The 57671-nt window shown below is 30.9% G+C and carries 53 protein-coding genes and 1 tRNA gene (1 of these 54 running past the window's edge); 19 read left to right on the forward strand and 35 right to left on the reverse strand.

All coding sequences use genetic code 11. The annotated features are described in order from the left end of the window. Both ABIK75_01040 and ABIK75_01045 read left to right on the forward strand, forming a co-directional pair. Positions 1 to 1061 (forward strand): T9SS type A sorting domain-containing protein (locus ABIK75_01040; protein ID MEO0089682.1); only part of this gene is annotated, 1061 nt, incomplete at its 5' end. 250 nt (positions 1062 to 1311) lie between these two features. Continuing rightward, a complete protein-coding gene (locus tag ABIK75_01045; protein MEO0089683.1) occupies positions 1312 to 3024 on the forward strand; it encodes a T9SS type A sorting domain-containing protein in 1713 nt (570 codons plus the stop codon). A 61-nt stretch (positions 3025 to 3085) separates the two neighbouring features. Here ABIK75_01045 and ABIK75_01050 read toward each other — a convergent pair whose 3' ends face one another. From ABIK75_01050 to ABIK75_01065, 4 genes are read right to left on the reverse strand one after another with little or no spacing between them, the layout of a single operon-like run. Then, on the reverse strand, positions 3086 to 3973 hold the full coding sequence (locus ABIK75_01050) for a radical SAM protein (protein ID MEO0089684.1): 888 nt from the start codon (positions 3971 to 3973) through the stop codon (positions 3086 to 3088). Continuing rightward, a complete protein-coding gene (locus ABIK75_01055) occupies positions 3952 to 5922 on the reverse strand; it encodes an ATP-dependent DNA helicase (protein ID MEO0089685.1) in 1971 nt (656 codons plus the stop codon). Before ABIK75_01055 ends, ABIK75_01050 begins: the two co-directional genes overlap by 22 nt. Before the next feature lie 7 nt (positions 5923 to 5929). Next, on the reverse strand, positions 5930 to 6319 hold the full coding sequence (locus ABIK75_01060; GenBank protein ID MEO0089686.1) for a Minf_1886 family protein: 390 nt from the start codon (positions 6317 to 6319) through the stop codon (positions 5930 to 5932). After that, positions 6316 to 7491 (reverse strand): aminotransferase class I/II-fold pyridoxal phosphate-dependent enzyme, encoded by a 1176-nt coding sequence (locus ABIK75_01065; protein ID MEO0089687.1) that lies wholly within the window; start codon positions 7489 to 7491, stop codon positions 6316 to 6318. Before ABIK75_01065 ends, ABIK75_01060 begins: the two co-directional genes overlap by 4 nt. Before the next feature lie 68 nt (positions 7492 to 7559). On the opposite strand from ABIK75_01065, the gene ABIK75_01070 reads away from it, so the two are divergent. After that, positions 7560 to 8153: a 5-formyltetrahydrofolate cyclo-ligase gene (locus ABIK75_01070; GenBank protein MEO0089688.1), complete on the forward strand. Its 594-nt coding sequence runs from the start codon at positions 7560 to 7562 to the stop codon at positions 8151 to 8153. On the opposite strand, the gene ABIK75_01075 is transcribed toward ABIK75_01070, so the two are convergent. Next, positions 8118 to 8678 (reverse strand): NTPase, encoded by a 561-nt coding sequence (locus ABIK75_01075; GenBank protein ID MEO0089689.1) that lies wholly within the window; start codon positions 8676 to 8678, stop codon positions 8118 to 8120. The genes ABIK75_01070 and ABIK75_01075 overlap by 36 nt on opposite strands. 21 nt (positions 8679 to 8699) lie before the next feature. Between ABIK75_01075 and ABIK75_01080 the strand changes: the two genes are divergently transcribed. Then, positions 8700 to 8773: transfer RNA gene (locus ABIK75_01080), tRNA-Val, on the forward strand. Here the strand turns inward: ABIK75_01080 and rplU are convergent. Genes rplU through gap form a run of 5 tightly spaced genes read right to left on the reverse strand, consistent with a single transcriptional unit; the run spans position 8764 to position 12363 of the window. Beyond that, a complete protein-coding gene (gene rplU / locus ABIK75_01085; protein MEO0089690.1) occupies positions 8764 to 9102 on the reverse strand; it encodes a 50S ribosomal protein L21 in 339 nt (112 codons plus the stop codon). The genes ABIK75_01080 and rplU overlap by 10 nt on opposite strands. A 2-nt stretch (positions 9103 to 9104) precedes the next feature. Next, positions 9105 to 9380 carry a preprotein translocase subunit SecG gene (gene secG / locus ABIK75_01090; GenBank protein ID MEO0089691.1) on the reverse strand — a complete coding sequence of 92 codons (276 nt, stop codon included), beginning with the start codon at positions 9378 to 9380 and terminating at the stop codon, positions 9105 to 9107. A gap of 23 nt (positions 9381 to 9403) precedes the next feature. Beyond that, a complete protein-coding gene (gene tpiA / locus ABIK75_01095; GenBank protein MEO0089692.1) occupies positions 9404 to 10159 on the reverse strand; it encodes a triose-phosphate isomerase in 756 nt (251 codons plus the stop codon). A gap of 7 nt (positions 10160 to 10166) precedes the next feature. After that, positions 10167 to 11333: a phosphoglycerate kinase gene (locus ABIK75_01100; GenBank protein MEO0089693.1), complete on the reverse strand. Its 1167-nt coding sequence runs from the start codon at positions 11331 to 11333 to the stop codon at positions 10167 to 10169. Positions 11334 to 11352: 19 nt separating this feature from the next. After that, positions 11353 to 12363: a type I glyceraldehyde-3-phosphate dehydrogenase gene (gene gap, locus ABIK75_01105; GenBank protein MEO0089694.1), complete on the reverse strand. Its 1011-nt coding sequence runs from the start codon at positions 12361 to 12363 to the stop codon at positions 11353 to 11355. A 71-nt stretch (positions 12364 to 12434) separates the two neighbouring features. On the opposite strand from gap, the gene thyX reads away from it, so the two are divergent. The 5 genes from thyX to uvrA all read left to right on the forward strand — a co-directional run bounded on the left by thyX (position 12435) and on the right by uvrA (position 20719). Then, positions 12435 to 13820: an FAD-dependent thymidylate synthase gene (gene thyX / locus ABIK75_01110; protein ID MEO0089695.1), complete on the forward strand. Its 1386-nt coding sequence runs from the start codon at positions 12435 to 12437 to the stop codon at positions 13818 to 13820. Positions 13821 to 14678: 858 nt separating this feature from the next. Further along, a complete protein-coding gene (locus ABIK75_01115; protein ID MEO0089696.1) occupies positions 14679 to 15836 on the forward strand; it encodes a HAMP domain-containing sensor histidine kinase in 1158 nt (385 codons plus the stop codon). Next, entirely contained in the window at positions 15833 to 17344 is a 1512-nt protein-coding gene (locus ABIK75_01120; protein MEO0089697.1) for a bifunctional response regulator/alkaline phosphatase family protein, read from the forward strand. Before ABIK75_01115 ends, ABIK75_01120 begins: the two co-directional genes overlap by 4 nt. Before the next feature lie 26 nt (positions 17345 to 17370). Continuing rightward, positions 17371 to 17877, forward strand: coding sequence for a hemerythrin domain-containing protein (locus tag ABIK75_01125; GenBank protein ID MEO0089698.1), 507 nt, complete (start codon positions 17371 to 17373; stop codon positions 17875 to 17877). A 4-nt stretch (positions 17878 to 17881) separates the two neighbouring features. Further along, positions 17882 to 20719 carry an excinuclease ABC subunit UvrA gene (gene uvrA, locus ABIK75_01130; protein ID MEO0089699.1) on the forward strand — a complete coding sequence of 946 codons (2838 nt, stop codon included), beginning with the start codon at positions 17882 to 17884 and terminating at the stop codon, positions 20717 to 20719. On the opposite strand, the gene ABIK75_01135 is transcribed toward uvrA, so the two are convergent. From ABIK75_01135 to pheT, 5 genes are all read right to left on the reverse strand, one after another. Further along, positions 20693 to 21496 carry a TIGR00282 family metallophosphoesterase gene (locus tag ABIK75_01135; protein MEO0089700.1) on the reverse strand — a complete coding sequence of 268 codons (804 nt, stop codon included), beginning with the start codon at positions 21494 to 21496 and terminating at the stop codon, positions 20693 to 20695. The genes uvrA and ABIK75_01135 overlap by 27 nt on opposite strands. Beyond that, complete coding sequence (locus ABIK75_01140) at positions 21486 to 23015, reverse strand: HDIG domain-containing metalloprotein (protein ID MEO0089701.1); 1530 nt, start codon at positions 23013 to 23015, stop codon at positions 21486 to 21488. Before ABIK75_01140 ends, ABIK75_01135 begins: the two co-directional genes overlap by 11 nt. Positions 23016 to 23208: 193 nt before the next feature. After that, on the reverse strand, positions 23209 to 23484 hold the full coding sequence (locus tag ABIK75_01145) for a cell division protein ZapA (protein MEO0089702.1): 276 nt from the start codon (positions 23482 to 23484) through the stop codon (positions 23209 to 23211). Continuing rightward, positions 23481 to 23678, reverse strand: coding sequence for a hypothetical protein (locus ABIK75_01150; protein MEO0089703.1), 198 nt, complete (start codon positions 23676 to 23678; stop codon positions 23481 to 23483). Before ABIK75_01150 ends, ABIK75_01145 begins: the two co-directional genes overlap by 4 nt. Next, the gene (gene pheT, locus ABIK75_01155; GenBank protein MEO0089704.1) at positions 23675 to 25918 is read right to left on the reverse strand and encodes a phenylalanine--tRNA ligase subunit beta; all 2244 of its coding nucleotides are present in this window, start codon (positions 25916 to 25918) and stop codon (positions 23675 to 23677) included. Before pheT ends, ABIK75_01150 begins: the two co-directional genes overlap by 4 nt. Before the next feature lie 579 nt (positions 25919 to 26497). Here pheT and metK point away from each other — a divergent pair. Next, positions 26498 to 27661 carry a methionine adenosyltransferase gene (metK, locus tag ABIK75_01160; GenBank protein MEO0089705.1) on the forward strand — a complete coding sequence of 388 codons (1164 nt, stop codon included), beginning with the start codon at positions 26498 to 26500 and terminating at the stop codon, positions 27659 to 27661. A gap of 3 nt (positions 27662 to 27664) precedes the next feature. Beyond that, positions 27665 to 28921, forward strand: coding sequence for an adenosylhomocysteinase (gene ahcY / locus ABIK75_01165; GenBank protein ID MEO0089706.1), 1257 nt, complete (start codon positions 27665 to 27667; stop codon positions 28919 to 28921). Between the two features lie 4 nt (positions 28922 to 28925). Here the strand turns inward: ahcY and ABIK75_01170 are convergent, their stop codons facing one another. The 11 genes from ABIK75_01170 to hypB all read right to left on the reverse strand — a co-directional run bounded on the left by ABIK75_01170 (position 28926) and on the right by hypB (position 40460). Next, entirely contained in the window at positions 28926 to 29837 is a 912-nt protein-coding gene (locus ABIK75_01170; protein ID MEO0089707.1) for a hypothetical protein, read from the reverse strand. A 54-nt stretch (positions 29838 to 29891) separates the two neighbouring features. Beyond that, entirely contained in the window at positions 29892 to 31634 is a 1743-nt protein-coding gene (locus ABIK75_01175; protein ID MEO0089708.1) for a T9SS type A sorting domain-containing protein, read from the reverse strand. A gap of 11 nt (positions 31635 to 31645) precedes the next feature. Further along, complete coding sequence (locus ABIK75_01180) at positions 31646 to 33478, reverse strand: T9SS type A sorting domain-containing protein (protein ID MEO0089709.1); 1833 nt, start codon at positions 33476 to 33478, stop codon at positions 31646 to 31648. Between the two features lie 13 nt (positions 33479 to 33491). Beyond that, positions 33492 to 34112, reverse strand: a complete 621-nt coding sequence (locus ABIK75_01185) for an energy transducer TonB (GenBank protein MEO0089710.1) — start codon at positions 34110 to 34112, stop codon at positions 33492 to 33494. Further along, complete coding sequence (locus tag ABIK75_01190) at positions 34109 to 34534, reverse strand: biopolymer transporter ExbD (protein ID MEO0089711.1); 426 nt, start codon at positions 34532 to 34534, stop codon at positions 34109 to 34111. Before ABIK75_01190 ends, ABIK75_01185 begins: the two co-directional genes overlap by 4 nt. Then, positions 34534 to 34935 carry a biopolymer transporter ExbD gene (locus ABIK75_01195; protein ID MEO0089712.1) on the reverse strand — a complete coding sequence of 134 codons (402 nt, stop codon included), beginning with the start codon at positions 34933 to 34935 and terminating at the stop codon, positions 34534 to 34536. Before ABIK75_01195 ends, ABIK75_01190 begins: the two co-directional genes overlap by 1 nt. Then, complete coding sequence (locus ABIK75_01200) at positions 34928 to 35542, reverse strand: MotA/TolQ/ExbB proton channel family protein (GenBank protein ID MEO0089713.1); 615 nt, start codon at positions 35540 to 35542, stop codon at positions 34928 to 34930. The genes ABIK75_01195 and ABIK75_01200 overlap by 8 nt, the downstream gene beginning before the upstream one ends. Before the next feature lie 61 nt (positions 35543 to 35603). Beyond that, a complete protein-coding gene (locus tag ABIK75_01205; protein ID MEO0089714.1) occupies positions 35604 to 37097 on the reverse strand; it encodes an Rne/Rng family ribonuclease in 1494 nt (497 codons plus the stop codon). Beyond that, positions 37090 to 39459, reverse strand: coding sequence for a TIGR03960 family B12-binding radical SAM protein (locus tag ABIK75_01210; protein MEO0089715.1), 2370 nt, complete (start codon positions 39457 to 39459; stop codon positions 37090 to 37092). The genes ABIK75_01205 and ABIK75_01210 overlap by 8 nt, the downstream gene beginning before the upstream one ends. Further along, positions 39452 to 39796 (reverse strand): hydrogenase/urease maturation nickel metallochaperone HypA, encoded by a 345-nt coding sequence (locus tag ABIK75_01215; GenBank protein ID MEO0089716.1) that lies wholly within the window; start codon positions 39794 to 39796, stop codon positions 39452 to 39454. Before ABIK75_01215 ends, ABIK75_01210 begins: the two co-directional genes overlap by 8 nt. Beyond that, the gene (hypB, locus tag ABIK75_01220; GenBank protein MEO0089717.1) at positions 39789 to 40460 is read right to left on the reverse strand and encodes a hydrogenase nickel incorporation protein HypB; all 672 of its coding nucleotides are present in this window, start codon (positions 40458 to 40460) and stop codon (positions 39789 to 39791) included. The genes ABIK75_01215 and hypB overlap by 8 nt, the downstream gene beginning before the upstream one ends. A 55-nt stretch (positions 40461 to 40515) precedes the next feature. On the opposite strand from hypB, the gene ABIK75_01225 reads away from it, so the two are divergent. From ABIK75_01225 to pheS, 8 genes are all read left to right on the forward strand, one after another. After that, entirely contained in the window at positions 40516 to 42090 is a 1575-nt protein-coding gene (locus tag ABIK75_01225; GenBank protein ID MEO0089718.1) for an NAD(P)H-hydrate dehydratase, read from the forward strand. Beyond that, positions 42083 to 43501 (forward strand): hypothetical protein, encoded by a 1419-nt coding sequence (locus ABIK75_01230; protein MEO0089719.1) that lies wholly within the window; start codon positions 42083 to 42085, stop codon positions 43499 to 43501. Before ABIK75_01225 ends, ABIK75_01230 begins: the two co-directional genes overlap by 8 nt. Then, positions 43502 to 44545 (forward strand): LCP family protein, encoded by a 1044-nt coding sequence (locus ABIK75_01235; protein MEO0089720.1) that lies wholly within the window; start codon positions 43502 to 43504, stop codon positions 44543 to 44545. Positions 44546 to 45347: 802 nt separating this feature from the next. Beyond that, entirely contained in the window at positions 45348 to 47201 is a 1854-nt protein-coding gene (gene thrS / locus ABIK75_01240) for a threonine--tRNA ligase (GenBank protein MEO0089721.1), read from the forward strand. Beyond that, positions 47185 to 47775, forward strand: a complete 591-nt coding sequence (gene infC, locus ABIK75_01245) for a translation initiation factor IF-3 (protein ID MEO0089722.1) — start codon at positions 47185 to 47187, stop codon at positions 47773 to 47775. Before thrS ends, infC begins: the two co-directional genes overlap by 17 nt. Further along, the gene (rpmI, locus tag ABIK75_01250; protein MEO0089723.1) at positions 47756 to 47950 is read left to right on the forward strand and encodes a 50S ribosomal protein L35; all 195 of its coding nucleotides are present in this window, start codon (positions 47756 to 47758) and stop codon (positions 47948 to 47950) included. The genes infC and rpmI overlap by 20 nt, the downstream gene beginning before the upstream one ends. 12 nt (positions 47951 to 47962) lie before the next feature. Beyond that, entirely contained in the window at positions 47963 to 48319 is a 357-nt protein-coding gene (gene rplT / locus ABIK75_01255) for a 50S ribosomal protein L20 (GenBank protein ID MEO0089724.1), read from the forward strand. Then, positions 48316 to 49320: a phenylalanine--tRNA ligase subunit alpha gene (gene pheS, locus ABIK75_01260; GenBank protein ID MEO0089725.1), complete on the forward strand. Its 1005-nt coding sequence runs from the start codon at positions 48316 to 48318 to the stop codon at positions 49318 to 49320. The genes rplT and pheS overlap by 4 nt, the downstream gene beginning before the upstream one ends. Here pheS and era read toward each other — a convergent pair. The 9 genes from era to ABIK75_01305 all read right to left on the reverse strand — a co-directional run. Continuing rightward, positions 49317 to 50195, reverse strand: a complete 879-nt coding sequence (era, locus tag ABIK75_01265) for a GTPase Era (protein MEO0089726.1) — start codon at positions 50193 to 50195, stop codon at positions 49317 to 49319. The two genes, pheS and era, sit on opposite strands and share 4 nt — an antisense overlap. Continuing rightward, positions 50192 to 51118: an acetyl-CoA carboxylase carboxyltransferase subunit alpha gene (locus ABIK75_01270; protein ID MEO0089727.1), complete on the reverse strand. Its 927-nt coding sequence runs from the start codon at positions 51116 to 51118 to the stop codon at positions 50192 to 50194. Before ABIK75_01270 ends, era begins: the two co-directional genes overlap by 4 nt. Next, the gene (locus tag ABIK75_01275) at positions 51115 to 51948 is read right to left on the reverse strand and encodes a hypothetical protein (GenBank protein ID MEO0089728.1); all 834 of its coding nucleotides are present in this window, start codon (positions 51946 to 51948) and stop codon (positions 51115 to 51117) included. The genes ABIK75_01270 and ABIK75_01275 overlap by 4 nt, the downstream gene beginning before the upstream one ends. Then, positions 51926 to 53056 (reverse strand): hypothetical protein, encoded by a 1131-nt coding sequence (locus tag ABIK75_01280; GenBank protein MEO0089729.1) that lies wholly within the window; start codon positions 53054 to 53056, stop codon positions 51926 to 51928. The genes ABIK75_01275 and ABIK75_01280 overlap by 23 nt, the downstream gene beginning before the upstream one ends. A gap of 412 nt (positions 53057 to 53468) precedes the next feature. After that, entirely contained in the window at positions 53469 to 54251 is a 783-nt protein-coding gene (locus ABIK75_01285; protein ID MEO0089730.1) for a hypothetical protein, read from the reverse strand. After that, entirely contained in the window at positions 54248 to 55225 is a 978-nt protein-coding gene (gene purM, locus ABIK75_01290) for a phosphoribosylformylglycinamidine cyclo-ligase (protein ID MEO0089731.1), read from the reverse strand. Before purM ends, ABIK75_01285 begins: the two co-directional genes overlap by 4 nt. Continuing rightward, on the reverse strand, positions 55215 to 56963 hold the full coding sequence (polX, locus tag ABIK75_01295; protein ID MEO0089732.1) for a DNA polymerase/3'-5' exonuclease PolX: 1749 nt from the start codon (positions 56961 to 56963) through the stop codon (positions 55215 to 55217). Before polX ends, purM begins: the two co-directional genes overlap by 11 nt. After that, positions 56950 to 57174 carry a hypothetical protein gene (locus ABIK75_01300; protein MEO0089733.1) on the reverse strand — a complete coding sequence of 75 codons (225 nt, stop codon included), beginning with the start codon at positions 57172 to 57174 and terminating at the stop codon, positions 56950 to 56952. The genes polX and ABIK75_01300 overlap by 14 nt, the downstream gene beginning before the upstream one ends. Then, positions 57174 to 57671: the 3' portion of a hypothetical protein gene (locus ABIK75_01305; GenBank protein MEO0089734.1), read on the reverse strand. 1572 nt of this gene lie beyond the right edge of the window; 498 of the gene's 2070 nt are visible here — the last part of the coding sequence; its start codon lies beyond the right edge, outside the window — the gene reads right to left on this strand; its stop codon occupies positions 57174 to 57176. The genes ABIK75_01300 and ABIK75_01305 overlap by 1 nt, the downstream gene beginning before the upstream one ends.

The raw sequence follows: 57671 nt of genomic DNA on the forward strand, positions 1-57671 counted from the left end.
CTGGTCCATTAAATCCTGGTGAAACTGCTCGAGTTTCTTTTCCTAATTGGCTCACTGGTCCAGCAGGTAATAATTATCAAATTACTATTTTTACCGCATTAGAAAACGATAGTAACCAAACAAACGATACTGCTAAACAAACTACCACTACTTTCTTAATAAGAGATACTTTAATTGCTCCTTTTGCGCAAGCGACACCAAACATTGATGGTAATATTCAAGAATCTGAATGGTATGATGCCTTAAAATGGGATATTTCTGATGTTTTAAATATGCAGGGTAGCGGTGCTCGTCCTGCTGGCAGTGTCTTTCTTTATGTGAAGCACGATTCTAACAATGTTTATTGGGCAATTGACTTTGTAGCAAAAAATACAAGGGATAACTATGACCAATTTGGCTGTTATTTAGATGAAAATTATAGCCGAACTTGGGCAACTGATTCTTCCGAAGGTAATCATTGGTTTGTCTGGCTAAATCAGGATACCGTTATCTATCGTGCCTTAATTGGACCAGGAAACATTCCCAGTGCTTATTGGACAAGATGGGCAAGTGGTAATGGTATTTCTCGAGCAAGCACTGCTTCTGGTCATCTCCAATTTGAGGCGGTAGTTGCTAAAGGAACACAAAAATGGAATTACACTATTAATCCGACTAACGATACAGTTGGTTTTTATGTTTATGTTGCCGCCGGACCAACCGGAAATGATATGTGGGGAACTTGGCCAACAACAATGCCTGGTAGTAATTGGAATAATGCTGCTACTTACGGAACTTTAATCTTTAGCCATTTACCTTCTGGTGTAAATGAAGAAAAAGAGATTATTTTAAAAGAAATCAAGAGAAATAATATATTAAGAATTCCACTTTTTATAAAGAATGCTAAAAGTCTATCTTTATATGATGCGACCGGAAAATTGGTAGTAAATCTAAATAATACTGAAAAAAATCTTTATTGGAACGGAAAAGATAAAAACGGCAAATTCGTTCCTAATGGTATCTATTTCTTAAAGATAAAAACAGAAGAAAGCGAAATTACTACGAAAGCAGTAATTCTCAGATAATAAAATTACAAATATAAGGAGAAGGCGGAAGTCTTATCTTCCGCCTTCTATTTTTATAAAAGAAAGTTATTCTCCCTTTAGGAAGATATATAGTATATGGTTATAGGGATATCCCTATCTACATTTAAGTCTTTGATTTTTAAGGGTTTATACATATATACCCCCTCTCCCTATCGTTAGTTTATCTCCTTGATTTTTATTTTTAATATTATATAATTAAGAATATGAAAAATCATAAATGGAGGTTATTATGAAAAAATATTTATTAATCTCTTTTTTATTTTTATCATTAATTTTTGCAAGCGAAAGAGAACTTTCTTATCTTGAAAATTTTGCAATCCCTTGTCCTATCCCCAAACCAGAAATTGTTCCTTTGCCACCTGCTAGTCAAGACAGTCCTGATTATGATACTTTAATTTATGATGAGAATATTCGGGCAAACGCTTGGGCTTGGAATACACGTGGTAATGGTTGGGGAATGAAGTTTATATCTCCGGCTCCTAATATTCGTTTGTATGGTGCTTTAGTAATGCTTTGGGATACTACTTGGCCTGTTCCCGGTGGTAGAAGGTTTTTGGTTAGGGTTTTAAAAGATGATGGTCCAAATGGTGCACCAGGAACACTTATTTATGAATCGGATACTATTTTGGGAACACGCGGTGCCTGGAATTTTGTTTTAATTGATACACCAATCGTAAATAGTAATTTCTATATCTTTTATATTCAACCAGATTCTTATCCACTTTGTCCAGGTTTATGTATTGATGGCAACAGTAATGCGCCCGATAATGTCTTATGGCAATATTTAGCAGGAAGTTATTCCATTGACAAAAGAAGAGGAGAATGGATGATAAGGGCAATAATTGACTGGACGCCACAAAATAATAACTTAATGACAACAGTTTTTGGTAATATGCCCTTTGATACTGTTCCAAGAATTAATTTTACTTTAAGAGCAACAGTAAGAAATATTGGAACCCAAACAATTCCGAGTGGTGTGCCGGTGAAATTGAGGATTGTTGGTCCCCAAGGTTATGTTTACGAAGATATTGATCAGGCAACAACAACTAATTTAGCAAGAAGGCAATCTCAGACAATTACTTTCACTCCTGCTTGGCGGATTCCTGATACCAGTGGAACTTATCAAATAATTGTTTGGCACGAATTTGGCGATGATGAATGGCGTTTTAATGATACAATCAAAAGAAGTTTAGGTGTTGCCTCTTGGATTACTTATGCCAATTGGAATAATCCTTCTTATCTCACTTGGGCAGGTCCCCAAAGGGCAACAAGATTTAATCCAGCAGATTTTCGATTAACTTACCCATTTGAGATTACTCGAATAAAACATCAATTCTATTGGCATCAACAATATCCTTGGCCGGATAGCATTTTCCAATTCAGAATTTATGCTGACGATGGTCAAACTCTCTTATATGAATCTGATACTATTCGTGCTGTCTCTTATCCATTATCTATTGAACATGCTGTGGAACCACCGGTTCAGATAAATTCGGGAACATTCTATGTAGCAGTTATGCCGAGAAGTTATTCCGGTCATCCTTCAACATTAGCAGATAACCAACCTTTAGGAAAATCCTTTTACGGTAGTCCGGGTAGTTGGGTATCTTGGACATATGGTGAATTTTTTACCGCAGTTTCAGTAAGACAACTTGCTATGGTGGAAGAAGTGGATAACTCTTCTGTAGAATTTGATATAACAGAAATTACCAATCCAAAGAAAGAAATAAGAATTAAATGGCAGGTTCCAAAAGGTATGTGGGTGAGAATTAGTCTAAATGATGTGACGGGCAGAGTGGTAAAATATTTCTATAAGAATGCGGAAAACACTTCCCAAAAAGGCATTATAACTTTGGATAATAAGACTCTATCAAAAGGTGTCTATCTTCTCCATTTTGAAACTCCTGCCTACAAGAAGACAAAGAAAGTAGTTCTTTTTTAATTAGAAAGAAATAAATCTCAAAAGGATAGGGGAGGTAGGAAATACCTCCCCTTATTTATTTTCAAAATCCCCGATATAAGCCAATTTTTTTAGCATAATTTATAACTTCTTCATACTCTTCTTTTTTTATTCTTCTATTTAATTCTAAGTAGCGATTTGCTAAATAACAAGGTCGATATTGAAGCATTATATTTACATAAGAATCTTTAGAAATCTCTCTGGCAATAAAATCTAAAATTTCAAAAGAACCGGCAATTCTATTGGGTAAAACCAAATGTCTTATTAATAAACCGGAATAGGCAATGCCATTAACAACTTTTAAATCACCAACTTGACGATACATTTCCTTTACCGCTCTTTTATTAATTTCTGAATAATTTTTAACTTTAGAATATTTTAAAGCATAATCGCTATTATCATATTTCATATCCGGCATATATATATCAATCACACCTTCTAAAATTTTTAGAACTTCTACCTTGTCATAACCACCAGAATTATATACAATCGGCAATTTAAGTCCCTTCTCTTTGGCAATTATTAGGGCTTCTAAAATCTGAAAGATTACATGGGTTGGGCTTACTAAATTAATATTATGACAACCCATTCTTTGTAATCTCAACATCATTTCCGCCAGTTCTTCAGGTTTTACTTCTTTTCCTTCAACATATTGACTAATTTCATAATTTTGACAATAAACACAATGGAGATTGCAGCCGGAAAAAAAGATTGTTCCCGAACCGTTTTCTCCTACCAATTCTTCTTCCTCACCAAAATGGGGTCCAAAACTACTAACTATTGCGTAGCGGCCAATTTGGCAATCTCCTTTTTCGTTATTTAATCTTAAAGCATTACATTCTTTCGGACAAATTTTACAGGGAGAAAAAAATTTTTCTAATTCCTTTAATTTTTCTTCTAAATTAACTTTCAGAAATTTTGGTTGGTACATTTTTTTAAAAAATTGATAAGAACATTTATGTTATCAGTAATTTTCACGGTTTTTGGTAATGAGTTGAGAAAATATTTGCCATAAGATTTTTCGATTATTCTTTTATCTAAAATAACAATAACACCGCGATCTTCCTTACTTCTAATTAGTCTTCCAAATCCTTGACGAAATTTTAAAACGGCATTAGGTAATTGATAATGCCAGAAGGGATCTAAGTTGTTTTTTATTAATCTTTCTTTAATTCCTTCAATTCTCGGATCATCAGGGACATCAAAAGGTAGACGGGTAATTATTAAACAGGAAAGAGATTCGCCAGGAACATCGATTCCTTGCCAAAAGGAACCGGTGGCAAAAAGTGAAACGTTGATATTTTTTTGGAATTCGGATAAAAGAGAAGTAGTTGAAGAGTCTTCATCTTGGGCTAAAATAGGATATTTTGTTGTATCACATAGTTCATAAACTTTTTTTAATGCTTTAAAACTTGTAAATAAAACCAAAGTTCTGCCTTTGGCATGATGAATTATATCGTTAATTATTTTTGCTGATTTTTCGTAAAAAGCGTTTTCTTCTGTTGGTAGGGGTATGTTTTTTTCAATATATACTAAAGTCTGTTGAGAGTAATCAAAGGGAGAAGGAAAATAATTTTTTTCATATCTTTCGATTCCTAATCGGGAAGCAAAAAAAGAAAAATCTTCTTTTACTCTTAAGGTAGCAGAAGTAAAAATTATTGGTATATTTTTATAAAAAAGATTTTCTTTCATTATCTCTTGAATTTCTATCAAAGCAGCATTTAAAGATAAAGAATTTTCCTCTTCAGCAATCCAAAAAACAAAATTATCCTTTCCTTGATAAAAATCATTGATATTTTTTTTCTTTTTCTCAACTTCTTTTATCCAACCAATAAATTCAATAATTATTTCTTTATCATTAATCTTTTGGCTCTCTTCGATTATTTTTTCTTTCAGATTTTCTAATTGGCTGAGAAAAGTGGGTAAGATAGTCAAATTTTCTTTTATTCTCTTTTTCTTTTCATTGCCAAGAAAAATTCTTATTTTTTGAAAATATTCATTTAAATTATTGAGAAGATTAAAGATTTCTTTTTGGTATTCCCTTAACTTTTTGGGACTTAATTTTAAAATTTTTAATAAACCAGTTTTTGTTTTGGGATTATATAATCGAAAAAGGAGATTTTTGAAGTTATTCTCACTAATAGAAAAGCCAAGACTATTAGCACAAATATCTTCTAAAGAATGGGCTTCATCAAAAATTATTGCCTGATATTCAGGCAAAATTGGATGTTCTAAATTTAAATTAGCAAAAAATAAGGCATGGTTAATAATCAGAATATCGCTCTTTTTCCATTCTAATTTGGCTTGTTGATAAAAGCATTCGTGATAGTAATTACATTCTTCTTGAAGACAACTTTCCCAAGCACAATTGATTTTTTCCTTTAAAGAAGAAGGCAAAGATTCAGAAAAATTTACTATTATATTATTATTGGTATTCAATTGTTGATAAATTTTGTTTAGTTTCTCTTCCTCGTCCGAAAATTCAAAAAGTCGATAATTTAAAGTCTGTTTTATTCTTCTTTTACATAAATAGTTTTCTTTTCCGTAAGCAACGGCATAGGAAAAATCAGAGTTTAATACTTCCTTAAATATCTCTTTAACTAATAAAATGTCGGATGTTAAAATTTGATTTTGTAAAACTTTTGTATAAGTAGAAATCAGTACTCTTTTATTATGTTTTTTTGAATAAAGGACAGCTGGTAAAAGATACCCCAAAGTTTTACCGACTCCGGTTTCGGCTTCAATAACTAATATTTCGTTTTTTTCTAAAGCATTATATATTGCCCAACTATAATCAATCTGTTCTTTTCTTTCTTCATAAGATTTATCTAAACGAGAAAAAACTTTCGGAATTTTTTCGAATATTTCACTTAATTTCATTTAAATTTTATTCTGTGCGGATATTCTTCTTGATTTCTTCTTTGGGAAAAAGTTGATATTTTTTTATAAACTCTTCTTCAAAATCAAAAAAATGAGCGAACTCTTCTTTTTTGTCATCCTCTCTTTTTGTTAAAATTTTAGCCTCACAAAGGTTAAAAACAATTTCTCCCACATCTTCGGTAGATTTTATTCCCCATTGTTCTAAGACAATCTTTGCCAAGATACCAAACTCCTTTTGCGCTAACTCCTTAAAACCTAAAAGTAATTCTTTAGCAGAAATATGGTCAGCCTTTTTTAATTTTCTTTTGGTATATTCTAAAGCATCCAGAACAAAAATATAGGCTTCTCTTTTATATTTAAAATTTCTTTTAACAATTTCATCAATTTTATCATTCATACTTTGGCTAAAGCCTGCTCCAAATCTTCAATGATATCTTCGGAATCTTCGATTCCTACCGACATTCGAACAAGCCCCTCACTGATACCAGATTTTTCTAAATCTTCTTTAGAATAAGTGAAATGAGTCATAGAAGCAGGATGTTCGATTAAAGTGGCAGTATCTCCTAAACTTACCGCGCAGACGCATAATTTGATATTATTCATTAGTTTTCTTCCTGCCTCTCGCCCGCCTTTCAATTCAAAGGCAATCATACTGGAAAAACCGCTCATTTGCTTTTTAGCAATCTCGTATTGAGGATGAGAAGGGAGTCCAGGATAAGAAACCCGTTTTATTTTTGGATGATTTTCTAAAAATTGAGCAACTTTTAATCCGTTTTCGTTATGTCTACTCATTCTTAATGCTAAAGTTTTTAATCCACGAAGTAATAACCAAGCGTTAAAAGGGCTTAAAACGCCACCAAAATTTCTAATTAAATTTTCCTTTAGATTTTCGATTATTTCTTTATTACTAATTACTACTCCCCCCAAGGTATCCCCATGACCAGAAATGTACTTCGTGGCTGAATGGAGAGAGATATCGGCATTTAATTTCAAAGGTTTTTGATTAAAGGTGGTTGCAAAGGTATTATCCACAATAACTTTAGCATCATATCGATGGGCAATTTCAGCAACTTCTTTGATATCAATAATTTCAATCGTGGGATTAGTAGGGGTTTCAATAAATACGATTTTAGTGTTTTTATTTATTTCTTTCTTTAATTCTTCAATAAAATTTTTAGCCAAAAGCCATTTCACTTTAATTCCTAAATTAGGAAGAATAGTTGTGAAAAGAGAGTAAGTACAACCATAAATTGGATAAGAAGCTAAAATTTCATCTCCGGCTTTAGCTAAAGCAAAAATCACTGCCGTAATTGCCGCCATTCCTGAAGCAAAAGCACAAGCATCTTCGCCTTCTTCTAAAAATGCCATTTTCTCTTCAAAAGCACGAACGGTAGGATTTCCTAAGCGAGTATAAAAATAGCCGTCTTTTTCTTTAGCAATAATACTGGCTCCTTCTTCTGCCGAAGAGAAGGTAAAAATTGCTGTTTGATAAATTGGTACCGATAGAGAACGAGTAAATTTTTCACCTAAGATTTCTTTTCCGTGAACATATTTCGTGAATTCCCGCATAAACTCTCCTTTTTTTAAATATTAATAAATTCCTTTTAAAAAATCAATAAATTTTGTATAATATAATTATGAAAAATAAAGAAGAAATAAGAAGAGAAATTTGGGAGTATATGGAAAAAAACAATTTAGTTACTTTTCCACGACCTTGTTACGGAAGAATTCCTAATTTCGTGGGCTCTGAGCAGGCGGCTAGAAAATTATACCAGATTGAAGAGTTTTTAAGAGCAAAAGGGGTATTTTCTGCGCCTGATAATGTTTTAAAAGAAGCACGAAGAATAACATTAAAAGAAGGTAAAAGTTTAATCGTTGCTTTACCTCATATCAAGGGTTATGTAGAAATAAAGGGAAAAGAATTAGCCGACAAGGCAATAACTATTAAGAACTTTGAAAAATATGGTAAGGAGCCAAAAACTTTTATTGAAGTTTTTATTCAAGGAAGTGTGGCAGTAGATTTGAAAGGGAACCGTTTAGGAAAAGGAAAAGGTTATGGAGATAAAGAATATTATGATTTAAAAAATAGGGGATTGTTGCGAGAGCCTTTAGTAATCACTATTGTTCATGATTGCCAAATATTAGAGGATTTTTCTTATCTTGTTGAGCCGCACGATATTAAAGTAGATGTGATACTAACTCCCACCAGAATTATTAAGATTAATCAATAATTTATTTATTTCTGCTTTTAGACTTTTTTGCAATTCTTCTCGGTTTTGAAAAGTTATTTCATAAATTTTTACTGGAAATAAAGATTTTAATTTTTCAATAAATATAATTTTAGAAATAGGAATAGTGGCAATAATAATTTTATCCAATTGAAAAACTTCCATTACTTTTTCTTTAAATTTTTGAGAAAAAAGTTCCATTTTACCGATTTCATCTATTAAAATAATTTTCTTTTCTTTTGCTAAGTTTAATTCCGGAATTATTAATTTTTCAAAATTGGGAATATCAACATAGTATTTAGAAATTTTATAAGGTGTGGAGAATTTAATATGGGCCAAGATTCCTTCGCCAGTATGAAAAGTTACAATTTTAAAGCCAATTCTTTCATTTTTTTCTCTTATTTCTTCGGTATAAAAGCCACAAATATTCTTTAAATCCAAAGAAGAAGCAATATTTTTAATGAGGGTTGTTTTTCCAATACCCGGTCTTCCAGTAATAAAAAATATTGATTTGTTTAAAAATTTCATTATTATATTAATAAACTTTAAGGGCGGTTAGCTCAGATGGTTAGAGCGTCGGTCTCACATACCGAAGGTCAGAGGTTCAAATCCTCTACCGCCCATTGGAAACGATTTCTTCCGGAGGATTGATCTTGAGAATTTCGATTTCGGTTAACGAAGGACGAAAACCTTTCTTTCGACGATAATTTTCTCTTCGTCTAAATTTAAAAACAATAATTTTTTCTCCTTTAAAATGGGACAATACTTTAGCCTCTATGAAAGCACCTTTTACTTTTGGAGTTCCTATCCAAACTTTATCGTTTGCCTTTAAAAATAACACATCATCAAGCTTGATAACTTCTCCCACTTCGGCTTTGATTCGTGGAACGATTAATTTTTCGCCTTCTTTGATAAAATATTCAAATCCTTTTATTTCGGCAATTGCAAACATTTTTATCTTTTTTGTTGTTCTACCGGTGTTACTTTTTGTTGAATTTTTTGAATTTTTGGTTGAGAAGTTAAAACCAGACCTATCGAGGTAAGTAAAAGTAACGTCGCGATGGCTGAAGTTAATTTAGTCATAAAAGGAGAAATTCCACCTCCACCAAAAATTGATTCACCGCCGCCAAAGATTAATGACATTCCACCCTTTTGAGGTTGTTGTAAAAGAACCACAAATATCAAAAGCAGACATACTAAAATATGCAATATTAACAAAAAAGAAAACATATTTTTATTTTAACAAAAAATTTTTATAAATCAAGATTAACAATTTGAACAAATTCTTCTAATTTTATACTGGCACCACCAATGAGTACACCATCGATTTCTTCTTCTTTTAATAATTCGTAGATATTATTTTTATTTACACTTCCTCCGTAGATAATTCTTAGATTTTCGCTGATTTCTTTACCATAATCTTTAGAAATTATCTCACGAATAAAACTATGAACTTCACGAGCTTGTACTGGCGTAGCATTAATACCGCTACCAATCGCCCAAATTGGCTCGTAGGCAATTACTATTTCATTAAGTTTTTCGACATCTTTTAACCCCTTTTTTAATTGTTTTTCAATAACTTCAAAAGTTTTGCCTGTTTTTCTTTCTTCTAAATCTTCCCCAACACAAAAGACTGGCTTTAAATTTACATCTAAAGCCTTTTTAATTTTTTTATTTATCATCTCGTCATTTTCAAAAAAATATCTTCTTCTTTCCGAATGGCCGATTATTACGTATTCACAATCTAAAGCAATTAAAAATAAAGGTGAAATTTCGCCAGTAAATGCCCCTTTATCTTCCCAATGAGTATTTTGAGCTCCTAATTTAATTCCAGTATTTTTAATAATTTCCGATACGGTAAAAAGGGTAGTGAAAGGAGGAAAGAGAACGATCTCTTTTTTTTCGATATTTTTAATAGATTTTAATAACTTTTCAACGAATTCCTTTCCTTCTAAATGGTTAAGATTCATTTTCCAATTGCCGCCAATAAAAATTTTTCTTTTCTTCATTTCAAATTTATAAAAGGGCTTTTAAGCCTGGTAATTCTTTTCCTTCTAAAAACTCTAAAGTAGCACCACCGGCCATAGAAATAAATGAAAATTTGTCGATACAATTGAATTTATTTATTGCTGCCACGGTATCACCGCCACCGGCTAAACTGAAAGTACCTTTTTGAGTAACCTCAGCGATTGCTTTTATAATTTCTCTTGTACCACAGCTAAAGGGTTCAATTTCAAATATTCCTAAAGGACCACAAAATATAATCGTTTTTGCTTCTTTAATTATTTTCACATATTGGGTAATTGTTTCTTTACCAATATCTACACCGTAATAGTCTTTTCTTATCTCTTCTATTGGAGTATTATAGTAATGAGCATTTTCCGAAATTTCGGAAGCAATTAAGATATCTTTGGGTAGGATAACTTTTTCTTCCTTAGCCAACAATTCACCTTCTTTTAAAAGATTTTCTTCGTATATCGATTTGCCGATTTCGTATCCTAACGCTTTAAAAATTGTAAAAATTACACCACCTCCTAACAGAACTTTATCAACTTTTGGTAAAAGATTTTTTATTACCCCTAATTTATCAGAAATTTTAGCTCCGCCAATTATTAAAATTGCTGGTCTTTTAACCTCATCAAAAATTTTTTTTAAATTTTCCACTTCTTTTAGAAATTGAAAGCCAGCACATTTTTCTTTTATAAACTGAGTAATACCAACAATAGAAGCGTGTGCCCGATGAGAAGCAGAAAAAGCATCATTTACATACACATCTATTTCGGTAGCTAATTCTCTTGCAAAATTAAGATCATTTTTTTCTTCTTCTTCATAAAATCTTAAATTTTCTAACAAATAAATTTCACCAAATTTAGCCCTTTTCTTTCTTTCTAAAACTTTTTCACCGATACAATCTTCTAAAAAAATTACTTCTTTATTTAGGAGTTTTGATAAATGAGAAGCAATCGGAAATAAAGAAAATTCCTCTTTTTTTTCTTTTTTAGGTCTTCCTAAATGAGACGCAATAAAGAGAATAGTGGGAAAATTCAAAATAAAAAAAATAGTCTCCAAAGAGGCACGGATTCGTGAGTCGTCAAGAATTTTTCTTTCCTTTAAAGGGACGTTATAATCTACCCTTAAAAATATTTTCTTATAATTTAAATCAATATCTTTTATTGATTTCATATTTTTTATGTTTTTAAAATTATTTTAAATTTTTGGCCACTAATTCCGCTAATTCTACAACGCGGCAAGAATAGCCCCACTCATTATCATACCAGGCATATACTTTGACAAAATTGTTATCAATCACATCGGTAAGAGTAGCGTCAAAGATACAAGAATAAGGATTTCCGACAAAATCTTGAGAAACTAATTCCTCTTCAACATATTGAAGATATTTACTTAAATAAGTTTGGCTTGCTTTTTTAAATACCTGGTTTACTTCTTCTTTGTTTGTCTGCTTTTCAACCACACAAGATAAATCCACCATCGAAACATTTGCTACCGGTACTCTTATTGCTATGCCGGAAATTTTCCCTTTTAATTCTGGAAAGATGACACCAATCATTTTCGCTGCTCCGGTGGTGGTGGGAATCATTGATAGACCGCATGCTCGAGCTCGTCGTAAATCTTTATGGGGAGCATCTAAAATTCTTTGGTCATTGGTGTAAGCATGAATTGTTGTCATGTAACCAGAAATAATTCTAAAGTTTTCGTGAAGAACTTTTATTAATGGTAAAAGACAATTAGTTGTGCAAGAAGCATTGGAAATAATATGATCTTTTTCCGGGTCGTAATCCTTTTCATTTATTCCTAAAACAAAAGATTTGATTTCTTTTTCATCTTTTGGGGGAGCAGTTAAAATTACCTTTTTGGCACCATTTTTGAGATGATTTTCTAGTTCTTCTTTTTTACGAAACACACCGCTTGCTTCAATTACAATGTCGACTTTTAATTTTTCCCAGGGTAAATTTTTAATATCTCTTTCATTTAGCACAAAAATTTCTCGCTCCTTTACAATCAATCTATCTTTTTCTGCTTTTATTTCATAAGGAGATTGCCCGTGAACGGAGTCATACTTTAAAAGGTGTCCTAAAATTTTACCATCAGCCACATCATTAATAGCAACAAATTCTAAATTTTTATTTTCTAACCCAATTCTTAATACTAATCTACCGATTCGACCAAATCCATTTATTGCTATTCTTGCCATTTTTACCTCCAAATAACTTTTTATTATAAAGAAACTTGAAAAAAAATCAAGTTTATATTATTTTTTAAATTATGAAAGTAAATATTGCGGGTTATAATATAGACACAAAAGTCTTAAAAAAAATATCTTCTAAATATAAAAAACTTTTAACACCAGAAACTTTATCTTGTGCCTACGCACGAATTAGTCGATACGATCTTTCGATTGAGAAATTAAGAGAAATTGCACTAAAAGAAATTGAAAAAGCAAGAAAAACAAATAAAAGAATAATTTTTGAAATGGGCCATTCTTCTATTGCTGAACACAGTGTTTTTAATATTGATATTATTAAAATATCCCGATTAGCGGTAGAGGAAATTGAGCATTTTCGGTTGGCTTCTTATACTGAGAAGTCCCAAAGATATATAAAGTTAAAAGAGGGTTTCTATATTCCGGAAGAAATAAAAAACACAAAAATTGAAGAAGGATATAAAAAAACTATTAAAAAACTCTTTGCTACTTATAAAGATTTTATAAAAAAGGAAATACCAAAGGAAGATGCCCGTTATCTTTTGCCTTTGGCTACTTGTACTCAATTGGGGATGACAATTAATGCTCGTAGTTTAGAGTATATGTTAAGAAAATTCTCTGCTTCTCCTTTAGAAGAGATTAGAGAATTAGGAAAAAAGATTTTTACAAAAGTAAAAAAAATTGCTCCGTCACTTTTGAGATATTATCAAGCCACCAATTACGAATTAAAAACAAAAGAAGAATTAAAAAGTTTTTCTAAAAAATTTGAACATCTGAGAAAGTTGGCAGAGGCGGAAGATGTTCGATTAATTGCCTATTATAGTGATGATTTGATTCCCAAAGCCCTTCTTTATTCTTACTTTGATACTCCCTTTCCTGAGAGATTACCTTTAAATACCCAAGAAAGAGAAGCGATTATTAAAAAAAGTTTAGAATACTTAGAGTTTTATGATGCTGTCCCCCGAGAATTTGAATTTGGGTTTTTAGTATTTGAAATTGTAATAAGTGCCGCTGCTTTTGCTCAATTGAAGAGGCATCGATTAATGACCTTGATAAGCCAATATTATAATCCGGAATTAAAGTTTACTATTCCGAAATCGATTACTGATAAAAATTTAGAAAAAGAGTTTCGAAAAAGAATGGAAGAGGTTGAGGAACTTTTCTATTCTTTAAAAGAAAAATTAGGGATAGAGAGGGCTCAATATATTTTAACTAATGCCCATCGAAAAAGAATTTTGATTGGTTTAAATCCTAGAGAATTTTATCATATCTCGCGGTTAAGAGAAGATAGAGAAGCTCAATGGGAGATTAGAGAAATTGTTGGAAAAATGAATAGATTAGCAAAAGAAAAAATGCCCGAGGTATTTCTTTTGCTCGGTGGCAAGGATAAATATCCCGAGATTTATTATTCTATTTATCATAAATATCCTAAATCAAAAATAAAATAAAATAAAATAAAATAAAATTTTTCTACTTCTTTTTTTGAAAGACTTCTTTAAGAAGTTATTTTATAATTTCAAAACATTTCTTTTTAATATCACTATTAGAGTTGTAGTAGTTGGTTTATGAGTTTAAATGTAGTCAAAATTTCTAAGTAATATCATATTAAAATTGCTAAATTGATTCAAAAGAGAAAAAAATTTTTTGATATTTGATTTTAATATACTTTTAACTACCTTCATTTATATTACATTTCAATAAATCGTGTTTTATTAATATTATTATTTTACTGGTTTTAATTTTATCTATTCGATGGCAACCTTTAGAAAGTTGATAATTCTTTAATTATTTTCTCTTTCATCTTTAAAATTTCTGCCTTTCTTTTTGACTTTGATAAATTTTCCATTACCCCATACTAAAAGAAATCTAAGAAATGATTATTTTTATTTAATACCTTTATTAAATGTGATAATTATACTTTAGCACTTTATGTAATCTAGATTATCGTTGATTGGAAAAACTCAAAATAATGATAGAAAAAGAAAGAGAGAAGAGGCATACAGAGATAAGGCGTGAGAGCAACGCTAGGAATAAGTTTCAATAAAATTTTTAAATAATCTTCAAAAAAATGGCAGTTTTAAAAGGTTATTGTTGATAACATTCAGAAAGTTTTGATTAATACTTTTTATCTAAAGAATTAATAAGCCGCTATTTTATTTTACATCGTTAGTTTAAAAAATAATTTAGAAGATTTAACAAATTTTTCATTGTTTTTGGTGCTTTTTCTAAAATAATTTCTTTTTAGTGGCGGTTATGTTGTTTTTAAAATTGACAATTATTTATTTTTGAATATAATAAAATAAATAATGAAAATAAAACTGGGTAAAAGATTCTTAATCAGTTATTTTATTATTGTTTCTCTAATATTCGCAATAATATTTTTTGTCGTTTCTTCTTTTATTTTCAAAAAATTAGAAGAAGAGATAACTCTTCGTTCAAGAATTTTTGCAAGATATATGTCCCAAACCCAAGTAGAAGGGGCAGGCAGTAGTTCTTATGAGTTAGACATAATTTTTGAAGAAGTTATAAGGAAAATCGATTTTCCGGTAATTGTGACCGATGATCGTGGTGAAATCGTTGCTTATCGAAATGTTGGGAAAAATCCAACAAAAGAGATACTAAGAAAAAAATTAGAAAGCTTAAAGAAAGAGAAATCGCCAATTCCTCTTTTGGTGAATATTGGTGATACTACTAAATTTCTTGGTGAGATATATTATGGTTTGTCTCCTTCAGCAAAGTTTATTCGTTTTTATCCCTATTATCAAATCTTAGTTTTGTTATTTTTTATCTTTTTAGGAATTTGGGCAATTTTTGTTTATAGAAAAAGAGAAGAAGAAAGGTTATGGACTTTCTTAGCAAAAGAAACTGCCCACCAAATGGCTACTCCGCTTTCTTCTTTGTTAGGTTGGTTAACAACGTTGGAAGATAAGATTGAAAAAAAATATTATGAAGAAATGCTATTAGACGTAAAAAAAATGGAAATTGCTTTAGAAAGATTTTCTCGAATTGGGTTACCTCCTAAATTAAAAGAAACGCCAATAAAAGAGGTTATTGAAAAAGTTTGTCAACATTTTCAAAAAAGAATGCCGTTAAATATTGAATTGATTTTGAATTTAAAAAGTAATCCCTCTTTGCCTTTAGATGAGGTGCTCTTTGGTTGGAGTTTAGAGAATTTGTTGAAAAATAGTGTTGATGCCATTGGTGATAATTCAGGAAGAATTGAGATAAAAGAAGTCCCTAACAATATTTGTTACGAAATTCAAATAATTGACAATGGAGAAGGAATTGATAAAAAAATTAGAAAAAAGATTTTTAAGCCCGGGGTAACATCAAAAAAATACGGTTGGGGAATAGGTTTGTCATTGGCAAAGAGAATTATTGAAGAGTATCACCAAGGAAAATTAATATTAAAAGAATCTAAAAAGAATAGAACCGTTTTTTCGATTATCTTAAAGAAAAAATGAAAATTCTCTGGATTGATGACGAAATAGATCTTTTGAAACCTTTCATTTATTTTTTAAAAGAAAAAGGATATGAAGTAAAAGAAGTGACTAATGGGGTTGATGGGTTAAATAAAATAAAAGAGGAAAATTTTGATTTGGTTTTTTTAGATGAAATGATGCCTGGGTTGGATGGTTTAGAAGTTGCAAAAAAAATAAAAAATTATGATCCAAATATTTTTATTGTTATGGTTACTAAAGTAAGTGATGAAGCTTTTATTGATGAAGTTTATGCTAATTTAATTGATGATTTTATTTTAAAACCCTTAAATCCTCTGCAAATATTAGCAGTAATTAAGAGGTTATTAGAAAAAAAAGAAATTTTTAAAGAGAATTTAGTAAGAGAATATTTAAAAATTCTTTCAGGTATAAAAAATTTTGAAAAAATTGAAGAATGGTATGATTTCTATCAGCAGTTAATAAAGTGGCGGGAATATATTAACCGTTTTTCCCTTGATGATCTTCGAGAAAGTTACGAAGACATTTTGAAAGAAGGAAATGAAAATTTTGCCTCTTTTGTTGAGAATAATTATATTAAATGGTTAAAAAATAATACTGGACCTGTTCTTTCTCATCGGTTTTTTGAGAAATTTCTTAAACCTAACTTAGACAGTTTGCCACTTTATTGGATAATTTTTGATTCTCTTAGACTTGACCAATGGTTAATTATTTATAATATTTTGAAAGAACATTTTTTAGTAAAACAAAATTTTTATTGTTCAATACTTCCCTCTGCTACCCCTTATTCCCGTAATGCTTTATTAAGTGGTTTAACTCCCGAAAAGATTTTTAAGTATTATCCGGAATATTGGATCTTTGATGATGTCGGACAAAATCGATATGAAGAAATATTGTTTCATAAACTTTTAAACCGAGAGAAAATTTCTCTAACACCTTTCTATTTAAAAGTTTTGAAGATAGAAGACTTAGCCGAAAAATTAGATTATCTTATCAATCCTGACAAGGAGATTATTGTAATTATTATCAATTTTTTGGATTTTCTTATCCATTCTGCTAAAGAAGAAGTGTTTATTAAAGAGATTGCGGAAAATGAAGATTCATTATTGGAATTTACTAAAATTTGGTTTAATTCTTCATTAATTTTTCAATTTTTAAAGAAACTTAAGCAGAAAAGAAGGAAGATTATCATCACTTCCGACCACGGATTTATTAAAGTCAAAAGACCAACTATTATTCAAGGAGGTAGAGAACTTTCGGCTAATTTGAGGTATAAGTCCGGGGGTGGATTGACAGTTGATAAAAAGGCGGCCTGGCTCATTACTCCCAGAGATTTAGAACTTCCCCAAGAATTTCTGGGTGAAGAATACGCGATTTGTAAAAGTGATTACTACTTTATTTATCCTACGAAACCAAGAGAATATGAAAAGACTTATAAGTTTACTTATCAACACGGAGGTATCTCTTTGCAAGAAATGATTTTGCCAGTAGGAATTTTGTATCCCCTTGATTAATCTCAAAATTTATTTATAATAATTTAATGTCTCAATTTGCTTTTTTGGAAACTTTAAAAAAGGAGCATTTTTTAATAGAACGGGCTTTGAGAATAATGAATGTATTTATAATTAGAGAACAATTCTTAGAAAAAGAATTTTCTCTTCTTTATCATTTGATTAAGGATTTTGTGGAAGAAAATCATTGTGCCAAAGAAGAGAAGGTTTTGTTTCCTTTAATAAGGGAATACGAAATTGATGCTCAGTTAGTTATGGCAGACGAAGCAGAAAAAAGAAGAGAAATTATTGAAGACTTAGAAATTGGTTTGAAAGATTTTGATAAAGAAAAATTCTTCTCCGGTTTACAAAATTTTATAGAGATTTTTGCTCGCCATATTTTTAAAGAAGAGGGTCTTATCTTTCCAGCCTGTGAGACCCTTTTGCCTTCCGAAATAAATGAAAAGATAATTGAAGAGTTTAAGGAATATGAAAAGAATGAAGAAAATTATGAATATTTTTTAAAAATCGTTGAAAATTTAGAGAAGCTTCTGTAATAAAATGGCCGAAAACAATTATATTTTTATCAAAGGAGCAAGAGAACATAATTTAAAAAATCTTACATTAAAAATTCCTCGAAATAAAATGATAGTCATTACGGGAATATCTGGTTCAGGAAAATCCTCTTTGGCTTTTGATACTATTTATGCTGAGGGACAGAGAAGATACATTGAGTCTCTTTCTTCTTATGCTCGGCAGTTTTTAGGAGTGTTAGAAAAACCGAATGTAGATTACATTGAAGGACTTTCCCCAGCGATTGCTATTGAACAACGAACAGCTGCTAAAAATCCTCGTTCTACCGTGGGTACGGTTACTGAAATTTACGATTACTTAAGAGTTCTTTTTGCTCGAATTGGCATTCCTTTTTGCCCTTATTGTAATAAAGAAATTGCTTATCAAACTTTAGACCAAATAATAGATCAGATTTTTCTTTATCCTAAAAATACTAAATTAACAATATTGGCACCGGTAGTGAGAGGAAGAAAAGGGGAATATCAAACGCTGTTAGAAAAAATTAAAAAAAGAGGATTTTTAAGAGTAAGAGTGGACGGAGAAATTTATGAGATTTCGGAGGTTAAAAATTTGGAAAAATACAAAAAGCATAATATTGAAATTCTTATTGATCGTCTAATTCTCAATCAAGAAAATCGAAAAAGACTAGCTGAATCAGTGGAATTAGCATTAAAAGAGGGTCAAGGATTATGTTTAGTGATTTTTGACGAAAAAGAGGAAAAAATTTTTTCGGAAAAATTTGCTTGTGTGGAGTGTGGCTTTTCTTATGAAGAAATTTCCCCTCGACTTTTTTCTTTTAATTCTCCTTATGGCGCCTGTCCCACTTGTCATGGATTGGGAACGAAAATGGAAATTGATCCAGAAAGATTAATTGTGGATCCCGAACTTTCGATTAATGAAGGAGTGATTGAAGTATGGGGAGAACCCAAAGGAAGATGGTTTACCTCTGTTTTGAAAGCATTGGCTAAAAATTATAATTTTTCTTTAAATACTCCGTGGAAAAAATTACCTAAAGAAATAAAAAAGATAATTCTTTATGGCAGCAACGAAGAAATTCTTGTGGAACATGAAAGATGGGATGGAACCCGTTATCAATTTTATGAAGAGTTTGAGGGGGTGATTCCCCATTTAATGCGAATTTATCAAACAACCGAATCGGAGAGTACTCGCGAGTGGATTGAAAGATACATGTCGGTATTACCGTGTCCAGAATGTAGAGGTGCGCGACTCAAAAAAGAGGCATTGTCGATTAAAATTGCTGGTTATTCTATTTATGATGTTTGTAAATTTTCTATAAAAGAATGTTACCAATTTTTTGATAATTTAAAATTAAACGAACAAGAAAGAAAAATTGCTGGTGAATTGATTAACGAAATTAAAAAACGTTTGAAATTTTTAATAGAAGTAGGTGTGGAGTATTTAACCTTAGAAAGAAGAACCGATACTTTGGGAGGCGGCGAGGAACAAAGAGTCAGATTAGCAACCCAAATCGGTTCGGGTTTAGTAGGGGTAACTTATATTTTGGATGAACCGACAATTGGGTTACATGTAAGGGATAATCAAAAGTTGATACAAACCTTATTAAGATTAAGAGATTTAGGAAATACCGTAATTGTTGTCGAACATGACCGCGATACAATTTTAGCGAGTGATTACGTAATTGATTTGGGTCCCGGAGCCGGAGAAAAAGGAGGTTACATTGTAGCAATGGGAACTCCTTCCGAAATAATGGAAAATCCTAACTCTTTGACAGGAGCTTATTTAGCAGGCAAGAAGGAAATTCCTTTGCCTCAAAAAAGAAGAGAAGGAAACGGTAAATTTTTAATCGTAAAAGGATGTAGCGAAAATAATTTAAAAAATATTGATATTTGTATTCCCCTCGGTATGTTTGTCTGTCTTACCGGAGTTTCTGGTTCGGGTAAAAGTACTTTTATGAACGAGATTCTTTATAAAGCTTTAGCCGAAAGGTTTTACGGTTCTAAAGAAAAACCAGGAAAATTTAAAGAAATTATCGGTTGGGAAGAAATTGACAAAGTAGTTAATATTGACCAATCACCTATTGGTCGAACACCAAGATCTAATCCAGCTACTTATACTAATGTCTTTACGCCAATAAGAGAACTTTTTTCACAAACAAAGGAAGCCAAAATGCGTGGTTATCCACCAGGAAGATTTTCTTTTAATGTTCGAGGCGGTCGATGTGAAAACTGTGGCGGCGACGGAGTTAAAAAAATTGAAATGCATTTTCTGCCAGATGTTTATGTCACTTGTGAAGTATGTAAAGGAAAGAGATATAATCGAGAAACTTTAGAAATAAAATATAAGGGGAAAAATATATACGATGTGTTAGAGATGACAGTAGATGAAGCCTTGGAATTTTTTTACAATATTCCTTCCATTAAAAGAAAATTGGAGATGTTGAAAGATGTTGGTTTAGGATATATAAAATTAGGACAACCAGCAACAACTTTATCCGGTGGGGAAGCCCAAAGAGTAAAATTAGCAAGAGAATTATCTAAAATTGGGACGGGAAGAACTTTGTATCTTTTGGATGAACCTACTACTGGATTACACTTTGAAGATATTCGTCTTCTTTTAATTGTTCTTAATCGTTTGGTGGATAAAGGAAATACTGTGGTGGTTATTGAACATAATTTAGAAGTTATAAAATGCGCTGATTGGATAATTGATTTAGGACCCGAAGGAGGCGAAAACGGTGGATATGTAGTGGCTTGTGGTAGACCAGAGGATATTGTTAAATGCGAAAAATCTTATACCGGAAAATTTTTGAAGGAGGTATTAAGAAGACATGGAGTCAAAATCTAAATATTTTTCCTTGATTCTTTCTATTCGAATAGCTTTGTAGGTAGAAAGATCAATTTCAATAAGAACTCCTTCGATTTGAAAATTAGAATTTGCTGGATTAAGACGATAATTAATCCCATAAAGAAGTCTTTTTAAGGAATCTTCAATTTTCATTCCTAATACCGAATTAATTGCACCGCACATTCCAACATCAGTTATGTAAGCAGTTCCCTTAGGTAAAATTTTTTCATCGGCAGTTGGAATATGCGTATGGGTTCCTAAAACAGCACTTACCCTGCCATCTAAAAAATATCCCATTGCTTGTTTCTCAGCCGTAGCTTCAGCATGAAAGTCAACAATAATAACTCCTTCTTTATCGATTTTTGCTAATTCTTCATCAATTCTTCGAAAAGGGCAATCGACCGGTTTCATAAATACTCTTCCAACAAGATTTATTACAATAAATAACCCATTGTTTTTTTCTTTTATACAAATCCCCTTCCCAGGAGTTCCTAAAGGATAATTTAGCGGCCGAATAATATTTTTTTCTTTTTCTAAATAAGAAATAATTTCTTTTCTATCAAAAGCATGGTCACCAAGAGTAATACAGTCAACTCCCAATGAAAAGAGTTCTTCAGCAATTTTAGGGGTAATACCAAATCCCCCAGCCGAATTTTCGCCATTGACGATAATGAAATCAGGTTGATACTTATTTTTCAAAGTTTTTATTCCTTGGATTACTGCCTTTCGACCGGCTTCTCCGCAGATATCGCCTAAAAAAATAATTTTATAACTCATAAATTAAATTTATTTTAATTTCACCTAACATATTAGTTTCGTGTCTTATTTTCTGTTGAAGATTTCTTATTAATAGATTACTTTCTTTTTCACTAAGTTTATCAACATTTAATAAAATTCGGATTTCTCTCCCTAATTGGAAAGCATATGCTCTCTTAACCTCTTGAATTTCTTGACATAGTTCCTCAATTTTTATTAATCTTTTAAAAGTTTCGGTGAAATCAATTGTCCGACCTGCTCCATAGATATGAGAAAGACCATTGGCCAAGGAGACTAAAAAAGATTCTAAAGAAGAAAAATTATCTAATTGATGATGGTTAATGATTGCTTGGATTACTGCTTCGTTTTCACCAAATTTTTTAACAAAATTAGCTCCACTTATCTGATGTGGTAGATTTTCTTCACCAGAAAGAATTTTGCCGATATCATGTAGAAGACCTGCTTTTAAAACATTAGTAGGATCAATATCAAAATTAAGGGCTAAGTTTTTACTAATAATTGCGACTTCCTTGGAATGGGCAAGAAGATTTTGTCCGTAGGTGACATAAAATTCCATTTCTCCAATTTTTTTTAATAACTCCTCAGAGAAATTCGCAATTCCTAATTCTTTACAGGTCTCTAAGCCAGTTTGCAGTATTTTTCTTTCCAATTCTTCCAAGGTTTTTTGAAAGGATTTTTCGATTGTTTCGGCAGAAATTTCGTTTTCATTTATAATCTTTTCAATTAATAATTTAGCAGTAATTCTTCTTTTAGGATTAAAAGAAAAGATAAAAATTTTTTTAGGGGTATCGTCAACAATAATTTCTGTGCCAGTAAGATTTTCTAACAAATGAATATTTCTTCCTTTCCGACCAATTAACTTTCTTTTAAAATCGTCGTGAGGAATTTCGACAAAAGAAATACTATGCTCTTTTGCTACTGGTAAAGCGATTTTTTGGCAAGTTTCTAATAAAATTTTTTGGGCAATAATTTTTGTTTCTTCATTCGTTTTTTCTTTTATTTTTTTTAATTCTTCAAAATGTTCCTCCCATATCTCCTTTTCGAAAGTCTTCTTTAATTCTTCTTTTATTTCTGAGATACTCAAATTGGGTATTTTTAATAGGCGATTCTGATACTCGTTTATTAATTTATCAAGGTATTCAATTTTTACTTTATAAATCTTTTCCGTTATCAAAAGTTCATTTTCTTTTTTTTGGATACGATTTAAAGATAATAAATAATCTTTTTCTTTTTTTTGATAAAGATTTATAAGACTCTCTAATTCTTTATCTTTTTCGTTTAGTTCTTTTAATTTTTTTTCTTGCTCTTCTAAAATTTTCTTCTTCTCTTTTTCCACCTCCTTTCTTAATTCTTCAATTAATTTTTGTTTTTCTTTTTCGTTTTCTTCTGATAACTTTTTTTTATATTCTTCAAATTTTTTCTGTTCCGTTTCATATTTTTCCCTCCAAAAATTTCTGGTTAATAAATAAGTTAATAAGATAGAGAGAAATAACAATAAAAAAAATAAAAGGTACATCATTTTTTTCCCCTTTTAATCTTAAAATTTAAGGCTCTCCGTAGCATCGTGTTGGTGATGGTCTCTGAACCCTAGAACAACATATGGCGTCCTGAAGGTGGGTCCTATCTTAGAGGATAGACCTCCAGATAGTAAGCACCATCGGACATCCATAATTTAGGTGTTGGCTCAAGACCATATTTCCCAATCACGAATGCTACCGAGAGCCCTTATTATTAACCAATTTTTCAATGAGCAAATCTAGCCTTTCTTTTAAAATTTTTTCGTTTTTTTCATAATTATCCATCAACTCTTCAATCAAATTAAGGGAGCCGAAAAAAATTAATTCACTAAAATCTAAGTAAGGAAATTTCTTTTTTAACTCTTTAACCTTATCTTCTAAAAGATTAAATAATCTTTTAAGATATTCCTCATTTTTGTCACTTTTAATTTCATAAATTTGGTCTAAGAATTGAAGACGATAGGTATTCATATTTTTAGTTTACTAAAATTCTTTAATTTTTCAATAATAGATTTTATTTTTTTTAAGCTTTTTTCAATTTTTTCTTGATAAATTGTTAATTCTTTTTTTAAATTTTCATTTTCTTTCTTAAGAATTTCATTTTCTTTCAGAATTTTTTCAATCAATTCCTCTAAAGTTTTTAATTTTTTTTCAACTTCGTTCATTTTTTTCTTAATTGAGCAGGAAAGTTTTTTTCTACTAATAAGATAATTTCTTTTAACAATTTTTCCAATTCTTCCTTAGTGTAAGGTTCATCTTTAGGTTGAAAAAAGAGGCGGAGACCAAGATTTCTCTTGCCCAAAGGTAAGGGTTGGCCTACAAAAGAGTCAAATATAATAATTTCTTTTATCAAAGAAGAATAATTTTTTTTGATAAAATCAATTATTTCCTGGGCACAAAGATTTTCGTCAATAATAAAGGACAAATCGCGATATATAACAGAGAGAGAAGGAAGAGGTTGGTAGATTTTTTCTTTGGTAAAATGTTGGTAGATTTTTTCTAAGTCTATTTCAGCATAAAAGACTTCATTTTCAATTTCATATTGGACAAGTAAGTCTTCATTAATTTTTCCTAAATAACCAATTTCTTCGTTTTTATAGGTAATTGCTACTGATGGGAATGAGGAAAAATAAGCATGCTTTTTTAATAAGTAATTAAATTCAGTAATGTTTAAAAAATTAAAAATCTCTTCAATAATACCCTTTAAATCAAAATAATCTACTTTTTTAGGTTTCGTGTCGAAATTAATTGGTAAATTATTACCGGTTAAAGCAATTGCTAATAAATATTTTTCTTTTTTATAAACCTTACCAATCTCAAAAATTCTTAAATCTTTATTATTAAAAGAATGGTTGTGAGAAATTACTGATAATAACGAAGGAAGAAGAGAATTTCTCAAAATCGCTAGTCTTTCATTTAACGGATTTAATAATTTAATTCCTTCTCCTATTTTTTCCGGTAAGAAACTTAAGGTAATTATTTCGCAAAAACCTCGGCCAATTAAAAAATTCTTTAAGGCATTTAAAAAGGCAGTGAAAGGTTGGATTTCGCCAATTTTTTTAATTTTTAAATAAAAGGAAGAGGAAAATTTTTCGTACCCATAATAGCGAGCAATTTCTTCTACTAAATCAATTGGCAGTTTTAAATCATGGCGCCAAGCAGGTGGTTCGTAAATTATTTCTTTTTCTCTTATTTCCTTTATTTTTCCACCAATTCTTTGAAAAATATTTAAAATATAGTTCGAAGGAAGATCTATACCTAAAATTCTTTTAGGATAATTTAAAGGAAAAGAGATTAATTTTTTTTCTATTTCCTTCTTAACTATTTTTTGTTCTTTAACAATTTTTCCACCACCCCATTGGGCAATTAGATTAGCAGCATAGTTAGCGAAATAATTTAAATTTTCATAATCGATTCCTAACTCAAATCTTCGGGCAGCTTCCGTTCGTAAGTTTAAGAAATTTATTCCTGCTCTTATGGTTTCTTGAGAAAAGAAAGCACATTCCAAAAGGACTTCGGTTGTGTTTTCAATAATCTCAGTGTTTTGACCACCAATTATTCCGGCAATTGCAATAATTCTTTTTTTATCAGCAATACAAAGAACTTTCTCAGAAACTTCTCTTTCGACACCATCAATAGTTTTAATCTTTTCTCCCTTTCTGCCTAAACGGATATAGATTTCGTTGCCAAAAATTCTTTTTAAATCAAAAGGATGTAAAGGCTGGCCAAATTGGATAAGGGTATAGTTAGTAGCATCAACAACATTATTTATTGGTCGTAATCCTGAAAGAAAAAGACGCCATTGATAAAATAGAGGAGATGGTTTTATTTTTAAATTAACAATTTTAGTGCCAATATAAATTGGGCATTGCTCTAAATCTTCAATAATTATTTCGATGTCGTTTTTTTCTTCTATTTCGTAAAGATTATTATTAACTGTTGGCAAAATTAAATTTCTATCAGTAAAATAGGCAACCTCTCGGGCAAGACCAAAAACCGAAAAAAGGTCTGCTCGGTTAGGAGTAATTTCTACTTCCAGAAATAGGTTATCAAGATAATTAAAAACCTCCTTTCCTTCTTCTTCCTCAAAGATCAAATAATCTTCTTGGGGAAAAGATAAATCTTTCCCTTTTAATAATTTTTTTTCTTTTAAATGATAACCTACTTTTTCTCCTATTTTAGCGTTAATATTTTCCTTAATCACAAATTTTTCATTACCAATTTTTAAAACTGTTTCGTTTTCTTTTTTTTCGATGATTGTTGCTAAAAGATAATAAGAAAAATCTCTTAAATAATCATAGAAATTTACTACTTCAATACCCTTTTTCTCTAATAAATCTAAAAGTTCTCTTTCATTGATTTTCGGTTCTAAAAACTCATTTAACCAATTTAAAGTAAGTTTCATAACTTTATAAAGATAATAATTTTTATTTAAAAGTCAAGAAGAGAGAGTTAAAAAAAGCATTAACCGTAAAAGGTTCTTTTCTGTTATATATAGAAAGAATTTTACTTTTCGGAAAAATTTTTCCTTTACAATCCCTTTTCTTTGGACTATATTTATTATTAAAATGATTTTTGGATGTTTGCAAGTTAATTTATCAATAAGAGTGAAACTTGATATTCTACCAATAAAAAATTTTGGTTATTCAAACTCTATTAATTAGGAAGGGAAACTGATGGAGGGAATGATACAGGGTAGGGCTCTATTCTACTGATAATAATACCTTTATTAATACGAATAATAACATCTTTATTAATACGAATAACATTCGCTTTATTAATGGTAATAATATTCGGTTTATTAATGACTTTAATATAAAGTTTATGTTTGAGAATTGAGAGGAGTTCAAATAACCTACTAGGATAGTGCTATAGAGATAAAACTCAAGAATATTTTTGGATATTGCTACTTGGGCAAAGACGCTGAAATTTTTGACATTAAAAAGATTTAAGATATAATTTTTTTATAAAAAGGAGTTTAAAAATGAGAATAGATTTTTTTACTTCCGAATCAGTTACAGAAGGGCATCCAGATAAAATTTGTGATCAAATTTCCGATGCTGTTTTGGATGAAATTTTAAGGCAAGATGAATATGCTCGGGTGGCTTGTGAAACTTTTGTTACTGTAGGGTTAGTAATTGTTGGTGGCGAAATAACTACCAAGGGATGGGTTGATTTACAAAAGGTCGTGAGGAATCTATTAAAAGAAATTGGCTATACCAGCACCAAATATGGATTATCAGCAGATAATTGTGCAATACTGAATGCCATTGGTACCCAATCACCAGATATTGCGATTGGTGTTGACCGTGGCGGAGCCGGTGACCAAGGTTTGATGATTGGTTATGCTACTCGTGAAACAAAGGAATATATGCCTCTACCAATTATTTTAGCTCATAAATTGACCAGAAGATTGGCAGAAGTAAGAAAGAAAAAAATTTTACCCTATTTAGGACCTGATGGAAAATCACAAGTAACAGTAGAATATCACGATGGTAAACCGGTGAGGGTTGATAGTGTAGTGATAGCTGCTCAACATACTGAAGAAGTTTTGGATAGTACAGGAGAAAGAATGAAAGAAGAGGCTAAAGAGGAAATAATTGAGAAAGTTATAAAGGCGGTAATTCCTGAAGAATATTTAGATAAGAATACTAAATTTTATGTTAATGAGACAGGCAAATTTATTATCGGTGGACCCCAATCCGATACTGGAATGACCGGTAGAAAAATAATTGTTGATACTTATGGAGGCAAAGTAAGGCATGGTGGCGGAGCCTTTTCTGGCAAAGATCCAACAAAAGTTGATCGGAGTGCTTCTTATATGGCAAGATATGTAGCGAAAAATTTAGTTGCTAGTGGTGTATGTGATGAAGTGGAAATCAGTGTTGCTTATGTGATTGGCCGACCTGAACCTCTTCATATTAGTTTAAATACTTTTAACACTGGAAAAGTGAAAGACGAGGTTTTATTAAAATTGGTAAAGGAAATGTTTGATTTTACGCCTAAGGGAATGATTGAACACTTGAAGTTAAGAAGACCAATTTATTTGCCTACTGCTTGTTATGGTCATTTTGGTCGGGAAGAAGAAGATTTTACTTGGGAAAAACTAGATATGGTAAAAGAGATTCGGGAACGGTTAGGAATATAAGAGATGAAATTTCATATAAAAGATATTAATTTATCTGCTCTTGGTAGGACACGTGTAGAATGGGCGGGAAGATTTATGCCCGTTTTGAAATTGATTGGCGAACGATTTGAAAAAGAAAAACCTTTTAAAAATATAAAAATTTCTGCCTGTCTTCACATCACCACAGAAACAGCTAATTTGCTGATTGTTTTAAAAAAAGGTGGAGCAATTATTAGAGTATGTGCTTCTAATCCTCTCTCTACTCAAGATGATGTGGCTGCTTATCTTGTTAAAGAAATGGAGATTCCAGTATTTGCTATTAAAAGGGAAGACAAAAAAACTTATTATTTTCATATTCATCAAGTTTTGGAGCAAAAGCCGAACATTACTATTGATGATGGTGCTGATTTGGTTTCCACATTACATAAAGAAAGAAAGGATTTGATTGATGAGGTAATTGGTGGAACAGAAGAAACCACTACTGGAGTTATCAGATTGAAAAATATGGAGAGAGAAGGTGTTTTAAAATATCCGATAATTGCGGTAAACGATTCTTATACTAAATATCTCTTTGATAATCGTTATGGAACAGGTCAGTCAACAATTGATGGAATCTTACGAGCAACAAATTTTCTTTTTAGTGGTTCAACAGTGGTCATTTGTGGTTATGGCTGGTGTGGTCGTGGTATCGCAATGCGGGCAAAAGGAATGGGTGCTCAAGTAATAATTTGTGAAGTTGACCCAATCAAAGCATTAGAGGCGAAAATGGATGGTTACGAAGTAATGAGTTTAGTCGAGGCTTCGAGGATTGGTGATTTGTTTATCACCGCTACCGGCAATATTAATGTAATAAATAAAAAACATTTTCTTTTAATGAAGGATGGAGCAATTTTATGTAATGCTGGACATTTTGATGTTGAAATTGATAAAAAGGGTTTAAAAGAAGTAAGTATTAAAAAAAGAAAAATAAGAGAATTTTGTGAAGAATACTTATTGAAAAATAAAAGAAGAATTTATCTTTTAGCTGAAGGAAGGTTAGTAAATCTTTCTTCAGCAGAAGGACATCCGGCAGTGGTAATGGATATGTCATTTGCTAATCAAGCCTTGGCTTGTGAATATTTAGTAAAAAATCGTAATAAATTAGAAAATAAAGTTTACAAATTACCATTAGAAATTGATAAAGAAATTGCTTATTTAAAATTGAAATCAATGGGAATAAAAATAGATAGGCTAACAAAAGAGCAAGAAAAATATCTTATTTCTTGGCAGTTGGGAACCTAAAATATTATCCCTTTATAAAAATTGGAATTTGATAGAGATGATAAATAAATTTTTCTTTGAAATAAAAAAGAGTTTGGGAAGTTAAAATCTCAATTGTTAAATAGGTTAATCCCTCTTTATTTGGTTTTATTTTTAAATAAAAAATATTATTCTCTTTCTTAAAGAGAAATCTTTGATTTTGATAATGGAGAAAAATGAAGCATTCCTTTAAATTTTCTTCCTTTATTTTTATTTCAATAATAATTGAATCATTAATGGATAAACTGGGCAATTCCTCTAAGGAAAATAAATTTTTAAAGAAACTGGAGTCAATAGTGATTGAAGATTTATTTTTTAGATTAATAAAATCAATTTCCGGAGCAGTATCTAAATTGGGAAAAAAAGAGTTTATTGGCGAAATTTTATAAAATTGATATTTACCATTTTCTTTTCTTAAAATAATCTTTTTTTGTGCACAGATGGGATAGATTTTTTCATACTCTGTTATGCCGTAATTAATTTTTCTAATACTTTCTAAAACTCCCGTATCATTAAAAAATATCTGCCAAAGGGAATCATACTGAATAATTGCTATTACGTGACGCATAGAATCTAAATGAATGATTTCACAAAAAGTATCTTTATTTTCAACAAAAAATTTTGACGAATCAAAAGAGAAGGTATCGTAACTTATTCGATAAAAACCAATAAGATGAGCGATTTTTTCAAAAACTTTTTGATTTCGATAGATAGTATCACAAGGAAGAAGAAGAGAAGAATAAAAGAAATCTATTGGTCTTTTTTCTAAAAAAGAATAAATCGAAATAATTTTCTTATTTTCTTTTAAAAATTGGTTAACTAATTCTTTATCATCCTCAAAGATATTTTCCTTTTGGCAAAAGATAAAAAAGATTACAAAAAATATTATTTTCCTCATAAATAAGAAGGGGAGACGGTTAAAAATTCCGCCTCCCCTTTCCTTTTGAGGTTTTTAGTTGTTGATTATTAACTTATATCTTTCGGTTAGATTATTTATCTTTACAGTTAAGAAATAAATGCCATTTTTCAGTTCTTGGGGAATTCGGAATTGATAATTGTGGCTTCCTTTTGGAAGATTTTTATTTAATAAATTCATAATTATTCTACCATTAACATCAGTCAAAGAGATATCTACTTTTGTCTCTTTTTCTAAATTAAGCGCAAGATAAGCATGTTTTCTAATCGGATTGGGATAGACTTTTAAGGCAAATAATTTATTTTCTTTTGTTTCCACAATACCGGTTTCTAAATATTCCCTTGGAACCTGATGAACAACAAATGGGTTCATAGACATCGCTCCTTCACCTTGGACATAAAATCCCGAAACTAAATCAACTAAATAGACAATCCAACACATATCATCAACAATTGGAGCTAAGAACGGAAATCTCTTTGAAGTTTGGTCAGGTTCAGTAATTCTTTTTGGTGGTGCCCAAGTTAAACCACCATCGGTAGAAGCAGTTCCCCAAATATCAGCTCTTAATCTTTGAGTTGTTGGCTCATAATTTACTGGATCAAACTGTTCCCAAACTACATAAAGATTCCCATTTTGTAAGTTTTGACCAATAGATGGTCTACCAGCAAAAATAGCATTATAACCAACAGTAGCTGCTAAGGTTTCGGGCATAATTCGGCAAATTCTTGTTAATTCCGGATTTCTTCCTGGTACATAATGCCACATTTCCACTGGAATTACTCTACCAGTATCTCTTATATTAGGTGTGAAACAGAGAACGAAATTAGGTCTATCTTCTCTATCAAAGAAACCTCCCACAGAAGGTAGCCAAAGTTCAGGTAATGTTTCGCTTCCCGGTGTAAAAATTTCTGGAAATGGAAAAGGAATTACATCACTCCAAGTTTCGCCACCATCAGTGGAAATTCTATAAGCACCGCTATCTGGGCCTGTGCCATCCCATTCTGTCCAGAAAATTACTACTTTATCACTTGTTTTAGAAGCAAATATTCCGTGGGCATCGCCTTGGGGAGCAATAGGTTCACCGGGTTGAGGAGCAATCAATCTTGGTTCTTCCGGAGTTGGCCAATCACGCATTCTAATATAAAAAACTCTTTCTCTTGCTCCTCCTGGGTCATCTTCAACTGCTGCTACATGAATCCAACCGTTACTTGTTATAGCAATGGGTGGCCATAAATAACCTTCTTGGCAATCACCATAATCAAAGATTCCTTGTCCGGGAGCAATATCTTTTGCAATTCTTGGAACGAGATATTGAGTGCCGGCAACATGTCCAACAATAAATTCGTTTCCTTCCATTGGATTAACATCAATATTTCCAAAACCGCAACGGGCATTAATTGCGTCAATCCCATCTTGACCAAATGCCCAAGACTGGGTAGCACGATCGTAGAAATTATATCTCATATTTCTGTCGGGAAAATTAGATGGTTGGAGAGAAGTCATTCCTGTCACATGAACACCGCGACCAGGATCGTTATAAATTCTTTGTCGCATATGGCTGTTAAACTGCCAATCATAAGTGGTGAAGAAAACAGTATCTACTCTGCCAACCGGTTGCCAGGTAGGAAGAGGGGTTCTTTCTTTAATTATTTTCGTTTCTTTTACTTTTGGAAAATCGGCTTTCAATTCGGGAGGAAGAGCTTTTATAGGAATTAAATATTCTTTAGGAAGGGCAAATACAATTAATAAAGGAATAAAAATAATTAATAATTTGCGCATTTTTCCTCCTTTTAATTTATTATTATTTTTTTCTTATATATTTTCTTTCCGTCATTAAATAGGCAAAAATAAGTGCCTTTTCTTCCCTCAGCATCCCAAGTTAATTTATAATTTCCTTTTTCTTTTGTCGTATTTTCTAAAATTTCTACCATTTTACCACTAATGTCAAAAATAGCAATTGTTATTGGTGAAGATTTTGGTAGTGAATAGATAATATTGATTTTTTTACTCGCTGGATTAGGAGAGATAAAAAAATTGGGTTTTGGAGAATATTTATTATTATTTTCCGCAATACCAACTTCCACAAGTAAAGAGCACGGAACTCGGAAATAAAGAACTGGGTTATTAGTAACTACTCCTTCTTGCTGTGGAACACCACCAGCATCTTTATCATTAATATAAGTAATATGTAAATAGCCGTCAACAGCAAAAGGTGCTAAGGAGAAGTAATCATCATCTTCACACATTCCAGGAGGGGCTCCAGGACTGGGTGAGTTTGTTAAATTTAATACTTCACCAATTCTTCCTTTTACTCCCCAAGTTCTTCCACCATCAGTAGAAACTGCGGCATACAATTCTCCGTTTATTCTTCTTCCTTGAGAAATGTCATTGGTATCTAAATTACCAACCCAAACACAATAAAGATTTCCATAATTATCAATTGCTAATTGTGGTCTATCAGCCGGTCTTCGCCAAGCATCATTATTAACATTGGGATAAGGCGAATACCACCAGGAGTCACCAACTACTTGTAAATGTCCGATACCGGATACCAAAGTTATTCCAGTTTCTTCACTCCAATGTCTAATTCTTGAAAAGCCAGGATAAGTTGCCGGTCCTTGGCTACCAACCATTGATAAGATTTCTGTCCAAACAACGTGTAAATTGCCGTTTAAATCATAAATAGCGTCACAATCAGCATAGGCAAATTCATGAGGCAAAGTATCGGTTGGGTATGGATAGTTTGTAATTTGCCTCGGCGGTTGCCAAGTAGCACCACGGTCATAAGATTCTCTTATCCAGACATTTTGTAAAACTTGCGAATGTATTTCTGGTAGATCAGAAGTATAGGCAATGACTACTTTATCACCATTTGGTTGGGCATATATATCACCAGAGAGACAAGCCATTACTGTATCATTCATTATTGGCATCCAATTAGTAAAAGTATTACCACCGTCGGTAGAACGGGAGTAATAGAAATCTTCTGAAGCACCGGCAGTTGGTGGCCTTCCGTATCCTAAAACATGAATAATTCCATTGTTACCAATTGTGCCATGTGGCCAAATAATTTCGTGACCATAAGGTGAAAGATTTACATCGGGTTCAATTGGGTCACCAAATATTCCTGTTTGGGGAGCAATTTCAATTGTTAAAGCCGAATAGGTTACACCTTCTCTTGTATGATGGAAAAAGCAGCAAGCCTTTCCATCAGGAAACATTCCAAAAGTTACATATCCTGCTCGATAATTACCACTTGCTTGAACTCCCATTCCTAATTGGACAGTATCATCAAAATAGGCATTATAATAACAATAACGATTTGGATAAGAAGAATTTGAATCAGGTGAGTGCATCCAATCAAATCCCCAAGTATTGTTAGCAAACTCTATCCTTGAGCCCAAAGTGCCATTAGATTGATAATCAATAAAAGTTCGTGAAAGAAGAATTCCTGGTGAAGTAGTGAAAGTAAGAGAAGTGTTAACTGGTAAAAAGATTTTTTCTAGGCCGGTAGAAAAGGGAAGAGGAGAGTATGGTTGGCGATATTGAGAAGTTAAAAATTCACTTTTTGGTAAAGAAAATAAAAAAGGAATAAAAAAAATAAAAATACTTATTTTTTTCATATTTTCCTCCTTTTTATTTAAGTCTAAATTTATAAGGAATACTTACCCAAACTCTTACCGGCATATCTCTTTGTTTTGCTGGTGTGAATTTTGCTTGTCGGGCGGCGTCCATTGCTGCTTTATCTAACTCGGGATTTCCAGAAGATTTCAAAATTCTCACATCGGCAATACTTCCATCTATATCTACCAGTGCTTCTACCACCACATCTCCTTCATGACCTAATTGGCGAGCAATTTCCGGATATACTGGTTTTGGTAAATATACTTCTTTAGGTTTTACTTCTACCTTCCAAAAAGGAACAATAGGTATTTCTGTTTCTTCTGTCTTTTTATATATCTCACTAAATTCAGTTTTCCCAATAGAGGTAACTTCTTCTGCTTCTTCACCTGTTTGTGCTTCAGAGACCACAGCAATTTTGGGTCTTTCGACAGGTGGCGGTTCAGCAATTTGTTCTAACTCCGGTGGTAATTGTTCTAAAATCGTTCCCACTTCTTTTTTAGGAATATAAGGACGATAGAAAAATTCCTTAGGAAAAATTATAAAAACCAATAAGACAAATGCCAACGCAAGTATTAACCCCACACGAAACATTAGGGAATAATACTCGTCCCATTCAAAAATTTTGTTGTTCATAATTCACCTCCCAATTTTTTATATTCAGTAGCAAATACTACTTTAAAAGCCTGGGCTTCTTTTAGGGCCTCTAATACGTCATTTATTCTTCCGTAGTCTACATCGCTATCAGCCATAATTTCTGCTATTAATTCTGGATTATCAGCAATTTTTAAAAGCATTACGTTTGTAACACCGGTTAAATCTAATACATTATCATCAATAGTAATTTTTCCGGTTTTATCTACCCAGATATGGGCAACATTTCTTCTTTTTATCAATCTTTCTGTTGCTTCTGCCTGTGGTAAGTTTACCTTTAGTCCTATTTCTGTTCTTAAAACAGTAGTAAGCATAAAAAAGATGATTAGAAGAAAAGCAATATCACCAGTAGAAGCACTCGGTATTTCGGGAGTTTCTCTTTTAATTAAAAATTTTTTCATCATTATTCCTCCTTCACAGGAGTCAGACTAATTTTTTCAGCCTTTGCTAATTTTAACTGGTCAAAGGCATCAATCATAATTTTATAAGGAGCCTTTCGAGAGACTTTTAAAGCAACAACCAATTCCGGATTTTTACTTAACGCTTCTTGAACAATTGATTTAATTTCCGGAATAGTGACTTTTTGGTCACCAATCATGACTTCGCCATAAGGATTTACTGTTATTATTAAAATATTTTCTTTTTTTACCTTAACTTCCGCTCCTTTTGGCGGAAGAACAATTTTTAAACCCTTTTCGCGAGAAAAAATAGAAGTTACCATAAAGAAAATAATCAATAGAAAGGCAATATCGCCAGTAGAAGCTGTGGGAATAGAAATTTTTTGTTCACTTTTTCTTTTAAACATGTTGTTGTTTTGTTAAATATTCAATTAAAGTAGCTGCTGATGTTTCCAAATCACGGGTGTAGCTGTTGATTTTCATTTGGTAAAGAATGTGAATAATTGCTAACGGAGCAGCAATCATTAATCCCCACTTAGTGGTTATAAGAGCTTCAGAAATACCTGAAGCCACTACTGCTGGTTCTACTTCTCCTACAGCTGCTACCGCTGCAAAAGCGCGAATCATTCCGGTAACTGTACCTAAAAACCCAAAGAAAGGAGCTACCATAGTTAAACCACCCATCAAATTCATTCCTCGATCTAGGAAACCTAATTCCGAGAGACCTGCTCGGGTAACAGCCTCTTCCATGGCACTCCTACCTTCTTTTGCTTTTTCCAAGGCTGCAAGAAGAACCCGAGATACTGGGCTGCGGGTTTTTTGGCAAAATTTAGTTCCTGCCTCTATTCCTTCTTTTTCAATTAAAGAAATAAGTTCACGGGTAAATTTTTTAGCATTTAGGGAAGCAACAATGAAAAGAGTAATAAACCGTTCAATAACTAAAGCAATACCAAGAATGGCACATGCTAATAAAAACCACATTATACCACCACCCTTAATGAATTCCTGTATCATCTTTCCTCCTTATTTAGTTTCCTTTAAAATATTAAAAAAAATAAATAAAAAGTCAATAAGATTAAATTTCTTCCAAAAATTTGTATTCATCATATTTAAATTTGGGATTCATTTTTAATTCTAAATGAACCCCGATTTTCTTGATAAGTTGATTTAATCTTTCATTCCATTCATTGGTTAAAAATTCATAAAGATAGGGAGAAACCAACAGAAGAATTTTTTTCCCTTTTATTTTTTCAGTTTTATTTATTAAATAACTTTCAATTTTTAAACAAACTTCGTACCGATCCAAAATTCTCCCTCTACCTTTACAAGCTGGACATTCTTCGCAAAGGGTAAAAAATAAACTCGGTCGAGTTTTTTCTCGGGTCATTTCCACTAATCCAAAACGGCTTAATTTACCAAAATCAGCTTTTGCTCGGTCATTAGCTAAACATAATTTTAATTCCTGATATACTCTTTCCCGATTTTTTTGTTCACGCATATCAATAAAATCAATGATAATCAGACCAGATAAATCTCGCAATCTAATTTGGCGAGCGATTTCAGCAGCTGCTTCTAAATTTGTTTGCAATATCAATGTTTCAGGATCTTCTTCAGAAGCAAAGCTTCCCGTATTTACATCAATAGTGACTAAGGCTTCGGTTTGGTCAATAGTGATAAAGCCACCACTTTTTAAAGGAATTTCTCTTGCCAGTGCTTTTTCTAACTCTTCATCAATTTTGAATTTCTTAAAAATAGGTTCTTTATCTTCATAAAAAATAATTTTATCTTTATTAAACAATTCGGGAGTATAATTTTTTATATAGTTACATATTTCATAATAAAGATTTCGGTCATCTATATAAATAGCTTCGGTGTCCAAAGTATAAAGATCCCGCACAATTTTTAATGCTAATTTTGGTTCTCTATAAAGCAAACGGGGAGCTCGGGATTTCTGAAATTCTCTTTCAATTTCTTCCCATTTGCCTTCTAAATAATGATAATCTCGAACAATTACCTCCTCGGGCATATTTTCAGCTGCTGTCCGAATAATTAATCCACGGTTAGGTTTTTTTAATTTTTTAGCAATCTCTTTTAACCGATTTCTTTCTTTTTTGTTAGCAATCCGTTGAGATACGCCAATGCGGGAGATAGTAGGGAAAAATACCACATATTTACCAGGCAAATGAATAAAAGAAGTTAAGCGAGCGCCCTTTTCACCAATTTGTTCTTTGACTACTTGACAGAAAATTTGATCACCAATATTTATCGGTAATTCTTCTTTTTTAGGTCTTTTAATTTTTTCTTCCTCTTCCTCTAAGTCAATTCCAAATATTTCTTCAGGTATTTCTGCTAATGGCAAAAAGCCATTTTTCCTTAAGCCAATATTTACAAAAGCCCCCCGCAATCCTTTTACAATATTTTCCACTTTTCCTTTAAATATTTTTCCCACATTATTTTCAATTCCTTCACGTTCAATATAAAACTCTACTAAACGACCGTTCTCTAAAATTGCTACTCGGGTATCATTAAATTTGTGAGTGATTATAATAGTGGTTTTAGGTTTAATCATCTTCTAAAGGTGTTATTAATTTATCATTTTTTATCAGATAATGTTCTACTCTTTTAATGGATAATAATTTTATTGTCTCCTCTTCTAAACCCAAGATTTTACTAAGAGTAGGGTAAAGCTTTACTCCTGGTTGGAAAGGTAAAAGGATTTCTAAAATGTTGTCAGAAATTTTAACAGAGTAATAAGAAGAATTAACTAAATTTATATTTTTTTTAATCGATTCTGGTAAGATAATTTGATATTTTAAAAATTTGATTGACTTCCCCAAACTGGGAGTCTCTTTTTTTATTTCTTTGAAATCAATAACTATTAAATCTTTTGGCATATAACTACCTAAATCTTTTATTAAATTACCATTATAATCAATTTTTAGAAAAATGTCAAAATATTCGCCTTCCGAAATTACCCCTACTGGGAGAGGCGGACCAAAGGAAACTAAATATCGTGGAGAAAAACCCGATGAAGAAAGTACGGGCAAACAAGCTCTTCTTATTGTCCGATAGATTGCACGAACAATATCTAAATGAGAAGCAAAACGGAAGTTTTCTTCTACTTTAAATTTTACTCGGAACCTTTTGTAAATAGAAAGGGAAGAAGGTGGTTTTAAAAAAGTTGAAAATTCTTTGGATAAAATGGTTTCTTTTTTGGTAATTTTGAAAGAACAAAATTCTGTTTTTTCTTGATAAGATAGGGCTTTTTGATAACTCTCAATAAAAAAATTCTTGGATAAACCAATATCAATGAATTCCCAAGGTAAGGGTTCATTGGGTTTTCTTTCTTTGAGATAATTTTCTTTATCAATTTGATTTTTGGAAAAACTATCTATCCACAATTGATATTTAAAATATTCTGTCCAATCTTGAAAAAATCCTTGGTTCTTAAAAATGTCTTCGATAACGAAGGATACTTTCTCGTCTCCTCTTGCTAAAACTGCTTGAATTTCGGATTGTTCAAAATTTTCATATCTTATTCGAACGTTTTTGGATTTTACTAAACTTTTTAAAATTTTAATTTTTTCTGAAAGTAAACCTTTATCTTCAAAACCACAGAATTGAAAAGGAGTATGAGGTTTAGGAATAAAAGGAGAAATAGAGATTCGTAACTCCTTATTTCTAGCAATTTTTCCTAAAAAATTTAAGAAATAAGCAATTTCTTTTATATCTTCTTCTTTTTCTGTAGGTAGGCCAATCATAAAATAAAATTTGATTCCTTGCCAATTATTTTTTATCAAAGTCTCAGTTGCTTGAATAATCTTTTCGTTAGAAATTTCTTTGTTGATGACCTTTTTTAAACGAGAAGAAATTGTTTCCGGAGCGAAAGTAATTCCGGATTTTTTAATAAATTTTAGCTGGTTAATAATTTCTTCGTTGAAATCTTCGCCCCGAAGGGAAGGAAGGGAAAGGGCAACTAAATAAGGATGTAAAATTTCATTTAAAGAACTTAAAAGAAAAGCTAAATTAGGATAATCACCAGCCGAAAAAGAGAGTAAAGAAATTTCTTCGTAACCGGTAGCTTTTATTGCCTTTAAAGCTAATTTTTTAATTTCTTCAATTGGTCGAATTCTTACTGGTCGATTAACAAATCCTGCTTGGCAAAAGCGACATCCTCGACCACAACCGCGAGAGATTTCAATTGTTAAATGATCGTGAACAATTTCGCAAATTGGTACTAAAGGAGGAAAAGGGAAATCTTCTTCTTTTAATTCTTTTATGTATCTTCTTTTTATCACTTTTTCTTTTTTATGAATTAATGGTACATAAACACCTTCTAAATTTGCCCAATTTTCTAATATTTCTTTTTTGTTATTTTTAAAGGTCCGATAAATTTCTACCATTTCTAAGATTACCTCTTCTCCGTCACCGATAACGAAGGCATCAATAAAAGGTGTCATTGGTAATGGATTTACAGTACATGGCCCGCCAGCAATAATTAATGGTGAATTAGTATCGAGACGTTCTTCTGTACGCAGTGGTATTTTACCCAAAGATAAGCAATATAATACGTTAGGATAATTTAATTCTGATTGTAAAGAAAATCCGATAATATCAAATTTAAAAAGAGGTAATTTGTTTTCTAATGAAAAAAGAGGAATATCATGTTTTTTTAATTTTTCTCCAAAATCTAAAGCCGGAGCATAACTTCGTTCACAGATAGTGTTTTTGTGATAATTTAGTTTGGAATAAAGAATTTTTAACCCATAATTCGACATTCCAATTTCATAAATTTCTGGAAAAACTAAACAAACTTTAACAGTATCTTTTTTTATTGAAAGAGGAAAAAGATTGTATTCGCCTCCAGTATATCTAATAGGTTTAGTAACTAAGGGTAAAAGATTTAAAATTTTTTTATCATTCTTATTCACCTTCAATACTTTCTAAATAATAATCATCTCCTTTTTTAAAAAGAATTTTTGGAGAAGAACATTTAGGACAGATATAAAGGAATTTTAAATTTGCTTCACCGTAATAACCACAATTTTTGCATTCAATTTCCGGTTTTTCTTCTGACACAGCTACTTGGCTGGTTTTTGCGAGAGTATCCTTTAATCCTTCTTTTAACCAGAAAACAAACTGTTCTTTATTAATTAACGTTAAACTACCAATTTTTATATTTATTTTATAAATTTTTTTAATCTGATACTTTTTACATACCTGATGAATTACTCTAATGAGTTGTTGGGCACAAGCAAATTCATGCATTTTTTAAAAATTTTACTATTTTCTCTATACCTTTACCCTTTTTAGCAATTGTTCCTATAACCGGAACTGAAGGTTTAATTTTCTTTATATCTTTCTTAAATTTATTTAAAGAAACCCCCATTTTTTTCGCTAAATCAATTTTATTAATCACAACCATATCGGCTTCTTTAAAAATGTAGGGATGTTTAACAACCGTGTAAGGGCCTTCGGTACAAGAAAAAACTACTATTCGATAATGAGCACCAAGAGGAAATTCTGCCGGACAGATTAGATTGCCAACATTCTCAATAAAAAGAAGATTGATATCTTTTAAAGGTAAATTTTTTATTGCTTCATTTACTAATTGAGCATCTAAATGACATTCCTTACCAGTGTTTATTTGGATTACTTTAGCACCATTTTTTCTAATTAAATCAGCATCGATTTTCGTAGTTAAATCTCCAGCAATTACAGCAATATTATATTCTTTTTTTAATTTTTTAACAACTTGACAAATCAAAGTTGTCTTCCCGCTGCCGATAGAACCAAGAATATCAATGGCCTTTATTCCGTATTGATTAAAGATCTTTTTATTTTCCTCGGCGATCTCCTTGTTTTTTCTTAACAGACTTTCTTCTAATTCAATATCTAAAATTTCACCATCTTTTGGTTTGATAATTTTCATAATTAAATTTTAATAATAAATTGACTTTTTTCAATGATGAAATTATAATTGGTAAATGAAGCGAGTAGTAAATCAAAAAGAAATGTCAGAAATTGATCGAGAATCAGCTGAGAAATGGAATATTCCTACTATTATTCTGATGGAAAATGCAGGACGAAGTGTTGTTGAATATCTAGAAAAAATCTATAATATTTCTGAAAAAGATTTTCCTAATAAAAGTTTTCTTATCTTCTGTGGGAAAGGAAATAATGGTGGCGATGGGTTTGTTTGTGCTCGGTTTTTACTAAATAAGGGAGCGGAAGTTAAGGTTATTTTGTTGGGAAAGTTTAATGAATTAAAAGGAGATGCGCGGATAAATGCTGAAAGATATAAAAATATGGGTGGCGAGATAATTGAAACGGAAGACGAAACTTTTTCTTTTAGTAATCTCTTACAAGATAGTAAAAAAGAGATTTATATAATTGATGCCATTTTTGGCACCGGTTTTAAAGGAGAGGTATCGGGGATATATAAAAGGGCGATTGAGTTTATTAATCAAAAAAGTTGGCCAATAATCGCTGTTGATGTTCCTTCGGGAGTAATGGATAATGGTAAAGTGGCCAATCTTTGTGTAAAGGCAGATATTACGGTAACTATGGGTTTTATGAAAAGAACTTTGGTCTTACCACCGGCGAGAGATTTTGCCGGAAAAATATTTGTTGGTGATATTGGGACTTTTTATGAATATTTTAATAATCAGGGCAATACCTATTTAGTAGAAGAAAGAGATATAAAAAAAATTTTACCAGTAAGAGTAAGTTGGGGACATAAAGGAACATTTGGAATGTGTTTGGTAATTTCTGGTTCTCGCGGATATAGCGGAGCCGCTTGTCTGACAGCTTTGGGAGCTTTAAAAATCGGTTCGGGTTTAGTGTATCTAGCCACACCAAACACAATTATTGATGTTGTTGAAGCAAAACTTACAGAAGTAGTAAAAGTTTCGTTAGATTGGGAAGATGGTTATTCGTTGACTAATTTAGAAAAGATTAGCAATTTGCTTAGCAAGATAGATGCAGTAGCAATTGGCCCAGGCATAGGTACTGCTGAAAAAACAAAAATATTTGTGAAAGAAATTCTCGCTCTTATAAGCCAAAGAAAAATTCCCATAGTTGTTGATGCTGACGGTATCAATTGTTTGGGTGAAAAAGTGGATTTATTAAAAGATTTAACAAAAAATACCGACATAATTTTAACTCCCCATCCTGGTGAGTTGAGTCGGTTAATTAAAATTTCTCCCGACAAGATTAATGAGGATAGAATAGAAATTGCTCGTTCTTTTAGCCAGGAATATAATGTTTATTTGGTTTTAAAAGGTTCACCAACAGTAATTGGAACTCCCCAAGGGATTGTTTATATCAATTCTACTGGAAATTCAGGATTAGCAAGTGGTGGTACAGGAGATGTTTTAACCGGTTTTATTACTGGTTTATTAGCTCAAAAATTAACGGCAGAAAAAGCCGCCATCACAGGTGTTTATCTTCACGGATTGGCCGCTGACGTAGCTTTGGAAGACCGAAGCGAATACGATTTTATCGCTTCTGATATCTTGCTTTATCTTCCCAAGGCGATAAAGAAAATTTTGGATGGTTAATTTCTTTTTATTTTTAATTTTGACAATTTATAATGAAAAATTATGGACAAATTATTTAGCCTTTGATACCGTTTTAACCATCACCGGCGATGAAAAAACAGTGTATGTGGGGGTAACCAATGGCATTTTATTATTTGATACTCAAAAAATAAAATACTTAAAAACATTGACAAAATTTGACGGAATCTTAGAAAATTTAAAATTAGTGGCCTATGACCGAGAAATAAACTCTCTCTGGTTAATAGATAATAATGCGAATTTAATGAATTATCATCCTTTTACTAAAAAAAGAGAAATTTTTAAATTAACCATAATACCAAAAGCGATCGGTGTTGGTAAACAATTTTTGTATTTTATTACCGATGATGCTAATTATTGTTGGGATAAAAAAAAGAAAAAATTATTTAAAATTGAAAAAATAAAAGATACCACTCTTTTTTGGTATGGCGAAAGGAAAAGGTATTTGCCTCAAGATTTTTCTTTTCTTACTCCTTATTATTATGTGGATAAAAATTTAAATAAGTACTTTTATAAGGAAGTTTTTTTAATAAAGAGGAATTTATGGGTAAGTGCGGATGGTTATGGAATTTTAGTTTTTGATATTGTAACTAAAAATTTGATAAAAGTTTTTCCTTTTAATAATAATTTAAGCAAAATAAAAAAAATCTTAAAATTGGAAGAAAATATTTGGTTATTGGGTGACGATTTTTTTATAAAAACGGCTAACGAAATATCTGAATGGCGTTTTTTTATTCTTCAATATAATAAATTTTATAACGAAGAGAAACCCTTGTTAAAAGATAAATTCTTAGAAATATTTTTTAAAAGACCTTTTGTCAAGTTTGCTGGTTTAGAAAATTCTTTTGCTTGTGCTTGGGAAAATAATATTTATCTTTTTTTGGAGACTTATTTTGAACCAATAAAAGTTGAAGTCCCTTGTTGGGTAGAAAACTTGTATCTTTTGAAAGATACTTTAATAATTTTAACCAATGAAGGTGTCTATCTGTTTGATTATCAAAATGGTAGGTTTTTGAATTGGATTAATCAACCGCCGGAAATGAAATTTGGTGTTTTTTCTTTTTTGCCGATAAAAAGAGATTGGTATTTTGGAATTCGGGGCGGATTGTTAATATATAGTAATCAGCAATGGGAAAAAATTATTATTCCTGGTGGAGATTTATCAATACCGGTAAGGGAATTAACTAATTTCGACAACTATTTAATAATGAATGTTAATAATCAAATCATTTTTTTTGATACTAAGAAAAAATTATTTCAATATTTAATAAAAGAAGATGGTTTAATTGGTGAAAATATCTATTCTTTAAAAGTGGATAATAATAAATTATGGATTGCCCACGAAAAAGGGATTTCTCTTTATGATTTGAGTTTACAAAAGAGAAAAGATTAAATGGGAAAAAAAATATTTCTTCCCTCTTTAATAATCTTTCTTCTAATGTTGTGTTTGCTTATTCTATATCAAAAAAATAATAAAATTCTGCCAATAAGAAATCCCCAATATCATTCTACTTTAAAAAACAAAGTAAATATTCTTTTGATAGCAAAAGATGCATTAATAATTAGCAAGAAAAAATTACCTAATGGCAAGGAGGAGTTAATATTGGAAAAGAGAGCTCGAAGTGATGTTATAAATATTGTTCATATCAATTTTGATAAAGGAAAAGTTAAGATTCTCAATATTCCTCGGGATATGTTGGTTAGCATTCCTAATTATACTAAGGAAAAATCTAATAAAGATTTTAATAATTTGGATAAGATAAATCACAGTTATTTTTATGGTGGAGAGTTTTTATTAATTAAAACAATAAAGAAAAATTTTAACATTGAGATTGATCGATATTTAACTGTTGATTTTGTCAGATTTCAGAAATTGGTCAATCTTTTGAAACCTTTTGTAAAAGTTTTTCGGGTAAGAAATGTAGAAGTTAATAATCCAGCAGATCTTCAAGAACTTCTAAAAAATCGTTATCGTTATCCCCATGATGATATTGACCGAAGTAGAAATTCATTATTTTTTATCAAATATATTAGTGAAAAGATTTATCCCCAAATAAATCTTTTAAATCTTGCGATTTTTAAGAAAATTTTTTGGGAAGTTTTTGAAGGAGCAACCGATTTGACGGATGATGACCTCACTAAAATTTTTGTTGAATTAAAAGAAAAAAATTTTGACCCTAAAAATATAGAATTGGGAGTAATGATTGGTTATCAAGCATATGTGTATTTAAATCGTTTTTCCAAAAATCTTTCTTGTTATTTGCCCATCTATGAGGAAATTGAAAAACAGATAGAATATTTTATCTATGATTCAACAAAGGTATCCCCTAAATTTTATCTAGACGACCGTGAGAAATTTTTTATCCCTGAATATGTTAAAAAAGATTATACTTTTCCCTTAGACACAATTAATCTAAAAATAGAGATTTCTAAATAATTTCGATGTTGCTTCTTTTTTATCGATGATAAACATTTTGTGTGTAGGAAGTAGGGATAAAAGGTCTAAGATGATTTTAAAGATAAATATTCGAAATTTAAATGAGTTATTAAGAAAATTCTGCTTAAAAATTGGGCCTCGGAATGTTCTCCTTTTTGAGATATATCTCAATTTAATCATGGGTATGATTATTTTAAAAACTTATAATCTTTATAAAATTAGCAAACCTATTCATAATATTTCTCTCTATAATTATGATATTTTGGTTTTAATTATAATACAAAGATAATGATAAAAAATTGTCTTGTTTTTAAAACATTAGTTTAAAAAGATTTTTTTAAGCAAGGAAAAGAAAAAGTAATGTAGAGGGATACATATGGGATAGGTTTTAAAATGATTTAAAAAATAATTTTCAGTGAAATTTTTCAATAATCTTCAAAATCTGATAAATAGCAATTTTCAAATCATTCTGGTTGGTAATTCGGTAATAATCTAGTGGATTAATTTTTAACCAATAAGCTCAAAAGTTCTTTTTATAATATTCCCAAAATAAAAAATTAATTGAAAAATCTTATAAAATATCGCTTATCCTACAGATATTTGCTAAACAGTATTTTTAATACGGTATATTAGTGTAAAAATCTTATTAGTCTTCTTTTGTATTTTAAATCTCCAAAGTTTTTAAAAACTTGTTAAATAATCTTTAAACTCTTCTTTCCTTTAGTATTTTCTAACAAGTTGGTGTTGCTATTTTGATTATAATTTTTATTGACAATAAAAAATTGATTATTATAATAATAATGTGAAAGTATTAGATTTATTTAAAGATAATCGAATCGTAGCCGCAAAATTGAAAGGTAAATTAATCGATTTAACTTCTGATATTAACGAAGAAGATAAAGATGAAATAGAGCCGGTATATTTTGATAGCGAAGAGGGAAGAAATGTATTTTGGCATTCCTCTGCCCATTTATTAGCCCATGCGGTAAAATCTCTTTTTCCTTCGGTAAAATTAGGAATTGGACCAGCAATTGAAGATGGGTTTTATTATGATTTTTATAAAATTCCACCTTTTTCTGAAGGGGATTTTTCTTTAATCGAAGAAAAAATGAGAGAAATTGTAGAATTAGATTTACCTATTGAGCACTTGTATTTAAAGCGGGAAGAAGCAATTAAGTATTTTAAAGAAAAAGGAGAAGATTTCAAATTAGAAATTTTAAACGAAATACCGGATGAAAAAATTTCTGTATATAAACAAGGTGATTTTATTGATCTTTGTTTGGGACCTCATTTGCCGAGAACAGGAATGATAAAGGCTTTTAAACTTTTGAGTGTTGCCGGTGCTTATTGGAAAGGAGATGAAAGAAATCCAATGTTATCAAGGATATACGGAGTAGCCTTTCCAACAAAGAGTGAATTAGAAGAACATTTAAAATTTTTAGAAGAAGCAAAAAAGAGAGATCATCGAAAATTAGGAATCTCTTTAGAACTTTTTTCTTTTTTTGAAGAAGCAGGTAGTGGTTTAGTCTATTGGCTTCCAAAGGGTGCAATCTTGCGGAGAATTATTGAGAATTATTGGATTGAAAAACACTTAGAAAAAGGTTATCAACTTGTTTATACTCCTCATATTGCTCGGGAGGAATTATGGCGAATTTCGGGTCACATCAAGTATTACAATGAAAATATGTATTTTATTCCCCAGGAGAATGAGAACTATGTATTAAAACCGATGAACTGTCCTGGTCATATTTTAATTTATAAATCCAAAGTAAGAAGTTATCGAGATTTGCCATTAAGAATCTGTGAATTAGGAACAGTTTATCGACAAGAAAGAAGCGGCGTTTTATATGGGACTTTAAGGGTTCGAGGATTTACCCAAGATGATGCTCATATTTTTGTTACCCCTGAAATAGTGGAAGAAGAGATTGTTAATATTTTAAACTTTTCCTTAGAGATATTAAAAGATTTTGGTTTTAAGGAGTTTGATTTTGAACTTTCCTTACGGAGTTTATCGAAAAAAGAGAAATATATGGGAAGTGAAAAAGAGTGGGAAATGGCCGAAAGAGCATTAATAAATGCTTTAAAGAAATTAAATCTTTCTTATAAAGAAGCTTATGGTGAGGCTACTTTTTATGGACCAAAGATTGATTTAAAATTACAAGGATTTATAAAGAAAGAACAAGCAACAACAATTCAATTCGATTTTAATCTTCCTAAACAATTTAAAGTAACTTTTATGGGAAAAGATGGTTATCATCATGAAACAGTAATTATTCACCGAACTATTCTTGGCTCTTTGGAAAGGTTTTTAGGAATATTGATTGAATATTACGGTGGTGCTTTTCCTGTTTGGCTTTCACCAGTGCAAGTAGTAATAATGACAATAACTGAAAAAGAGATTCCTTATGCCAAAAATATTTATGAAAAGATAAAAAATGAAAAAATAAGGGTAGAAACTGATTTTCGTTCGGAAAAGATTAATTATAAAATTGCTGAACACGAAAGAATGAAGGTGCCTTATATGATAATTTTAGGTAAAAAAGAAGTAGAAAACAAATGTTTGAGTGTTCGGAAAAGAAAAGAAGGAGATATTGGTAGGATGGATTTAGAAGGTTTTATTAAAATGATAAAAGAAGATATTGAAAAAAGGAGGTGAACTTATTAGCAACAAAAACTGGCGAATAAATGAGAATATAAAAGCATGCCAAGTAAGAGTAATTGATGAGAATAAAAGAAATTTGGGAATTATGCCACTAAAAGAGGCTTTAAAATTAGCGCGGGAAAAGAACTTAGACTTAGTAGAGGTTGTTCCAAATGCTTCGCCACCAGTTTGTTACATTGTAGATTACGGTAAATTTAAATATGAACAGCAACAAAAAGAAAAAGAATTGAAAAAGAAGCAGTTGGCTTCAGTTCTGAAAGAAATAAGGCTTTCACCAAAAATAAATGAACATGATTATCAAACGAAATTAAATCAAATAAGAGAATTTTTAGAAGCAAAACAGAGAGTAAGGGTAACTATTGTTATGCGTGGCCGGGAATTAATCCATAAAGAACTGGGATTAAATTTGGTAGAGAAACTTATTAAAGATATTGAAGAATTTGGTTATTTAGAAAATAAACCAAAATTTTTGGGAGAAAGCGGTCATGTTATTCAGTTGACCTTTTTACCTGGTAAAAAAATTATTAAAAAAGAAGAGGAGCGAAAAGATGAAGTTAAAAACTCATAAAGGTTTAAAAAAAAGAATAAAAGTAACCGGTACAGGAAAAATTTTACATTGGCGAGCTGGTAAATCCCATTTACTGGCCAAAAAAACACAAAAGAGAAAAAGGCGACTATCTTTAAAAAAGGAATTTAGTAAAAAGGATGAAAAAAGAATTAAGAAATTGATTCCAGGAGTTTAAGGAGGTGAGAGTATGCCAAGGGTAAAAACTGGACCTTATACCAGAAAGAGAAGAAAAAAATGGTTGAAATATGCTAAAGGTTATTGGGGTGGTAAACATCGTCTGTATAAAACAGCACGTTTACAGGTAATGAAGGCGTGGCTTTCGGCTTATCGAGAAAGAAAACGGAAGAAAAGGGTTTTTCGAAGATTATGGATTACCCGATTGAATGCAGCTTTAAGACCTTATGGAATTACCTATTCTAAATTTATTTATGGTTTAAAACTTGCTAACATTACTCTTAATCGAAAAACTCTTTCGGAATTAGCAATTAATAATCCTCAAGAATTTGAAAAAATTGTTGAATTAGTTAAAGCACAGTTAAATTGAACGAGGAATTAGAAAGAATTATAAAAGCTGCCGAAGAAGAACTCTCTTTAATAAAAGATTTAACTGCTTTAGAGAATTTTCGTATTAAATATTTAGGAAGAAAGGGGGAGTTAACAAATTTTTTAAGGAAAATAAAAGATTTATCTATTGAAGAAAAAAGAACCTTAGGAAAAAAAGCCAATGAATTTAAGGAATATTTAGAAAAGGTAATTGAAGAAAAAAGAGGTCTTTTAAAAGAAGAAAAAAGAGAAGTTTTTTTTGATTATACTTTACCGGGAAGGAAATTTTGGTTAGGACATAAACATCCAATAACTCAGGTTATGGAAGAATGTATTGATATCTTTGTACGAATGGGATTTAAAGAAGAACAGGGACCGGAAATAGAGGATGAATGGCATAATTTTACTGCCTTGAATATTCCGCCTTTACATCCGGCAAGAGATATGTTTTCCACGTTTTATCTTCCTGATGGTCGGTTATTAAGAAGCCATACTTCTCCTGTCCAAATAAGAGTAATGGAAAGAGAAAAACCACCAATAAGAATTATTGCTCCGGGACGAGTTTTTCGTCCGGATGATTTTGATGCTTCCCATTCACCTGTTTTTCATCAGATCGAAGGACTTTATGTAGATACCGACGTGACTTTTTTAGATTTAAAAGCCACCTTGGAAGAATTTTGTCATTTATTTTTTGGTAAGGAGGTAATAATAAAATTCACTCCTTCTTATTTTCCTTTTACTGAACCGAGTGCTGAAGTATCAATTTCCTGTTTGAAATGTTTAGGCAAAGGTTGTCCTCGCTGTCGGGGTAAGGGATTTTTAGAAATTTTAGGTTGTGGAATGGTTCATCCCCAAGTTTTAAAAAATGTGAATATTGATCCGGAAGTTTATAGCGGTTTTGCTTTTGGTTTAGGAGTAGAAAGACTTGCCATGATCAAGTTTCAAATAGATGATATAAGACTTTTTTATCAGAATGATCTAAGATTTTTATCTCAATTTTAAAAACCATAAACTGTTTTCTTAATGAATTGAGAATCTTTTCGCCAATTTTCTTTTACTCTTACCCAAAGTTCTAAATAAATTTCTTTACCTAAAAAAGCCTCAATTCTTTTTCGTGCCATTTCTCCCAATTTTTTCAATGCCTTACCTTCTTTGCCGATAATAATCTTTTTTTGAGAAAGTTTTTCGACATAAATAGTTGCCCGAATATAATCTTTTCCACTTTCTCTTTCTTTAAATTCTTCTACTTCCACAGTAGTACAATAGGGAATTTCTTCACCGTAAAGATTAAAAATTGCTTCTCTAATAAACTCCGCTACGAAAAATCGTTCATTCTTCTCGCTAATTATATCAGTTTCGTAATAAGGTTCCCCATCTTTTAAATACTTGACGATCCCTTCCTTTAATTCTTCAATGCCAACATTTTTTAGGGCTGAAATAGGGTAAATTTCCGAAAATCCCATTTGATTATAAGTTTCTATTAATGGTAAAATTAAATCTTTTTTAACCAAATCTACTTTATTTATTGCTACCAAACAAGGTTTTTCTTTTTCTTTTATTTTTTTTATTATTTCGTTTTCTAAATCATCGGGGGGACCAAAAGGTTCACAAACAAAAAGGGTAACATCTGAGGATTCTAGACTTTCATCAATCTCTTTTGTCATGAATTCATGCAATAGATATTTGGGTTTTAGAAGTCCGGGAGTATCCAAAAAAATAATCTGATAATCTTTTTCGGAGAGAATTCCTAAAATTTTATGACGAGTTGTTTGTGGTTTAGGCGAAACAATAGATAGAGGGGTATTTAATAAGCGATTTAAAAGTAAAGATTTTCCTACATTTGGTTTTCCAAAAATTCCACAGTAGCCAACTTTCATATGCCCATCCTTCTAAATTTTTCAATTCTTTTATTTAAGATTTCTTCTTTTGATAATTTTATAAGTTCTCTTAAATTTCTTAAAATTGCTTCTTTTAAAATTGCCGCTGCTTCTTCCCAATTTTGGTGGGCACCTCCGAGAGGTTCTTTAACAATTTCGTCAATAATTCCAAATTTTAATAAATCTTGGGCAGTTAATTTAAGCATTTCAGCAGCTTTTTCTGCTTTTGAACCATCTCGCCATAAGATAGAAGCACAGCCCTCAGGAGAGATGACTGAATAAATAGCATTTTCCATCATTAGTACCCGATTGCCAATCGCAATTGCTAGAGCACCTCCGGAACCGCCTTCGCCAATTACTACCACAACAATAGGAACAGTTAATAGTGACATTTCTTTGATTGTTTCTGCGATCGCTTGTGCCTGGCCTCTTTCTTCGGCACCAATTCCTGGAAAGGCACCGGGAGTGTCAATAAAACTAATTATGGGTAAATTGTATTTCTCGCCAAGTTTCATTATTCTTAATGCCTTTCGATAACCTTCAGGATGAGGCATCCCAAAATTTCTTTTCAATTTCTCTTTTGTATCCCTTCCTTTTTGATGACCAACAATTACACAACCAATATCTTCAATCTTTCCTAATCCACCAACAATTGCTAAATCATCACCAAATCTTCTATCGCCATGAAGTTCAATAAAATCTTCGGTAATTCTTTCAATATAATCTAAGGTGTAAGGTCTTTGCGGATGTCTTGCTAGTAATACCTTTTGCCAAGGAGTAATTTTTTCAAAAATTTTTTTCTTAACTTTTATTAAGGCATTTTCTAACTTTTTTATCTTATCTTCATTGCCATTTTTTTTTGCCTCTTCAATTTTTTCTATTAATTTCGCAATCGGTTTTTCAAAATCTAGATACTCTTTCATTTTATTTTTCCAAAACTTATTCCTAAATGATGGGAAGAAGATAAAGATTTTAAAATTCGGTAGGCATATGATATTTTTAAAATATTTCTTTTTAAAGGATTTATGGAAAAGCCGACATTAAAAATTCTATTATAAAAATTATAACCAGTTTTTAAATCAATTATTGGATTGGGTTTCAATTCTAAACCCAACTTTAAATAATTCTTTTTTTCTCTTAAATCTCGGCTAAATTCTAAGTAATTTTTTAAAAAATCTATTGGTGAAAGTTTTAAAGTTAAATTTAAATTATTTGGTGGATAGAAATTTTGGGAGATATAGTGTAAGGGCAAAGAAAGATTAGTAAAACTTATAGAACCTGTTAGATATTTAATTGGTGAATAATCAATTCCGAAATCAAAGCCAAAGGAATAATCAGAATAAATATACAAAGTTGAATAATAAAATTTTAAAGAGAAACCAACATTAAAATTTTTTAAGAGTTTTTTAATTATAGAAAAAGAAAGAACATAGTCTTCGGCTGAATAATAACCCCAAAAATCAGTAGGATATTTTCCTCTTCTTTCAATTTCGCCATATTTAAAATTTACAATTTCTAACCCGTAATTAATTAAATTTGTTTCTCTTAAAAGAAGGAGAGAAATTTGAGAAGTGGATAGAGGATAAGAACTGTAATTTATTTCTACTAAAAAATTTTTATAATTGGCATACTTGGCAGGATTATGAGCAAGGGAACCAAGAGAGATTTCTTCTAAAGTAGTACCGTTGTTTAAAAAATTAAAAGCAAAAAGGAAATTTAATAATAAAAAATTAAACTTCAATGATTTCCACATTTGCCCGTGGTACAATTATTCTTCTTTTATCTTCTAATTCTACTTCCACAACTCTTACGTAAGATTCTGTTTCAATCTTCTGTAATTCTACTGGTAGAGAAACTACCTTGCCAATCATTCCAAAATAAGGTTCACGGATGATTCTTACCGGAGTTCCAATTTCTAACCCTTGAGAATATTTAAAAGAATCTTCCATTTGTTTTTTGTTAAAACTATCTCGTTGGGTAACAATTATCTCCGGTCGAATTACACCTGCACGAATTTGGGTAGCACCGTTCATTGAGGCAATTTTCCTCTCTAAAGATTTCAATAAAGAAAAAGTTTTTTCTGCCATTTTCATTCGACCAAAACCTTCGGTAATTATTAAAGTCAAATTACAATTTTCTTGCCCGGTAATGGCAACACCAATATCGTAACCGAGAAAATTCTTTATTGTTTCGTCTTCAATTCCACCTACAACAATTCCTCTCACACCAACCTCTCTTGCTTTTTTTAACGCCTCTAAAGTTACCAAAGAGCCTCCAACTACAATTTCCCCTTTACAATTTTCGTCAATCTCTTTTTCCGTCAAAACATCCTCCGGTTTAGAAACTACTACTTTTAAAATTCCTCGTGTTTCTCCACCAATACCAAAAATCCCTTGCACTAAACTAGCATAAGTTTCAATTATTACACCTTCGTTTTGGATGATCTCTTTCACTATACCATCAATATAAGCACTAACTTGGACAGGCTGTGGTGGTTCACGGATAATAACTTGCCCAGTGATTTCTGAAATATTTTCAATCTTTCCTTTAACCGGACTTCTCACATAAGATTTAAAGAGACCAAAGAAACTTTTAGTATAGGCAATAACTTCATCCTTCTCAACTTCATCGCCTTCCTTCTTTATCATTACTTCCCTTATATCCTCTGGTGGAATATTTAGCAGACCAGCAACATTAACCGTTTGGACATTACCGGGAAGATAAGTTTTCGCAACAATATCCTCACCTTTAACTTCCTCACCAATTTTAACCAAAATCTCACCTGGTAAAGGAAGCCTTCTTTCCTTTCTAATTAAAGTAAAATCAGTTACTTTCAATCCAGGAATATATGCATGCGCCATATAATAAAAATAATAAAATTTCCTAAAAAGTCAATCTAAAAAGAAATATATAAAAAAATTAATATTTGTCAAGATTAAATTATAAAAGAGAAAAAAATTTGCATTCTATGCAAAAATTTTAAAGCAGAAAAATTTTCTAAGCCATTTATATTCCAAATACTTATCTAAAATTTGTAATAAAGATAGGGAACGTCTCTCCCATATCTTTTATATTCGTCTTAAATCCCATATTAATCCTTGTCTTATTAACTATTTTAGTAATAACTTTATAAGATGTATTAGTATTATTCTTATGAAGTATTTTATCAAAAGCCTTAATAAGTATTTTAGTATGGATTCTCATAAGTGTCTTAATGTTAGTTTACCCAAGTGTGCCAGGGGTAGTAATATAAGGAGAATGGGTTAATTTATATTAGATAATTTGGTCAATATAATTAAAGGTATTTTGAATCTGCTGTTGTAATTGTCCATAAAATCTCTGTTTCCAAGCATTTTTGGGAGAGGGGTTAGGTATAAAAATCACATCTATCTGTTTTTGAAATGTGGATATATTAAGATGACACTTAATAATCAAATCATTTTTGGTAGTATAAGATTGAATAATTTTATTTATATTAGGTTCAGGAGAACCAAAAAAACCATATAAATCTTGTGGATTTATTAATTCTTTAAACAAATTAGTCTGAAGAATGATTATAATATCAGGTTGGAAATAAATTATTTCATTTATAAAAAGACAAAAGCAAGCACAAAAGGAAGGCTTTGGTTTATTTCTAAAAGTTCTTTTCCAGAGATGTGTCCAATAAATTCTTTTTAAAAATTTATTAGGATTAGGTTGGGAAGGATTTGAAAAAACTCTATAAAAAGTGTGATAAATAAATTCAAATATATTACAAGGTGTTCCATAACTTCTTTGAGAGTTATATTTAGAAGATGTATTTTGAAGCCCATGTTGTAAATGTTCGGTTATAAATTCATTGACATTATTTGCTACTCTCTTTGTATATTTAGATTTGCCGGGAAAATTATAAGGACTTTCGGAAATTAGCATTATTTTCTTTTTATTATTAGTAACGATGGGAAATTGAAAAATTAAAGCAGGAACATTTGGGTTATAACAAGGATTATTGCAAGGACAAGTATTGGGATTATTTTGACATTGATTTAATAATTGAATAGTGTAATTACTTATCATACAATTTTAACTCCAAAATTACCCTTTATAACTTTACCAATAATTTTTGCTTCTTTTATTTTTCTTAAAATCTTGCTATCTTTTTCAACAATTAAAACTATGCCCATTCCCATATTAAAAACTTTATACATTTCCTCTTCGGGAATATTTCCATATTTTTGGATAATTTTAAATATCTTAGGAACTTCCCAAGTTTTTTTGTAAATTATGCAGGAAAGACCTTTTGGTAAAATCCTTTTTATGTTTTCATAAAATCCACCACCAGTAATATGGGCAATTCCTTTTATTTCTTTTAAATATGGAAAGATTTCGTTTAAATAACTTTTATGAGGAATTAATAATTCATCTCCCAGTGTTCTTTTTAAGCCTTTTATTTTTATATTAAATTTTTTAAATATTTTTCTAACTAACGAATAACCATTGGTATGAAGTCCGGAAGAGGGGAGACCTACAATTATGTCCTCTTCTTCTATTTTTCTGCCATCAATAATTTCTTCTTTTTCACAAACACCAATAATAAAACCAACTAAATCGTAGACACCTTTTGGATAGAAGTCAGGCATCTGGGCAAGTTCGCCGCCTACTAAGGCGATATTGTTATATTTACAAGCTCTTTTTATTCCAGTTATTACTTCTTTAACAACTTCTTCTTCAATCTTGCTAAAAGCAATGTAATCTAAGAAAAATAAGGGTTTGGCACCAATTGTTAGAATATCGTTGACACAGTGATTAACGATATCTTCACCAATTCCTTTATGTTTATTCATTTGGCAAGCAATCAAAATTTTCGTACCTACTCCATCAACACTAGCAACCAGGACTGGATTTTTATAACCTTTTAATTCAAAAAGGGAACCAAAAAGACCGATATCTGATAATACCAGAGGAGTTTTTGTTTCTTTAGCTTCCTTTTTTATAAATTTTTTGATAAGGGATAGTCTATCGATATCAACGCCAGCTTCTTTATATAACATCCGCAGTTATTTTCTTAGTTATTTCTTTTAGAAATTTGATAAGTTTATTATAATCCCAAGTATTTATCACATCTTCTTTTTCTAACCAAGCTCTGCGAGCGATGCCGACACCGAATCGCATCCATCCTAAATCTCTAACTGCGTGAGCATCGGTATTTATAGCAATTTTTATTCCAAGAGATTTAGCCTTTCTCAAATGCAATTCATCCAAATCTAATCTATCGGGATAGGCATTAAGTTCTAACACTTTATTATATTTTTGGGCATATTCTAAGACTTTTTCAATGTCGACTTCATATCCTTCTCTCTTAGAAATTAATCTTCCTTGAGGATGGGCAATGATATGAACATAAGGATTTTTAATTGCTTCAATTAATCTTTCAGTAACTTTCTTTTTAAATCCTTGATGGACAGCGGCGACAACCACATCACATTCTTTTAATATTTCATCAGAAAAGTCCAAGCCACCGTCGGGTAAAATATCCACTTCTATTCCCTTTAAAATTTTTATGTCTTTATATTTTTTAGAAAGTTTATCTATCTCTTCCCATTGTTTTTTTAATCTTTCTTCATCTAAACCATGGGCATATTTAGCAAATTTAGAATGATCGGTTATTGCGATATATTGATAGCCAATTTTTCGACAAGCATTAATCATTGTCTCTAAATCGTCTAAACCATCAGAGTAAGTCGTATGTATTTGAAAGTCGCCTTTGATATCTTTTAACTCAATTAATTTGGGCAATTCTCCCTTTTGGGCGGCTTCAATTTCACCTCGGTCTTCTCTTAATTCCGGTGGAATCCAAACTAGTCCAATAGCTTTGTATACCTCTTCTTCAGTTCTACCAGCAATCATTTTATCACCTTTAAAAACACCGTACTCTGAGATTTTTAACCCCTTATCTTTGGCAAGACTTCTTAGTTTAATATTGTGAGCTTTTGAACCAGTAAAATATTGGAGAGCCGCACCATAAGACTCTTCCGGAACAATTCTGATGTCTACTTGTCTTGCCTCTTTTCCTTCACCAATCATTACCGAAGCTTTTGTTTCTCCAGCAGCAAGAATTCGTGAAACTTTTGGATATCTAGTAAAATATTCAATTATTTCTTGTCTATCTTTATCATCACAAGTAACAAGAATATCAATATCGCCAATCGTTTCTTTCCATCTTCTTAGAGAACCAGAGGGGCAAACTTCTTTTACTTTCTTGTTTTTCTTTAAATAATCAACTACTTCTTCGGCAATATTAAGGGCAACATCAATTGGTATTCTTGCTTGCGATTGTTCGTAGAGTTCGATTCCTTTTTTAATATTTTCAACCTTTTTTTCACCCATTCTAAATAATTTTGCCAAAGAGCCGTTTTCAATTACCCTTTTTAAATCTTCTAAATTTTTTACACCAAGTTCTTTGTGTGCTAAAGCCAATGTTTTTGGACCAAGATTTTGGATTGATAGAAGTTCTAACAGCCCTTCAGGAATTCCTTCCAAGGCTTCTTCATATTTTTTCATTTTACCAGTTTCTAAATATTCTTTAATCTTTTTTTCAATTCCTTCACCGATTCCTGGAATAGAACGTAATTTTCCTTTTTTATAAAGTTCTTCAATATCTTCTGTTAATTCTTCTAATGCTCTTGCTGCTTTTCGGTAGGCAATAACTTTATATTGTAGTTCTCCTTTATATTCTAAAGCATCGGCAATCGTATTAAAAATTTTGGCTAACTCCTTATTTTTGTTCATAACATTCCCAATTATTATTAGGCAATCTAATTATTTTATAATACTTTTGATTACAAAAACATAGAAAAATAATCTTTCTTTCGCGGGTTTTAAAATCTTCAACAATTTCTTTATAGAGAATCTTTTCAATTAAATACTCTTTACCATCCATCAAAATCGCACGTGGTCTTTCTTCTCCTTTATAACCTGAATAGATTTTTACTTCATACATTACCGAAGGATAATGATCTTTTTGACAGCTTTTTTGTTTCGGGGAATGATAAAATAAATACCTGTTCTTATTTTCTCTTTATTCAATTTTTCTCCTAATGAATTAAAAATTGAATAGTCTTTTTCTGAATAAATTAAATCTTTTTTAAAATAAATTGTTTTAATATTTTCTTGAAAAACTGCTTCAAATTTATTTTCTTCAATCCCAATGGCTCTTTCCCGATAAGAATAGAACAAATTGGTTTTATTACCTAAAATAAAGAAGAAAGTTTGGAAATCAGGTACATAAACCATTGAACTTCCTTTTGTTTTGTTTATTGGCAATGAATCAATAAGATACCAACTATCTCCTTGGGTATACTGCCAGAATTGAGCTGTTCCTCCTTTGAGACAATAAATTTTACCATCTTTATAAGTCAAAGAAGTTCCATTTTTTGGTTTTTTCTTCTTTTTACTATTAGAAGGTGCTTCGGGAAGAGAAGATAATTGAGTGAAAGA

This window comes from candidate division WOR-3 bacterium, from assembly GCA_039801725.1.
Lineage (GTDB): Bacteria > Hydrothermota > Tepidihabitantia > Tepidihabitantales > DTDR01 > DTDR01.

What these genes read in the sequence shown, in the direction of transcription:
- ABIK75_01045 (MEO0089683.1), top strand. Translation starts at nt 1,312, where the DNA reads ATGAAAAAATATTTATTAATCTCTTTTTTATTTTTATCATTAATTTTT.
- ABIK75_01050 (MEO0089684.1), bottom strand. Translation starts at nt 3,973, where the DNA reads ATGTACCAACCAAAATTTCTGAAAGTTAATTTAGAAGAAAAATTAAAG.
- ABIK75_01055 (MEO0089685.1), bottom strand. Translation starts at nt 5,922, where the DNA reads ATGAAATTAAGTGAAATATTCGAAAAAATTCCGAAAGTTTTTTCTCGT.
- ABIK75_01060 (MEO0089686.1), bottom strand. Translation starts at nt 6,319, where the DNA reads ATGAATGATAAAATTGATGAAATTGTTAAAAGAAATTTTAAATATAAA.
- ABIK75_01065 (MEO0089687.1), bottom strand. Translation starts at nt 7,491, where the DNA reads ATGCGGGAATTCACGAAATATGTTCACGGAAAAGAAATCTTAGGTGAA.
- ABIK75_01070 (MEO0089688.1), top strand. Translation starts at nt 7,560, where the DNA reads ATGAAAAATAAAGAAGAAATAAGAAGAGAAATTTGGGAGTATATGGAA.
- ABIK75_01075 (MEO0089689.1), bottom strand. Translation starts at nt 8,678, where the DNA reads ATGAAATTTTTAAACAAATCAATATTTTTTATTACTGGAAGACCGGGT.
- rplU (MEO0089690.1), bottom strand. Translation starts at nt 9,102, where the DNA reads ATGTTTGCAATTGCCGAAATAAAAGGATTTGAATATTTTATCAAAGAA.
- secG (MEO0089691.1), bottom strand. Translation starts at nt 9,380, where the DNA reads ATGTTTTCTTTTTTGTTAATATTGCATATTTTAGTATGTCTGCTTTTG.
- tpiA (MEO0089692.1), bottom strand. Translation starts at nt 10,159, where the DNA reads ATGAAGAAAAGAAAAATTTTTATTGGCGGCAATTGGAAAATGAATCTT.
- ABIK75_01100 (MEO0089693.1), bottom strand. Translation starts at nt 11,333, where the DNA reads ATGAAATCAATAAAAGATATTGATTTAAATTATAAGAAAATATTTTTA.
- gap (MEO0089694.1), bottom strand. Translation starts at nt 12,363, where the DNA reads ATGGCAAGAATAGCAATAAATGGATTTGGTCGAATCGGTAGATTAGTA.
- thyX (MEO0089695.1), top strand. Translation starts at nt 12,435, where the DNA reads ATGAAAGTAAATATTGCGGGTTATAATATAGACACAAAAGTCTTAAAA.
- ABIK75_01115 (MEO0089696.1), top strand. Translation starts at nt 14,679, where the DNA reads ATGAAAATAAAACTGGGTAAAAGATTCTTAATCAGTTATTTTATTATT.
- ABIK75_01120 (MEO0089697.1), top strand. Translation starts at nt 15,833, where the DNA reads ATGAAAATTCTCTGGATTGATGACGAAATAGATCTTTTGAAACCTTTC.
- ABIK75_01125 (MEO0089698.1), top strand. Translation starts at nt 17,371, where the DNA reads ATGTCTCAATTTGCTTTTTTGGAAACTTTAAAAAAGGAGCATTTTTTA.
- uvrA (MEO0089699.1), top strand. Translation starts at nt 17,882, where the DNA reads ATGGCCGAAAACAATTATATTTTTATCAAAGGAGCAAGAGAACATAAT.
- ABIK75_01135 (MEO0089700.1), bottom strand. Translation starts at nt 21,496, where the DNA reads ATGAGTTATAAAATTATTTTTTTAGGCGATATCTGCGGAGAAGCCGGT.
- ABIK75_01140 (MEO0089701.1), bottom strand. Translation starts at nt 23,015, where the DNA reads ATGATGTACCTTTTATTTTTTTTATTGTTATTTCTCTCTATCTTATTA.
- ABIK75_01145 (MEO0089702.1), bottom strand. Translation starts at nt 23,484, where the DNA reads ATGAATACCTATCGTCTTCAATTCTTAGACCAAATTTATGAAATTAAA.
- ABIK75_01150 (MEO0089703.1), bottom strand. Translation starts at nt 23,678, where the DNA reads ATGAACGAAGTTGAAAAAAAATTAAAAACTTTAGAGGAATTGATTGAA.
- pheT (MEO0089704.1), bottom strand. Translation starts at nt 25,918, where the DNA reads ATGAAACTTACTTTAAATTGGTTAAATGAGTTTTTAGAACCGAAAATC.
- metK (MEO0089705.1), top strand. Translation starts at nt 26,498, where the DNA reads ATGAGAATAGATTTTTTTACTTCCGAATCAGTTACAGAAGGGCATCCA.
- ahcY (MEO0089706.1), top strand. Translation starts at nt 27,665, where the DNA reads ATGAAATTTCATATAAAAGATATTAATTTATCTGCTCTTGGTAGGACA.
- ABIK75_01170 (MEO0089707.1), bottom strand. Translation starts at nt 29,837, where the DNA reads ATGAGGAAAATAATATTTTTTGTAATCTTTTTTATCTTTTGCCAAAAG.
- ABIK75_01175 (MEO0089708.1), bottom strand. Translation starts at nt 31,634, where the DNA reads ATGCGCAAATTATTAATTATTTTTATTCCTTTATTAATTGTATTTGCC.
- ABIK75_01180 (MEO0089709.1), bottom strand. Translation starts at nt 33,478, where the DNA reads ATGAAAAAAATAAGTATTTTTATTTTTTTTATTCCTTTTTTATTTTCT.
- ABIK75_01185 (MEO0089710.1), bottom strand. Translation starts at nt 34,112, where the DNA reads ATGAACAACAAAATTTTTGAATGGGACGAGTATTATTCCCTAATGTTT.
- ABIK75_01190 (MEO0089711.1), bottom strand. Translation starts at nt 34,534, where the DNA reads ATGATGAAAAAATTTTTAATTAAAAGAGAAACTCCCGAAATACCGAGT.
- ABIK75_01195 (MEO0089712.1), bottom strand. Translation starts at nt 34,935, where the DNA reads ATGTTTAAAAGAAAAAGTGAACAAAAAATTTCTATTCCCACAGCTTCT.
- ABIK75_01200 (MEO0089713.1), bottom strand. Translation starts at nt 35,542, where the DNA reads ATGATACAGGAATTCATTAAGGGTGGTGGTATAATGTGGTTTTTATTA.
- ABIK75_01205 (MEO0089714.1), bottom strand. Translation starts at nt 37,097, where the DNA reads ATGATTAAACCTAAAACCACTATTATAATCACTCACAAATTTAATGAT.
- ABIK75_01215 (MEO0089716.1), bottom strand. Translation starts at nt 39,796, where the DNA reads ATGCATGAATTTGCTTGTGCCCAACAACTCATTAGAGTAATTCATCAG.
- hypB (MEO0089717.1), bottom strand. Translation starts at nt 40,460, where the DNA reads ATGAAAATTATCAAACCAAAAGATGGTGAAATTTTAGATATTGAATTA.
- ABIK75_01225 (MEO0089718.1), top strand. Translation starts at nt 40,516, where the DNA reads ATGAAGCGAGTAGTAAATCAAAAAGAAATGTCAGAAATTGATCGAGAA.
- ABIK75_01230 (MEO0089719.1), top strand. Translation starts at nt 42,083, where the DNA reads ATGGTTAATTTCTTTTTATTTTTAATTTTGACAATTTATAATGAAAAA.
- ABIK75_01235 (MEO0089720.1), top strand. Translation starts at nt 43,502, where the DNA reads ATGGGAAAAAAAATATTTCTTCCCTCTTTAATAATCTTTCTTCTAATG.
- rpmI (MEO0089723.1), top strand. Translation starts at nt 47,756, where the DNA reads ATGAAGTTAAAAACTCATAAAGGTTTAAAAAAAAGAATAAAAGTAACC.
- rplT (MEO0089724.1), top strand. Translation starts at nt 47,963, where the DNA reads ATGCCAAGGGTAAAAACTGGACCTTATACCAGAAAGAGAAGAAAAAAA.
- era (MEO0089726.1), bottom strand. Translation starts at nt 50,195, where the DNA reads ATGAAAGTTGGCTACTGTGGAATTTTTGGAAAACCAAATGTAGGAAAA.
- ABIK75_01270 (MEO0089727.1), bottom strand. Translation starts at nt 51,118, where the DNA reads ATGAAAGAGTATCTAGATTTTGAAAAACCGATTGCGAAATTAATAGAA.
- ABIK75_01275 (MEO0089728.1), bottom strand. Translation starts at nt 51,948, where the DNA reads ATGTGGAAATCATTGAAGTTTAATTTTTTATTATTAAATTTCCTTTTT.
- ABIK75_01280 (MEO0089729.1), bottom strand. Translation starts at nt 53,056, where the DNA reads ATGGCGCATGCATATATTCCTGGATTGAAAGTAACTGATTTTACTTTA.
- ABIK75_01285 (MEO0089730.1), bottom strand. Translation starts at nt 54,251, where the DNA reads ATGATAAGTAATTACACTATTCAATTATTAAATCAATGTCAAAATAAT.
- purM (MEO0089731.1), bottom strand. Translation starts at nt 55,225, where the DNA reads ATGTTATATAAAGAAGCTGGCGTTGATATCGATAGACTATCCCTTATC.
- polX (MEO0089732.1), bottom strand. Translation starts at nt 56,963, where the DNA reads ATGAACAAAAATAAGGAGTTAGCCAAAATTTTTAATACGATTGCCGAT.
- ABIK75_01300 (MEO0089733.1), bottom strand. Translation starts at nt 57,174, where the DNA reads ATGTATGAAGTAAAAATCTATTCAGGTTATAAAGGAGAAGAAAGACCA.